48 protein-coding genes (2 of these 48 cut by a window edge) are annotated in these 57,671 nt (G+C 45.5%); 30 read left to right on the top strand and 18 right to left on the bottom strand.

Annotation, left to right across the window (positions count from 1 at the left end; all coding sequences use genetic code 11):
* Positions 1-850, top strand: partial view of a stalk domain-containing protein gene (locus tag AC58QM_RS09755; protein WP_497283411.1) — the 3' portion only. The gene continues 263 nt to the left of window position 1, outside the view; the window shows 850 of its 1,113 coding nt (coding positions 264-1,113); the start codon falls outside the window, past its left edge; it ends in the stop codon at positions 848-850.
* An 83-nt stretch (positions 851-933) separates the two neighbouring features.
* Here the strand turns inward: AC58QM_RS09755 and AC58QM_RS09750 are convergent, their stop codons facing one another.
* Positions 934-1,503 (bottom strand): CGNR zinc finger domain-containing protein, encoded by a 570-nt coding sequence (locus tag AC58QM_RS09750; RefSeq protein ID WP_497283634.1) that lies wholly within the window; start codon positions 1,501-1,503, stop codon positions 934-936.
* Positions 1,504-1,959: 456 nt separating this feature from the next.
* Between AC58QM_RS09750 and AC58QM_RS09745 the strand changes: the two genes are divergently transcribed.
* From AC58QM_RS09745 to AC58QM_RS09680, 14 genes are all read left to right on the top strand, one after another.
* Positions 1,960-3,156 (top strand): epoxide hydrolase family protein, encoded by a 1,197-nt coding sequence (locus tag AC58QM_RS09745; RefSeq protein WP_497283410.1) that lies wholly within the window; start codon positions 1,960-1,962, stop codon positions 3,154-3,156.
* A gap of 36 nt (positions 3,157-3,192) precedes the next feature.
* On the top strand, positions 3,193-3,360 hold the full coding sequence (locus tag AC58QM_RS09740) for a hypothetical protein (protein ID WP_497283408.1): 168 nt from the start codon (positions 3,193-3,195) through the stop codon (positions 3,358-3,360).
* A 145-nt stretch (positions 3,361-3,505) separates the two neighbouring features.
* Entirely contained in the window at positions 3,506-4,726 is a 1,221-nt protein-coding gene (locus AC58QM_RS09735; RefSeq protein WP_497283406.1) for a sensor histidine kinase, read from the top strand.
* A 29-nt stretch (positions 4,727-4,755) separates the two neighbouring features.
* Positions 4,756-5,388: a response regulator gene (locus tag AC58QM_RS09730; protein ID WP_497283632.1), complete on the top strand. Its 633-nt coding sequence runs from the start codon at positions 4,756-4,758 to the stop codon at positions 5,386-5,388.
* 155 nt (positions 5,389-5,543) lie between these two features.
* Entirely contained in the window at positions 5,544-5,912 is a 369-nt protein-coding gene (locus AC58QM_RS09725) for a hypothetical protein (RefSeq protein ID WP_497283404.1), read from the top strand.
* A gap of 45 nt (positions 5,913-5,957) precedes the next feature.
* The gene (locus AC58QM_RS09720) at positions 5,958-7,250 is read left to right on the top strand and encodes an epoxide hydrolase family protein (protein ID WP_497283402.1); all 1,293 of its coding nucleotides are present in this window, start codon (positions 5,958-5,960) and stop codon (positions 7,248-7,250) included.
* A gap of 350 nt (positions 7,251-7,600) precedes the next feature.
* Positions 7,601-8,614: a peptide-methionine (S)-S-oxide reductase MsrA gene (msrA, locus tag AC58QM_RS09715; RefSeq protein ID WP_497283400.1), complete on the top strand. Its 1,014-nt coding sequence runs from the start codon at positions 7,601-7,603 to the stop codon at positions 8,612-8,614.
* Between the two features lie 6 nt (positions 8,615-8,620).
* A complete protein-coding gene (gene msrB, locus AC58QM_RS09710; protein WP_497283399.1) occupies positions 8,621-9,082 on the top strand; it encodes a peptide-methionine (R)-S-oxide reductase MsrB in 462 nt (153 codons plus the stop codon).
* Entirely contained in the window at positions 9,048-9,701 is a 654-nt protein-coding gene (locus AC58QM_RS09705) for a TVP38/TMEM64 family protein (RefSeq protein WP_497283397.1), read from the top strand. The genes msrB and AC58QM_RS09705 overlap by 35 nt, the downstream gene beginning before the upstream one ends.
* 194 nt (positions 9,702-9,895) lie before the next feature.
* Positions 9,896-11,014, top strand: coding sequence for a GntR family transcriptional regulator (locus AC58QM_RS09700; protein ID WP_497283396.1), 1,119 nt, complete (start codon positions 9,896-9,898; stop codon positions 11,012-11,014).
* A 363-nt stretch (positions 11,015-11,377) separates the two neighbouring features.
* Entirely contained in the window at positions 11,378-12,724 is a 1,347-nt protein-coding gene (locus AC58QM_RS09695; RefSeq protein WP_497283395.1) for an ABC transporter substrate-binding protein, read from the top strand.
* Between the two features lie 66 nt (positions 12,725-12,790).
* Complete coding sequence (locus AC58QM_RS09690) at positions 12,791-13,729, top strand: carbohydrate ABC transporter permease (protein WP_497283393.1); 939 nt, start codon at positions 12,791-12,793, stop codon at positions 13,727-13,729.
* A gap of 16 nt (positions 13,730-13,745) precedes the next feature.
* Positions 13,746-14,582 (top strand): carbohydrate ABC transporter permease, encoded by an 837-nt coding sequence (locus tag AC58QM_RS09685; protein ID WP_310500721.1) that lies wholly within the window; start codon positions 13,746-13,748, stop codon positions 14,580-14,582.
* 84 nt (positions 14,583-14,666) lie between these two features.
* The gene (locus tag AC58QM_RS09680) at positions 14,667-15,797 is read left to right on the top strand and encodes a glycoside hydrolase family 88 protein (protein ID WP_497283392.1); all 1,131 of its coding nucleotides are present in this window, start codon (positions 14,667-14,669) and stop codon (positions 15,795-15,797) included.
* A 64-nt stretch (positions 15,798-15,861) separates the two neighbouring features.
* On the opposite strand, the gene AC58QM_RS09675 is transcribed toward AC58QM_RS09680, so the two are convergent.
* A complete protein-coding gene (locus AC58QM_RS09675) occupies positions 15,862-17,442 on the bottom strand; it encodes a glycoside hydrolase family 26 protein (protein WP_497283390.1) in 1,581 nt (526 codons plus the stop codon).
* Positions 17,443-17,619: 177 nt separating this feature from the next.
* Here AC58QM_RS09675 and AC58QM_RS09670 point away from each other — a divergent pair, with 177 nt between their 5' ends.
* The 5 genes from AC58QM_RS09670 to AC58QM_RS09650 all read left to right on the top strand — a co-directional run bounded on the left by AC58QM_RS09670 (position 17,620) and on the right by AC58QM_RS09650 (position 22,901).
* Positions 17,620-18,375, top strand: coding sequence for a DUF975 family protein (locus tag AC58QM_RS09670; protein WP_497283388.1), 756 nt, complete (start codon positions 17,620-17,622; stop codon positions 18,373-18,375).
* Positions 18,376-18,389: 14 nt separating this feature from the next.
* Positions 18,390-19,409 (top strand): hypothetical protein, encoded by a 1,020-nt coding sequence (locus AC58QM_RS09665; protein WP_497283386.1) that lies wholly within the window; start codon positions 18,390-18,392, stop codon positions 19,407-19,409.
* Complete coding sequence (locus AC58QM_RS09660) at positions 19,406-20,248, top strand: DUF8832 domain-containing protein (protein ID WP_497283384.1); 843 nt, start codon at positions 19,406-19,408, stop codon at positions 20,246-20,248. Before AC58QM_RS09665 ends, AC58QM_RS09660 begins: the two co-directional genes overlap by 4 nt.
* 165 nt (positions 20,249-20,413) lie before the next feature.
* Entirely contained in the window at positions 20,414-20,692 is a 279-nt protein-coding gene (locus AC58QM_RS09655) for a hypothetical protein (RefSeq protein WP_497283382.1), read from the top strand.
* Positions 20,693-21,137: 445 nt separating this feature from the next.
* On the top strand, positions 21,138-22,901 hold the full coding sequence (locus tag AC58QM_RS09650) for a glycoside hydrolase family 2 protein (protein ID WP_497283380.1): 1,764 nt from the start codon (positions 21,138-21,140) through the stop codon (positions 22,899-22,901).
* Positions 22,902-22,964: 63 nt separating this feature from the next.
* Here the strand turns inward: AC58QM_RS09650 and AC58QM_RS09645 are convergent, their stop codons facing one another.
* The 8 genes from AC58QM_RS09645 to AC58QM_RS09610 all read right to left on the bottom strand — a co-directional run bounded on the left by AC58QM_RS09645 (position 22,965) and on the right by AC58QM_RS09610 (position 40,068).
* Entirely contained in the window at positions 22,965-24,650 is a 1,686-nt protein-coding gene (locus AC58QM_RS09645; RefSeq protein ID WP_497283378.1) for a COG1361 family protein, read from the bottom strand.
* Entirely contained in the window at positions 24,647-31,366 is a 6,720-nt protein-coding gene (locus tag AC58QM_RS09640) for a DUF7507 domain-containing protein (RefSeq protein WP_497283377.1), read from the bottom strand. Before AC58QM_RS09640 ends, AC58QM_RS09645 begins: the two co-directional genes overlap by 4 nt.
* A 127-nt stretch (positions 31,367-31,493) precedes the next feature.
* Positions 31,494-32,267 carry a class I SAM-dependent methyltransferase gene (locus tag AC58QM_RS09635; RefSeq protein WP_497283375.1) on the bottom strand — a complete coding sequence of 258 codons (774 nt, stop codon included), beginning with the start codon at positions 32,265-32,267 and terminating at the stop codon, positions 31,494-31,496.
* Between the two features lie 167 nt (positions 32,268-32,434).
* Entirely contained in the window at positions 32,435-33,310 is an 876-nt protein-coding gene (locus AC58QM_RS09630) for a carbohydrate ABC transporter permease (RefSeq protein ID WP_497283373.1), read from the bottom strand.
* A gap of 15 nt (positions 33,311-33,325) precedes the next feature.
* Positions 33,326-34,255, bottom strand: a complete 930-nt coding sequence (locus AC58QM_RS09625; RefSeq protein ID WP_497283371.1) for an ABC transporter permease — start codon at positions 34,253-34,255, stop codon at positions 33,326-33,328.
* A 74-nt stretch (positions 34,256-34,329) separates the two neighbouring features.
* The gene (locus AC58QM_RS09620; RefSeq protein WP_497283369.1) at positions 34,330-35,994 is read right to left on the bottom strand and encodes a type 2 periplasmic-binding domain-containing protein; all 1,665 of its coding nucleotides are present in this window, start codon (positions 35,992-35,994) and stop codon (positions 34,330-34,332) included.
* A gap of 311 nt (positions 35,995-36,305) precedes the next feature.
* Positions 36,306-38,675 (bottom strand): helix-turn-helix domain-containing protein, encoded by a 2,370-nt coding sequence (locus AC58QM_RS09615; protein WP_497283367.1) that lies wholly within the window; start codon positions 38,673-38,675, stop codon positions 36,306-36,308.
* A 133-nt stretch (positions 38,676-38,808) separates the two neighbouring features.
* Positions 38,809-40,068: an MFS transporter gene (locus tag AC58QM_RS09610; protein ID WP_497283365.1), complete on the bottom strand. Its 1,260-nt coding sequence runs from the start codon at positions 40,066-40,068 to the stop codon at positions 38,809-38,811.
* A 157-nt stretch (positions 40,069-40,225) separates the two neighbouring features.
* Here AC58QM_RS09610 and AC58QM_RS09605 point away from each other — a divergent pair, with 157 nt between their 5' ends.
* From AC58QM_RS09605 to AC58QM_RS09595, 3 genes are all read left to right on the top strand, one after another.
* Positions 40,226-40,462: a cold-inducible protein YdjO-related protein gene (locus AC58QM_RS09605; protein WP_310500736.1), complete on the top strand. Its 237-nt coding sequence runs from the start codon at positions 40,226-40,228 to the stop codon at positions 40,460-40,462.
* 146 nt (positions 40,463-40,608) lie between these two features.
* Positions 40,609-41,052 (top strand): DUF2663 family protein, encoded by a 444-nt coding sequence (locus AC58QM_RS09600; protein WP_497283363.1) that lies wholly within the window; start codon positions 40,609-40,611, stop codon positions 41,050-41,052.
* Positions 41,053-41,087: 35 nt separating this feature from the next.
* Entirely contained in the window at positions 41,088-41,702 is a 615-nt protein-coding gene (locus AC58QM_RS09595; RefSeq protein WP_497283361.1) for a carbohydrate-binding family 9-like protein, read from the top strand.
* A 66-nt stretch (positions 41,703-41,768) separates the two neighbouring features.
* Here the strand turns inward: AC58QM_RS09595 and AC58QM_RS09590 are convergent, their stop codons facing one another.
* Together AC58QM_RS09590 and AC58QM_RS09585 are read right to left on the bottom strand one after the other, a co-directional pair.
* The gene (locus AC58QM_RS09590) at positions 41,769-41,954 is read right to left on the bottom strand and encodes a hypothetical protein (RefSeq protein ID WP_497283359.1); all 186 of its coding nucleotides are present in this window, start codon (positions 41,952-41,954) and stop codon (positions 41,769-41,771) included.
* 389 nt (positions 41,955-42,343) lie between these two features.
* Positions 42,344-43,543, bottom strand: a complete 1,200-nt coding sequence (locus AC58QM_RS09585; protein WP_497283357.1) for an ornithine--oxo-acid transaminase — start codon at positions 43,541-43,543, stop codon at positions 42,344-42,346.
* 232 nt (positions 43,544-43,775) lie between these two features.
* Between AC58QM_RS09585 and AC58QM_RS09580 the strand changes: the two genes are divergently transcribed.
* Positions 43,776-45,203 carry an aspartate ammonia-lyase gene (locus tag AC58QM_RS09580; RefSeq protein ID WP_497283355.1) on the top strand — a complete coding sequence of 476 codons (1,428 nt, stop codon included), beginning with the start codon at positions 43,776-43,778 and terminating at the stop codon, positions 45,201-45,203.
* 67 nt (positions 45,204-45,270) lie between these two features.
* Here the strand turns inward: AC58QM_RS09580 and rocF are convergent, their stop codons facing one another.
* Complete coding sequence (gene rocF / locus AC58QM_RS09575; RefSeq protein ID WP_497283353.1) at positions 45,271-46,188, bottom strand: arginase; 918 nt, start codon at positions 46,186-46,188, stop codon at positions 45,271-45,273.
* Positions 46,189-46,414: 226 nt separating this feature from the next.
* On the opposite strand from rocF, the gene AC58QM_RS09570 reads away from it, so the two are divergent.
* Positions 46,415-47,695 carry a hemolysin family protein gene (locus AC58QM_RS09570; protein WP_497283352.1) on the top strand — a complete coding sequence of 427 codons (1,281 nt, stop codon included), beginning with the start codon at positions 46,415-46,417 and terminating at the stop codon, positions 47,693-47,695.
* A gap of 61 nt (positions 47,696-47,756) precedes the next feature.
* Here AC58QM_RS09570 and AC58QM_RS09565 read toward each other — a convergent pair whose 3' ends face one another.
* Positions 47,757-48,989, bottom strand: a complete 1,233-nt coding sequence (locus AC58QM_RS09565; RefSeq protein WP_497283351.1) for an aminopeptidase — start codon at positions 48,987-48,989, stop codon at positions 47,757-47,759.
* 159 nt (positions 48,990-49,148) lie between these two features.
* Between AC58QM_RS09565 and AC58QM_RS09560 the strand changes: the two genes are divergently transcribed.
* From AC58QM_RS09560 to AC58QM_RS09550, 3 genes are all read left to right on the top strand, one after another.
* A complete protein-coding gene (locus AC58QM_RS09560) occupies positions 49,149-50,081 on the top strand; it encodes a VanW family protein (protein WP_497283349.1) in 933 nt (310 codons plus the stop codon).
* 135 nt (positions 50,082-50,216) lie between these two features.
* On the top strand, positions 50,217-51,617 hold the full coding sequence (uxaC, locus tag AC58QM_RS09555) for a glucuronate isomerase (RefSeq protein ID WP_497283348.1): 1,401 nt from the start codon (positions 50,217-50,219) through the stop codon (positions 51,615-51,617).
* 47 nt (positions 51,618-51,664) lie between these two features.
* On the top strand, positions 51,665-51,895 hold the full coding sequence (locus AC58QM_RS09550) for a helix-turn-helix domain-containing protein (RefSeq protein ID WP_497283347.1): 231 nt from the start codon (positions 51,665-51,667) through the stop codon (positions 51,893-51,895).
* On the opposite strand, the gene AC58QM_RS09545 is transcribed toward AC58QM_RS09550, so the two are convergent.
* Positions 51,843-52,667 carry a helix-turn-helix domain-containing protein gene (locus AC58QM_RS09545; RefSeq protein ID WP_497283345.1) on the bottom strand — a complete coding sequence of 275 codons (825 nt, stop codon included), beginning with the start codon at positions 52,665-52,667 and terminating at the stop codon, positions 51,843-51,845. The genes AC58QM_RS09550 and AC58QM_RS09545 overlap by 53 nt on opposite strands.
* Before the next feature lie 173 nt (positions 52,668-52,840).
* On the opposite strand from AC58QM_RS09545, the gene AC58QM_RS09540 reads away from it, so the two are divergent.
* Positions 52,841-54,127, top strand: coding sequence for a Gfo/Idh/MocA family oxidoreductase (locus AC58QM_RS09540; protein ID WP_497283343.1), 1,287 nt, complete (start codon positions 52,841-52,843; stop codon positions 54,125-54,127).
* Between the two features lie 21 nt (positions 54,128-54,148).
* Positions 54,149-55,174: a dienelactone hydrolase family protein gene (locus AC58QM_RS09535; protein ID WP_497283341.1), complete on the top strand. Its 1,026-nt coding sequence runs from the start codon at positions 54,149-54,151 to the stop codon at positions 55,172-55,174.
* A gap of 58 nt (positions 55,175-55,232) precedes the next feature.
* Here AC58QM_RS09535 and AC58QM_RS09530 read toward each other — a convergent pair whose 3' ends face one another.
* The 3 genes from AC58QM_RS09530 to AC58QM_RS09520 all read right to left on the bottom strand — a co-directional run.
* Positions 55,233-56,045, bottom strand: coding sequence for a sugar phosphate isomerase/epimerase family protein (locus AC58QM_RS09530; RefSeq protein WP_497283340.1), 813 nt, complete (start codon positions 56,043-56,045; stop codon positions 55,233-55,235).
* 32 nt (positions 56,046-56,077) lie between these two features.
* Complete coding sequence (locus AC58QM_RS09525) at positions 56,078-57,427, bottom strand: DUF455 family protein (protein WP_497283338.1); 1,350 nt, start codon at positions 57,425-57,427, stop codon at positions 56,078-56,080.
* Between the two features lie 128 nt (positions 57,428-57,555).
* A protein-coding gene (locus tag AC58QM_RS09520) for an AraC family transcriptional regulator (RefSeq protein WP_497283336.1) crosses the window boundary here: on the bottom strand, positions 57,556-57,671 show its 3' portion. The gene runs 772 nt beyond the window's last position; the window shows 116 of its 888 coding nt (coding positions 773-888); its start codon lies beyond the right edge, outside the window; it ends in the stop codon at positions 57,556-57,558.

The following is a 57,671-nucleotide window of genomic DNA, read 5'->3' as shown; positions in this document are numbered from 1 at the left end:
AGGAAACAGCGTCATTCGGCTCACGATGAACAGAACCCACGGAACGATTGGCGACTTTGAGCCATTCTTGCTGACGACGCCTGTCGTGTTGAAGAACGACATGTCCTTTGCTCCGCTTAGGGTACTAACAGCTAGAATGGGAGCAGTTACTTTGTGGGATTCAGCGACGAGTACAGCGTCTATTGCGATTCCTAATGATACACAGCAAACTCACCTCAACTTCGATTTCAAAAAAGATGACGGTGGCTGGCAAACAGGTGTCGCTGATCTTCCTGTCTCCTATCAAGACGAGGATTTCCGTATTAACACGAAAGTAGATAAAGTTAAGCTGAGCGATGGCACTGAAATTAACGGCATGTTGCTAAGCGGGATGAACCGCAGTGATGACTTGTTTATGTATATGTCCAAAAAGCTAGACAGTACCGCAGGTTTGAAACCGAATACGGAATACGAAGTGAAGTTGCGCTTCGACATAGCTACCAATGAAGCTGAGAGCTCTTTTGGTATCGGGGGAGGTTCTGCTTCTGCGGTCTATGTGAAAGCTGGCGTTGTTGACAGAGAGCCTTCTGTCATCAAGCACAGTGCTATGGAGGGTACGCCTTACTATCGTCTAAATCTCGATAAAGGCAATCAATCGACCGAAGGCAAAGAGGTAGCCGTTCTTGGCAATATCGCCAAGCCGAACGCTGAGCAAAGTGGATTCCAGTTGAAAAGCTTCGAACGCACTTTCCAAGTGAAAAGTAACGCGGCTGGCGAAGTCTACGTCATTATCGGCACAGACTCCGGTTATGAAGGATTGCAGACGCTTTATTTCACGAATATCGACTTGACGCTCGATCCTAAGAACTAACGACTTTTTCTAGTTGAAAAATAGCTCGTTCCACCGCATCAACAGCTGGGGAGAACGAGCTAATAACTTACACGAAGTCACCCTTACTGAATAATATCGGATGATTCCGGTGTTGGAGAGCCGCCAATTTTGGCGGCTTTTTGGCGTGCACGGAAACGACGGACCTTCATCAGGTTGCCGCACACTTTATCATCACAGAACCGTTTGGAACGGTTTCTGGTTTCGTCGTAGTAGATGGCAAGGCAATCTGAATTTTCACAAATGCGCAAGCGAGAGGGCTCGCAATCTGTAAGTATACGACCGAAGGAAGTGGCGACTGCCGCGCCGATACGGGACCAGCCAGCTTGCAAAGGAATCGATTCTAGGCGGAAATCAGAATCCGATTCCGCGATACGCAAATACATCGGTCCGCCGGACAGTGCCCGATTGAGACCTTCTAGATTAGCGGGGTCCGCGGACTCAGATACCGTCAGTTTTTCGACGATATGACGTATGTGTCCCCTCAACTGTCTCAGTTCATCGAATTCCTTCGCTGACGGAGTACCAGGATAGGGAAGGTTGTGGATAGCCAGCCACTGTTCCAACCATCCGGGCTTGTCCAGTCGGTCTTCAGAATGGCCACTGCCTCTCCAATCGTGATAGTCGCTTTTCATAAAATCGTCCCATAACATCGCGCCGCAACTCCCTTGTTTTATGTGGAATGGTTTTATTGTAACACCCAAAGCATTCCTAAGCTAGTGTCTTGACGGAGGCTAGAGCGGTGTATGAAAGTGATGCCTGGTAACGACTTAGGCAGCTATACTACCAATAGTTATGTTCAGTTTGCTTCTATACTATGTAAAAAGTTAAACAAGTAACCTTCTAATTATTTTTAGAAGGTTACTTGTTTTTGTTTTCAGTTCATGCTATATTACATTTCGTAACCAACAAATATGATTTAGAAGGTTACTTTATTGCGGAGGGATCGTAGGATCCGAGTGGAATCATTGTTTCTTTTTCTAAGATAAGTTCCTAAATATGCTATTCATGTCCGTTGTGATGACGGTCTTTCCTAGCGATTTCCACGCAAAAAAAAACATCCAAGACCAAACAAAAAGGAGATTACAAACATGACACAAACAAGTACTGACAACACAGCAATTCGTCCATTTCACATCCATATCTCGGAGGAAGAAATTATTGAACTGCGTAGACGTATTAACGCGACTAGATGGCCTGAGAAGGAAACTGTAGCGAACCATGACCAAGGCACACCGCTAGAGACTATTCAAGAACTTGCACGTTATTGGGCAAATGAATACGACTGGCGCAAGATTGAAGCTAAAATTAACGCGATGCCCCATTTCATTACCGAGATTGATGGTCTGGACATTCACTTCATCCACGTCCGCTCCAAGCATGAGAATGCTATGCCGATTGTCATTGCGCATGGATGGCCGGGTTCGATTTTCGAGCAAATGAAGCTTGTTGAACCGCTGACTAATCCTACGGCATTTGGTGGACGTGCAGAGGATGCTTTCCACGTGATTATTCCTTCGATGCCTGGTTACGGATTCTCAGGTAAACCAACCACAACCGGCTGGGATCCTAAACGCATCGCGAGTGCTTACGGAGAGCTGATGACTCGACTTGGCTATACGAAGTATGTAGCGCATGGCGGCGACTGGGGTGCGATTGTCGTTGATTTCATGGGAGTTCAGGAGCCAAAAGGACTGATCGGCCTTCACACTAACATGGCTGGCGTCATTCCTGCAGAAGTTGATGCGGCAATTTGGTCCGGGAACCCGCTGCCATCCGGTCTCTCTGAAGAAGAGCTGAAAGCATGCCAGCAAGTTCTTGAAAATAAATTCGCCTACGCCGCGATGATGGGAACTCGCCCACAGACGCTGACTGGACTCGTGGATTCGCCTGTCGGTTTGGCTGCCTTTATGCTTGACCATGATTGGAAAAGCCTTGCCTTAATCGCGAGATCTTTCGCGGGAGTCAAAGAAGGCTTAACACGCGATGACGTTCTCGACAACATTTCACTCTTCTGGTTTACGAATTCTGGCGTTTCCGCGTCTCGTATCTACTGGGAGAATGGTAAAGCTGGCATTTCCTTCTTTGGTATCAAAGGTGTCAAACTTCCGGTTGCCGTAAGTGTCTATCCCGATGAACTTTATGAAGCACCGAAGAGTTGGGCAGAGAAAGCATACCCGAATCTGATCCATTACAACAAACTTCCTAAGGGCGGACATTTCGCAGCTTGGGAGCAGCCAGAATTCGTGACTTCAGAGCTTCGTACGGCATTCAAAACGCTGCGCTAAACGGATGATGGTTGGATAGCAAGAAAGGTGAAGATCATGGATCCAGCAGAAAAAGAGCTTATGGAATCACGATTAATTCAATTAATCAAAAAGTACCCAGGCATTACACCAGAAATGGAAGCCATGTTTTATATCGCCTATACCCGAGGCTTTAGTGATGCATGGTGGAGTCACCAACATAACAATCAACAGGCAATACATTAGGTAAAACTAATTTAATCGGAGACTCACAGCCCCTCGCTGTGGGTCTTTTTGTGCTTGGTATTAATAGGAGATCGAGATCTGGTAAGACTATACCAACAGGGAGTTAATTCCCTTTACATAGCGTCGCATGAGAAGGGAGTTATCGATGATCCCGAAAGTTACGGATATGGTCTGGAAGAACTCGGCTTCATTGAGATGGCTGTTCGGGCTGAAGCTCGTCTATGATTTCGTGTTGACGGGCATGTTTTATTTTGAAAATGCGATGGCTATCTTTTGGAGATTAAGTTTTGTAGTACTTTCTTTGTTGATCTTTCTTTTCGTTAATCTATTTTATGCCAGAATGAAAAAGCATTGGCTCTTGTTTCTCTTAATCATCGATTTCTTACTTACCGCTTCTTACGGCTATGTGTATATCGGCGGTCAAATCCCCAATCACTTATTTAATGGCATTACCGCTTTAGCGATTTGTATGTTTGTAAAGAATCCCCGAAAGCTAATCCTGACTGGTGTATGTTTATTAGTGATTTATTTGATTACGATGGGCAGCATTGATTGGTATATGTATGGACGATGGGATAAAACAAGTTATTTTATTTCCTCTTCGTTCATTGTGTTCGCATGCATAGTCAGCTTTTTGATTCATTTTCATCAAAAGGCAAGCCAAGAAACCATGCTATTGTATACACAATTGATGCAATCTCACGAGCAACTGCGAGCCTATGCGCACCAGACAGAAGAGTGGGCAGCCGCGAGAGAAAGAGTGCGAATTGCACGGGATATTCATGATACGGTTTGTCATAAGCTGACGGCTTTGTTGGTCCAGATGCAAGCGGCTCGCAAGCTGAGCAGCTTGGATACTCAACGCAGCGAACAAACCTACTTGGTATGTGAAGAGTTAGTCAGGTCTGCCATTCAAGAGGTCCGTCTTTCTGTAAGGGCCATACGAGATGAAACCATTACATCAACTTCATTGGAAGAAAGTCTTACCCGTATAGCAGAAGAGTTCACCAAATTTGCCAAGGTTCAAACGGTTCTTGAAGTGACGGGTACTCCTGTTACCCTCCCGAAAGATCTTCAATTAACGGCGTATCGCATTGTGCAAGAATCGCTTACTAATGCTCAGAAGCATGGCCATGCGACCCATGCGGTCATCGGGTTGGCTTTTGCCGAAACAGAATTTTCACTAAGTATACGTAATGATGGCGAATTGCCTGCCACACTTCATCTGGGATTTGGTTTGCTGAATATGCAAGAAAGGGTGAAGGAGTGGAGGGGAGACGTACATTTTGATATGGATCAGCAAATAGGTTTTACTGTTGAAGTGAAGCTGCCCTATTCGCAAACAGAAACGGAGGGACACCATTGAAAATCCTGATTGTCGACGATCAGCGGCTGATGCGAGACGGCCTTGCTACAATCATTGGTCTAGAACCAGGGATGGAGGTGGTTGGAACTGCCGAGGACGGCAGAGATGCTTTTGCCAAAGTTGTCGAATTGCAACCGGATGTCGTATTAATGGATATTCGAATGCCGGGGATGGATGGCGTCGAGGGTACGGAGTTAATTCTTAAGCACTACCCAAAGACGAAGGTGTTGATTTTAACCACTTTTGATGACGCGGAACTCATTCTGAACGTATTGGAAAAAGGGGTACATGGCTATTTGCTGAAGGATATGGCCTCGGAAGCGATCATCAGTGCGATTCAAACGGTGTACAATGGAGGGACGGTACTTCAACACGACATCACATCGATGCTGCTCAAAGAATTAATTGCAGTATCGGATAGAGTTCCGAATCAGACCCACGCATTAAGTAACGCGGAGCCAGAGAAGCTGCGAGAATTGACTGATCGAGAGAAAGATGTGCTCGCCTTATTGGGGCGCGGGCTTAATAATAAAGAAATTGCTGGCATGCTGTATCTCACAGAAGGTACCGTGAAGAATCACGTCTCTAGTTTAATCGCAAAGCTGGGACTGCGCGACAGGACACAAGTAGCTCTATTTGCAGTACGTCATCTATTAGGTTGAATGGGCATGACTTTTGGCATAGAAGCATGAAATTATTCATGTTTGGCTATCCAAGGTTTTGCCTTTTTTCGTAGGCAGATCATGACTTTTCACAGCTTTGTTTACGTTTTGTTCATGTTATACTTTGTGGGCATAAGGGTAAAGGAAGTGAATGGATGAAAAAGGGCTGGTTTGAACTGGACAAATTCAAGCATGAGGATTGTTATTGTTGCGATTGTTCGGATTGCTTGAAAATATGGAAAATCCATATGTATTCTTACGAAGCCGATGACGATTCAACACCTGATGTTACCTTGATTTTGAGTAAGTCAACAGAAACCGGCAATGGGTATTTTTTAATGGAGTATTCAATTACTTATGTAGGGCGAGCGATTATGTTTGACGAGACCAATGCGATGGTCAAGAAGATAGATGAGGTCAGCAGCACAAATGACGCCATGAGCTTGACTGATCATTTGGTTATCTGCCGCGAATTCTTTGATTGTGGGAAAATGAATAAGACATGCCCTTCGGAAAGAACCTAACGGAAGGTTATTCCAAAAAACTTTCCGAATGGAGCGCTATTCCTTATGAGCATCAGGTACTGGCATCGCTTTGTAATGATTTTGGCTATATCGCTTGTAATGACGGCCTTCGACACTCATGCGAATGAGATAGAAAAGCAATCTGTAGACAAGAATGCGATTCGTCCTTTTCATGTCCAAGTTCCAGATGCGGAGCTTGCTGAATTACGTCGTCGCATAAATGCAACCAAATGGCCTGAGCAAGAAAGAGTCGCGGATGCATCGCAAGGCGTGCAGCTAGCCATGATGAAAGATCTGGCACACTATTGGGCGAACGATTACGATTGGCGCAAAGTGGAGGCGAAGCTCAACGCGTTGCCTCAATTCGTCACTGAGATCGATGGGCAGGACATTCATTTCATCCACGTCCGTTCGCCCCACAAGAACGCGCTGCCGATCATCATCACGCATGGTTGGCCTGGCTCGGTGCTTGAGCACATTAAGCTAATCGAGCGACTGACCAATCCAACCGCGTACGGCGGGAAGGCCGAAGACGCGTTTGATGTCGTCATCCCATCGCTGCCTGGCTACGGCTTCTCAGGAAAGCCGACAAGCCCTGGCTGGGGGCCAGAGCGCATAGCTCGAGCCTGGGATGAGCTGATGAAGCGACTCGGCTATACCCATTACGTCGCACAAGGCGGGGACTGGGGGGCGATCGTCGTCGATCAGATGGGTTTGCAGGCACCGAAGGGGTTACTCGCAATTCACACCAACATGCCAGGTACGGTTCCTGTTGAGATTGACAAAGCGCTAGCAGGTGGTCCAGCTCCTACGGGACTGTCGGCTGATGAACAACGTGCCTATGATCAGTTGGTTCGTAATACCATGCAAAGCGAGTATGGCAGGTTTATGTCATCACGCCCTCAAACCTTGTACGGGATTGCAGATTCACCTGTAGGACTTGCAGCTTGGCTTCTCGATCACAATGATGCTGAGGGCCAACCAGCTGGGGCGTTCGTCGAAGGACTGAAGCGGAAGTCGAGCAAGACTGGCGAACTAACACGTGATGAGATCCTGGACAATATCACACTGTATTGGCTGACGAACACGGGAGTCTCTGCAGCTAAACTGTATGCAGAATACAAAGGCGGTTATTTTAACACCAAAGGTGTCACGATTCCGGTAGCTGTAAGTGCTTTTCCCAACGAAATTTATCAGGCTCCGCGGAGTTGGACAGAGAAGGCCTATCCCAACCTCATCTATTATAATCGACCTGACAAAGGCGGTCATTTCGCTGCATGGGAGCAGCCAGATATTTTTGCAAATGAGCTTCGAGCCGCATTCAAGTCACTACGCTAATTCGTATCTGTTGGAACCATCAGAGTAAAAAATGCAGCCCTTTTGACAGTTGGGCTGCATTTTTACTAACCATCATTGTAACTCCCAAAATTTTATATAGATAGTTACTTGTAACGCGCTGTTGTTTATGTTATATTCGTAACTAATAAAATAGATATAAATAGTTACAGATCAAAAAACATGAAAAAGGAGTTTTCCGATATGCGAAAAAAATTAGTCATTGTTTTTCTACTCATTATTTTAACTGCGGGCTCTTTTTATGAAATTAATTGTTTTTTGAACTACTGAGTTGAATTACTGAGTTGGGGGAAAGAGCGAGAAGTTACAACCATCGAAGGAGGAACAATAACATGAGGACTGAATTCGCATTTCGCTTATTGGATAAACACATTCATCAATTCATACAAGTAGGTAATCAATGTCCACCGGAGAAACGCCGCGTCATTCCGGAAGGATATAAAAATAATATTCATTGGCAGTTAGGTCATGTTCTTTACATTACGCAAATGGAAGTGCTCGGTCTTTCCAAGCAGCCGCTGATCCTTCCGGAAAGCTATAAAGCCTTGTTCGCTTACGGTACAAAACCTGCGGATTGGACGGAAGAACCACCGGAGTGGGACGTATTAATCACGCAATTGAAAGAACTTCGCACTTATATCCATGATACGTTACAAGATAGACTAGATGAGCCCGTGAGCGAGAATTTCCTGCATGCTGAGACGATCGGTGAGCTCATCTATGCGAGTACGATGCATGTCTTCTATCACCAAGGCATCATTTACGGCATGAACAAATCACTGAAGTCGGTTGTGATCGAGGCTCAAGACGAGTCGTTGACGGTTATTGAAAGCTCTACACCAACTTCCGATACCGCTATTTTTGCTGGTGGCTGCTTCTGGCATATGGAAAAGTCTTTCCGAGAGCTTGAAGGCGTGACAGATGTGCATACCGGCTATACAGGTGGAAAAGATGACAATCCGACTTACAAAAAAGTCGTTTCCAAAACGTCCGACCATCTTGAATCAGTTGAGATTCAATTCGATCCTAATGTGATTACGTATGAGGAGTTGCTCCAAAATTTTTGGAAAAACGTTGACCCAACAGACGCGGGCGATCATTCCGCCGTTTTTTACACAAGTCCTGAACAAAAAGAGATTGTAGAAGCATCTCGAAAGGAACTCGCAGCATCTAGACAGTTTAGTAAGCCAGTTCTAACGAAAGTTGCCGCTGCATCAACGTTTTACAAAGCTGAGGACGAGCATCAGAACTATTACAAAAGAGTTCGCGGAGCGGTAAAGAAAACGATGAACAAGTACTTCTCCGATCCGCGGTATCTTGAACAAAATATGTGGGATTGGGAGTGATGAGCCATGAATACGAACTCAAAACAAAGTTATAATGGTGATTTTAATAAAGAAGAGAAGTTAAAAACGCTGACGAAACAACAATATAATGTCACCCAGCATGGTGTGGACGAGAGACCGTATGCCAATGAATACTGGGATAATGAAGCTGAGGGTATTTACGTAGATATCGTTTCAGGTGAGCCGCTGTTTAGTTCAAAAGACAAATTCGATGCGCGTACAGGCTGGCCGAGTTTTACCAAGCCATTGGATACCACTAACGTTGTTCTGAAAAAGAAAGGATTCTTTTCTGGGTGCGAAGTCAGAAGTCGCAATGCGGATTCCTTCTTAGGTGATGTGTTTAATGACGGACCTGATGAAACAGGGTTGCGATTCTGCGTGAACTCTGCATCTATGAAATTTATTCCGAAAGATGAACTTGAAGCAAGTGGCTATGGTGCCTATCTCCCACTATTTAGTGAAAAATAAAATCAAACCTTTATTCGTTATCGTCATCGTTATTGGACTAATTACGTACAATCATCAAGTAATGCATTTCACTTCAGAAGACATAAGGATTTGGACAAACGCATTTGGCTGGGCAGCGCCCGTATTTTATATCGCTATAAGTGCCTTACGTCCTTTAATTTGGTTTCCCCAGTCGGTGTTAGCATTGACAGGCGGAATGGCTTTCGGCACAGGATGGGGCACCCTATATGCCATTATTGGCGTGATGCTAGGCGCGATATTGTCTTGGGGGATAGCACGATTATGGGGTCACCGACTGGTTTCCACGAGGTTACAAGATCAATGGGGCAAGCTAGGGCAACAACTGCAGCAAAAGGGCTTTGTGTATATGTTGATTTTGCGGCTGATTCCTATATTTCCGTTTGACCTTATTAGTTATGGAGCCGGTGTGGCGAAAATGAATTTTTCAGCTTTTGTATTCGGTACGCTGCTAGGCATCATGCCAGGAACGTTCGCTTATTGCTTGCTGGGCTCGATATTCTTGCACGAGAAGACGGTATACAGCGTGATGATTACACTTGTTTTCGTGGTTATGACACTGCTCCCGCTTGTTCTCAAAAAACGCGTATTTCATATATAGATTAGAGGAAAGGCATCCAATTGTGATTGGGTGCCTTTTTGCTGTTTCGTGTACTTTCTAAGTGAGAACATCAGACGCGATTTCGAATAAGGACAACATGTTCGACAAAAAATGACAGGGATAATGTTTGGATTGCTAATTATGCCTAGGATGATATACTTAGTATATTAAAGGCATACGGTCAGGTGATCCAGATGGAAGCGCATTTATATGAACAGCTTTATTGGCATATTGTGCATGAGATTAAAGAGGGAAAGTTGAAGGTCGGAGATCGCGTATCTTCAGAGAAAGAACTTGCTGAGCAGTTTGGTGTCAGCCGCATCACGTCCAAGAAAGCGTTGGAGAAGCTGGCAGAAGAGGGGCTCGTTAAACGCATCCAAGGAAAAGGGTCATTTGTGGCGCAAGCTGTGGCGGTTGGGCTAGATCCTACACGACACTCCGAGGAAAGAGCGGTAATATCCAGTGTCAAAACAAGACCTTTGATCGGGTTTATTATTTCTAATTTTTCCGATGAATTCGGCTTGCAGCTGCTCCGATCGATGGAAAGGCAAAGCGCAGTGCACAACTATGACCTCATCATCAAGCGAACTTGGGGGAGCAGGGAAGAAGAAGAACGCGCGATCCAATTGTTTGTCAGTCTAGGTATTAAGGGCTTAATCGTAACGCCTATCCATGGTGAGCATTATAATGCGGATTTGCTGCGTCTCGTCTTGGACAAATTTCCTGTTGTATTGGTTGATAGATATTTGAGAGGGATTCCGGTATGCTCGGTGTACACTGACAACAAGAAAGCCGCTAAAGACTTGACACTTCATCTGATCGGGAGAGGCCACAAAGACATTGCTTTTCTGTCTCCTCCTGTAGAAAATACATCAACTTTGGAGGAAAGGCTGTTGGGGTATACCTTAGCCTTTACGCAAGAGGGATTAAAGCTAAATCTGCCTTATTGTTTGACAAGCTTAAAGGGGATTCTTCCTATTAATCACAATGGAACTGCTAACGATAGTGACAAAATGACGATTAGGTGTTTCTTGGAACAATATCCTGAGGTGAAAGCATTCGTCGCTTCAGAATTCTTGGTGGCTACACTGTTGACTCAGGTCATTGATGCAATGGGCAAATCCTTGGACGACTACGACATCGTATGCTTCGACTCACTGAACGATCATCTAGGGAAGCCAATTTTTACACACATACAACAAGATGAGAAACGGATGGGGGAAGGCGCAGTTGACTTGCTAGTCTCCCAGTTAATCGGTGAGGCTGTCCCTGAACAACGAATAATTGAGCATCGGATGATCGTGAGAGCCTAGCTTTAACGGTCACTCAATAGCAAGTAAAAACATGGATGATTCCATGTTTTTTTTTGTCCATTTTGTTGTTCAGCTAAGACAGAAGCATACCCGCGAAGGTGTGGGATAGGGAGAAAAGTGCACCTACATGTCGTGATATTGGAGTTGACATGATATATCCGCTAATATTAATATACTTAGTATGTAGTAATGCTATTTTATGGAAAAGAGGTGAGGTAACTGGTTAAAAGGCAGATTTAATTAAGCAGATTCCTTAGTAAAAGGCTGCCCAAACGTTGTATTCGACGCCAACATCCTTTTTCTATGAAGAAGTTTAACAAGAATGTAAGCGCATACAAAACCTATCTGAAGGGGGAATTATGCATGAGACAATTCAAGCAGCTCACATTTCCAACAATGGTAACGGTCCTCGCTATATCAGTTCTTGCAACCGCGTGTTCATCGACGACTTCATCCACAGGAGGTACTAGTTCCGGTACGCCATCAACTACCGCAGGATCGACTACGACAAGCGGTCAGGGAAATGCAACAGTCACGCTATGGCACGGCCTGACTTCCATCGATTTGGACAATATGAATAAAGTCGTGAAAGCATTTGAAGAGAAGAATCCTTCTATCAAAATCAAGTTGGTTTATACAGAATCCAATGAAGGTGCTGATCAGAAGCTGCTTACAGCCGTTGCAGGCGGCAACCCTCCTGATATTGCCTTTTTCGATCGCTTTAAGGTGGGCTCTTGGGCAGCGCAAGGATCTTTGACTGATTTAACTACGATGGCTACAGGTGCTGGCATTACTAAGAACTCTTATTACCCATTTGCCTGGGACGAGTCTAGTTATCAAAACAAGCTGTATGCGATCCCCTTAGGTACGGATTCCCGCTTACTCTTTTACAATAAAGATCAATTCAAAGAAGTCGGACTAGATCCGAATAACCCGCCCAAAACGATTGCTGAACTTGAAGCAGCAGCTGAAAAATTGACGATTAAGGATGGCAAACGATTCAAGCGTATCGGTTTTATTCCATGGTACTCGCAAGGCTGGCTGTATAGCTGGGGATGGTCGTTCGGAGGAGACTTTATGGACCCAGCAACGGGCAAAGTCACTGCCAATGATCCCAAGGTCGTTGAAGCTTTACAGTGGATGACGAACTTTGCCAAAAAATATAATGTCGAAGACATTACAGGCTTCACAAGTGCAGCAGGGACAGATGAGATGGATCCATTCATCACGGGTCAAATTAGTATGAAGATTAGTGGGAACTGGACAGTTGCCGGTATCAAAAAGTTTAAACCGGATCTGAATTATGGCGTTACACCGATACCGACGCCAACGGGAACCAACTTCACAACATGGTCCGGCGGCATGTCCTTAATTATCCCTAAGGGAGCTAAGAACATAGAACCCGCTTGGAAGTTCCTAGAATACTTAGGTAAGGAAGAAGGGCAGTATTTGCTGAATGCTCAGTCAGGGATGTCCGTTATCGATGCTGTAAACGCGAAGTTTGGCTACAAGGACGATCCGATTATGAAAGAATTCGTTAATATTCTTCCGAAATCACACAACCGTCCTGTCGTTCCGGAAGGCCAGCTGCTTTGGAATGAATTAGCTTCTGCAACTGAAAAGTCCACGCGTGGAAGCGGCAGTCCCAAAGAGAATTTAGATAAAGTGACCGAGACCGTTAACAAAGCCTTAGAGAAATATAAGAAATAACATGCTCAATAGGCAGGGAGAGACTCTCTCTCCTTGCCTATTGAACGATTCGGGAGGTGGATGTCCATGGCAAATTCAGCTGATTCTGTGCTCGTACTAGACCGTCGAACAACTAGAAAACGGAAATCTTTCCACAACACAAACTTGATTGGGTGGCTCTTTGCATCACCTTGGGCGTTGGGACTACTCGGTTTCTATGCAATCCCGATGTTCGCATCATTTTACTTCAGCCTTACCACGTATAGCATTCTGCAGCCTGGTGAATTTATCGGTTTGACGAACTATAAGGATCTTTTCAATGATCCACTGTTTTGGAAATCCATCTACAATACGATCTATTTTGCCGTATTCTTCGTACCCTTAAGTATATTTTTCGGTGTAGCGCTCGCCATGATGCTAAATATGAGAATCAAGGGAATGGCCATTTACCGAACGATCTTCTTCTTACCGACGCTTGTGCCGCAAGTGGCCTTGGCGGTGCTGTGGATGTGGCTGCTGCATCCAAACTTTGGCTTAGTGAATGGGATGTTAGCCAGCATAGGGATCGATGGTCCTCCTTGGCTAGGTGGTGAATCATGGTCCAAACCATCGTTGATCTTGATGTCGCTTTGGGGAATCGGTCATGCAGTCGTCATCTACCTTGCCGGATTAGCAGATATCCCCGATGAATATTACGAAGCAGCGGAAATTGACGGCGCGAGTTGGTTTCAGAAAACGAAAGCCGTAACGCTGCCGTTGCTAACACCTGTTATTTTCTACAATTTGGTTATGGGTACGATCGGTGCCTTTCAACAATTCACACTTCCCTACACCATGACCAAAGGGCAAGGAACACCTGCCAATTCCATGACGTTTTACGTCATGTATTTATACGAGAATGGATTCAAATACTTCAAAATGGGCTACGCTTCCGCCATGGCTTGGATCTTGTTTGTAATCGTTATCGCTTTAACTGGGTTGATTTTCGTAACCTCAAAACGTTGGGTTCATTATCAAGGAAAATAGAGGAGGACATAATGGAATGAATCCACTAGCTAGTAAGAGAGTAAGTCGATCTGTCGCTCATTTATGCTTAATTATTGCTTCATTCTTTTTCATTATTCCTTTTATATGGCTGGTATCAACTTCATTGAAGCCCCTCACACAAATCTTCACCTTTCCGCCAGAGTGGATTCCGCATCCCTTCCAATGGAGCAACTATGCGCGTGCCGTTGACTATATCCCTTTCTGGACGTATTTGAAAAATACAGCGATTATTACGATTGTCAGCACCCTAGGTGTCATCATCTCCTGTCCGTTGGTGGCCTACAGCTTTGCCAAGCTAGAGTGGCGTGGTCGCGATGTATTGTTCTTTGTCACCCTTGCAGTTATGATGATTCCCGGACAAGTCACCATGATCCCACTTTTCCTTTTGTTCAGTAAATTAGGTTGGGTGGGTACCTATCTCCCGCTCATTGTTCCACAATTTTTTGGTGTACCTTTTTACATCTTCTTATTGAGACAATTTTTCCTTGGACTGCCGGATGCCCTTCGGGAAGCGGCACGTATTGATGGTTCCAGTGAGTTCCGTATTTATCTGCAAATTATGTTTCCACTAGCGAAGTCAGCGGTCTTAGCTGTCGCCCTGTTTCAATTTATGGGAAGCTGGACGGATTTCATCGGTCCGTTGCTGTATTTAACGAATGAGCCATCCTATACGGTATCACTCGGATTGCAGCAATTCCAAAGTCAAAAAGGATCGGAATGGGGGCTGTTAATGGCCGTATCCACCTTGATGACACTGCCGGTTATTGTGCTTTTCTTTCTTCTTCAGAAAACGTTTATTAGTGGAATTACCTTTAGCGGTATAAAAGGATAACCAATTCATGCCAAATTCTCTTGTAGATTAAGCCTATTAAAGCGCTTATAATGAAGCATAAATAGGATACTTCAGGAGGCAGTCATGCAATCATTGAATGAGGTAATTGCTTTTATTGCAGAAAAAACAAGCCGTAATGCAAGCGCTTTCGGAGATCGTCTGCCCACCCATACAAAAGACGACGCGTATGAATTTTCGGAGAATGGCTTTTGGACAGGCGGCTTCTGGACAGGACTTAATTGGCTTAGCTATGAGCTTACACAGGATGAGCAATTTATAGCTTCAGCACGTAATTCCTACCCAAGATTGCTGCAACGATTGTACGAAGCACCCAACACGTTGGATCACGATATTGGGTTTCTGTACGCGTTATCTTTCGTTGCAGATTACAAGTTGACGGGGAGTCTTTCCGCCCGCAAGGTGGCTATTGATGCAGCGGATCAACTCATGTCCCGTTTTAATGAGAAGGGAAGGTTTATTCAGGCGTGGAACGTATGGCAACCAGGTGAGGCCTTTAGCGAGGAAAACAGAGGCCGAATTATCATCGATTGTATGTATAATTTGCCACTCTTGTTCTGGGCTGCGGAAGAGACAGGGGATAATACTTACAAGGAAGTAGCGGAAGCACATGCAGATACGTGTGCGGGTACGATTATTCGACCTGACTTTACAGCGTTCCATACGTATGTCTTCGATCCAGAAACGGGTGCACCTAAATTTGGACAAACCTTCCAAGGTTATGCGGACGATTCTTGCTGGTCCCGTGGACAGACATGGGCAATAGGCGGCTATACACACGCTTACAAGTATACAGGGAAGAAGGCTTATCTTGACGTTGCGCGTGGTTGTGCGAAGGCCTATCTGGACAGGATTGGCGAAGATCTGGTCCCATTATGGGACTTTGATGTGCCGAATCCGGAACAAGCACTTCGTGACAGTTCAGCTGCCGCTATCGCTGCTGCAAGTCTTCTAGAACTTGCCAAGCATGTTGATAAGGAAGAGAAGAATCTGTATACAGATTTTGCAAGGCGTGTCGTGCAGCATCTCTTTGAAGGCTACTCAACACGTGAAGAACCGCACCATGAAGGCTTGCTGCATCATGGCTGTGAACACCATCCAGCTGGCAAGCATGTGGATTGCTCCTTAATTTATGGGGATTATTATTTTGCTGAGGCTGTAGCTCGATTGCTCGGGGTAACCAAATCGTATTGGTAAAAGAAAAAGGTACAGCTTTCCTCGCTGATGTGGAGGAACTGTACCTTTTTTTTGCGTATGATGATCACCTCTTGGCGAGCCCAATCCCAGTGCTGACAGCCGTTAGTTCCATTTTGGTATTGTAGGCGAACACGGACCATGGTTCGGAGGACGATTCGGCATTTACTTGAATGTCGATTTCCCAAGGCGCTTCATAGCTAACACCAAGCAATTGTTTACCTTGGTATAGGGCGATGGCAAATGGGGCTTCACCCCGATCATTCACAAGCTTCGGATAAACGAGCACGGTTTGTTTTCCAGTCGGGAGCGAAGGTGTTATGACTGGCGTATACCGATACGAAATGGGATCCACGCCCTGCTCGATTTTGCTCAAAAACCAATCAGAAGCGATCAGCCTTTGATAGTACCCGTCCATGTAGGGATTCTCTCCGATATCGTAGACATAACTCCCGTTTGTTCGAATAGCCTGCGCACGGCTGTAGTTAAAGTAAGTGATTGCTTTAATTTGTGGAAATAATCGCGGTAATAGGCCATACATGTAACCCAACTGGCCTTCTGCCCAGCTCCAATAAGATTGATTCGTTGGCAAATAGGTGTGACCAACAGCCCCTTCTGAAATCATAATAGGCTTATGGCTGTAGCGTTCGTATAGTGGGGCAAAGGTATCAATAACGGTGCCCTTTAACTGTTCTTTCTCAGCTGAGATGGGGGTGCTATATAAGGAAAATCCTACCCAGTCCACGTAGGCGTCCCCAGGATAGTAGTCATCCACTGTATCCGGTGGCCAGAAGTTTGGCGACCACACCATAGCTACATTCGGCGCTTCTTCGGCCATAATGTCGTGAACAAGACGGAATTTCTCTTTATATTTCTGAGGTTCTCCGTGCCAGGGCACCCAAGCTCCATTCATTTCTGAAGCGTAACGTAGAAAGATGGGGATTCCGGACGCTTTGGCTTCTCGCGCGAATCGGCGGACATATTCGTCATCCTGTACGTCGTCTAAGCCGTATCGTGGCTCCCAACCGATCTGAAGCGCTCCGCCAAGCTCTTTGACTCTTTCGGCAGTCCGCGCGGGGAAGTAGGTATTCGTGTCCGTTTGCACTTTCCGCCATCCTACATAGGCCAGGTAAAGTGCGTGCTTGCGTCCATATACGTCCTCAATCTTCGTGACATCATAGCCTACTCGGCGATCTGCCCCAAGCATACCGATATAAACCCCGGATGCTGGCTCATGTTTGGCTAACAAGGAAGTTGAAGGAGTAGCTGTTTTGGAAGATTCGACCGGTATTGAGTTGCGGAGATAGAGTTCCATATGCGTTGAAGGTGTTTGTATGTTAGGCCAAATAGGAGGTACCGAAGGAAGTCCAGCTGTGTATGCAGTGATACGTTCTCTGTAGTCTGCTGCAGCTTCTGGATGTCCTGTTTGGTTAGATTTCTTCTCTTGGTCAGTCCAATACGTGATCAGATCGGGTTGCTTAGGTCGAGAAGTAGAATCAATCGCGGCGGGAAGAGTGTGCACTTCAGCTACAGCAGGTTGATTAGGTTCAAGCAGATTCGCTTTTTGATCTATGACGAGCAGGGTAATGGCGATACAGCCCGCCAAGCCTAGCAAAGCAGCAAATATCCAAACAACCTTTGTATGCATGAAGAGGCTTCCTCTCACAGGGGATTATGACTAATTGTATGCCCATTTCTACGAGACGGTCAATGAAAGAATGGCGGTTGGAGAGATAACAAGTGATTTGGTAAAAATAGGTACTGTTCTATGACATTCCAAGATAAAATAAGATGGTATATATGGATTTACCTGAGGAGGGATTGCGTGGATTGGTCACGTAAAGAATTGAAAAGCAGAGCTAAACAAGTACTTCGAACATCGTATTGGAAAGCATTCTTGGTCAGCTTACTGCTTGCCATCATTGGCGGGGGTGTCCCAAGTTGCAACTGGAATTCGAATAGTGGTTCCTCCATTAACCTGTCAGGCATGCAGGCTGATTTTGGGGATATTTCGGATGGTGTGGGTGCACTTATTCTGATCATCATTATTCTTGTTGCGATCGTAGTAGGATTGGCCGTAGCCGCCTTCAATATCTTTGTGATTGCCCCGTTTAGAGTGAACACACAGCAATATTTCAAACAAGCCTCTCAAGGCGATGTGAATATGAACTATCTGCTTTACGCATTTGGCAAAGGGAAGTATGTAGGAACGGTTGCTGCGATGTTTTGGAGTGCTTTGCTTAACTTTTTGTGGTATTTATTGCTCATCATCCCTGGTATAGTGAAGAGTTACGCCTACAGTTTGGTTCCGTATATCCTGGGAGATAACCCTACGATTGGCCGGAAAAGAGCCGTACAACTCAGCAATCAGATGACGCGCGGGTTTAAATGGCGGATGTTTGTGTTGGATCTCTCTTTTATTGGGTGGTTTCTTCTGGGTGTTTTAGCACTTGGCGTAGGTGTGTTGTTTGTATTACCCTATTATAATACGACGAAAGCCGAGTTATATTTGGCACTGCGTCAGCAAGCATTGAACGATGGACTTAGCACCCCCGAAGAACTAAATCTAATCATTTCGTAAGGAGCTGATCGTTTTTGTCTGTCCAAGTAGAGGTAAGTAAGGTAAAAGGTACCACGACGACGTCCAAGCATTCGATCACGATGATCATGGGGATGTGGCTCATTATTGGCCTGTTTATTGATGGCTTCGCCCATAACCATGGAGCTGTAGAAACCTTTTTTACACCGTGGCACGCGATTCTTTACTCCGGTTACTTGGCTTGTGCAGCTTGGATTTTCTTCATGATTCGCTCGAACAAAATCACTAACCAATCCCCTACTTGGATCGCGGCGATCCCCGTTGGCTACAAGCTTGGCGTAACAGGGATTATCCTCTTCTTTGCTGGTGGGCTTGGCGATATGTATTGGCATACTGTCTTCGGCATTGAGAAAAATATTGAAGCGCTTCTAAGCCCAACCCATCTCCTATTGTTATCGGGGGCGCTCTTAATATTGACAAGTCCTTACCGTGCGATCAGCGCTGCTGAAAAGGGGGCGGCGCCGACGTTGCGCCAATTGTTGCCGGCGTTAACATCGATCGGGCTCACGTTTACGGTGTTCGCTTTCTTCCTGATGTACGCATGGTCCTTCCGCCAAAACTTATGGATGGCAAGAGACTATGATGCGGTTGCCAAAGCAGTAGTCGATTTTATGCTGACAACCATGATTCTTGTGATTCCCGTGATGTTTGTTCTGCGCAGATGGAAGCTCCCCTTTGGTACGGTTACGTTCTTCTTCTTGTTTGAGTCCATCTTCCTTGCGGTTCTTGATGGATTTAGGGATTATGGTTCAATCATCATTCTGCTCATTAGCGGTGTGATCGGAGATGTCTTATTTCGTGAAATCAAAGAGAGAGAAGTCACAGATTGGCGATATAAGGCTGTCTTCTTTGTACTTCCTGTCTTGATTTGGGGACTGTATTTCGCTAACTTGAAATTATTTCATACCTTAGATTGGTCGCCTGAGCTGTGGGGAGGGACGATATTCCTGTGTGCCTTGTCGTCGCTTGGTTTAAGTATTCTAGCAGCGCCAGTTGCAACAAGCCAAAGCAGATGAGAGGGAAGCTGCTGCCTCTGATCTGCCTAGTTGTCTTCCTTTCAGCTTGCGGTTCATCTTCGACAACGACGATTGATATGTCAGAGATGTCAGGCATGACCGGCATGACGATGCCCTCATCATCGGTTACACATCAACATACGAGTGACGCACTTGCCCGCTTCTCATTGGATTCCCCCCATTATTTACCGAATGAGTTATCCAACATAACTATTCTGGTTCAAAATAAATGGAATCGGCCGATCGAGAAGTTTGATCTGATGCATGAGAAGCTGATGCACCTCATCGTGGTCAGTCGGGATTTGTCCTACTTCGACCACCTGCATCCCAACTATGCTGGCGCTGGGCGATTCGATGTCCAAACGTCATTCCCCGCAGGAGGGTACTATCAGCTTATTGCTGATTTTACGCCGACGGACTTAGGGGAGACTGTTCAATCGCATTGGGTGACGATTAACGGTAAAGCCCCGAAGGCAGTTAAGCTTCAGCCTGACAAAAGCTTAACTAAACAAGTCGGTGACAAGGAAGTCACGCTAGCTTTCGATCATCTCATGGCAGGGATGACCCTTGACATGGTATTCACATTCAAGCAAGGTGTAGAGAAAACACCTGTTACCAATTTGCAGCCTTATCTAGGCAGCGTAGGTCATATTGTTGCGATTAGTGAGGATGGGAATGAGTATGTCCATGTTCATCCGGCGGATCCATCAGCGACTTCGGGGCCAACCGCGGCGTTTAAGATTCTATTTCCCAAAAAAGGTGTATACAAAATTTGGGGCCAATTTCAGCAAAATAACGAAGTCTTCATCGTTCCGTATGTAATCAATGTGAATTTGTAATATAAAAGAAATATGATAGTCATCTGTCCTACATGTTAATCGCTTATAATAAAAGACGACCCCCTTTTAAAATATAAACCTTTAGACCCGCGGCCCGTTGCTGTGGGTCTCTTTTTGTTCAATTATGGTACAATAGGCGATATAACCAGATTAGGAGTGAGAAGAATGACTGCACCCATGAATGAACAGGAGTTGTTACAATTCATTATCAGCAAGACGAAGGCCGATCCGAAGCAAATTGAGCTTGTACTTAAACATGAGAAAGCGTATATCACGAAAGCCGAGCAAGGCTCCAAAGGCCCTGTAGACATTGATAGTGATGATTTGATCGATCATATTCTAAGCCGTCCTGATGTGAAGCTGAGTGAGCTTGCGGTGGATACGATCTTGGAAGCTGAGATGGAATATTTGATGAAGAATGGCATGGCCGGCTATATCGACTAGATTATGTTCTAAGGACCCTCACATGGAGAATATCTATGTGGGGGTCTTTTTTTTGCGCGGGGGAGTAGGTTTCTAAGCTGCTTTACAGCCGTCTACTGCGACGAAATAACTGGAAAATATCCATCTAAATTCTGCTGAATGCATTGTTATATAGGAATAACTGGAGATTATGTAGCTAATTTCACACGTTCCTACTGAATGGTGGGATATGGAGGGAATTAACTGTACATTTTCCAGTTAGATTTGTTTATTTAGGAAAAATGGCAAAAATAAATGTACTTTATCCAGTTAATCGGGCAGAGGGTGGAACTTGATGGATGTTAACCTAAAAGTTAATTGAATAACATGTGTTGACTTTATATTCGTGCAATTGCATAATGAAATCAGGAATTATTACGTTATTTAATTAACTTATAAATTATCTAATTGGAGGTTTTCCATCACAATGAGCAATCAACCAAGAGCTGAATATCCTAGACCACAATTTGTACGAGATAGCTGGATCAATTTGAACGGTGAGTGGGAATTCGAATTCGATGATGCGTCTATAGGATCCAAACAGAAATGGCACCAAGGTGAGAAGGCATTTTCGCAGAAGATCCAAGTGCCCTTTGCTTTTCAAAGTCAATTAAGCGGCATTGGCAATAATGAATTCCACGATGTCGTCTGGTACCGCCGCGAGCTGGAGATTCCTAAGGAATTTGCGAATAAGCGAATTCTACTTCATTTTGGAGCTGTCGATTACCTAGCATCGGTCTGGGTGAATGGCATCCTGGTAGCAACGCACGAAGGAGGTCACACCCCTTTCCACGCGGACATTACAGATGCTCTTCGTGACGGGAGTAATAAACTCGTTGTAAAAGCTGTAGACTTCAGTAAAGATGTGACACTGCCAAGAGGGAAGCAATATTGGAAAGCGGATTCCGCGAGCATTTTCTATACAAGAACTACAGGTATCTGGCAAACGGTGTGGATGGAAGCGGTCTCTGCAGATGCTCACTTAGCGAAGGTGAAGATGACGCCGGATATCGATGCGAAGCAGATTGAAATTAGCTATGACATCGAAGGTATCGACGCACATGCCACGTCTACGTATCAATTGAAGGTTGATATTTCGTTTAAAGGCGAGATCGTATCGAAAGATGTTTATGGCATTCGAAGCGGAACTGGCGCACGGAAAGTGCGGTTGAATGACTTCAATGATCATGGACTTGGCGGTTGGTGGACACCGGAGAAGCCGAACCTATACGATGTTAATTTTACATTGCTAATCGATAATGAGGTTGTGGATGTTGTCAGCAGCTACTTCGGTATGCGCAAAGTTTCCATCGAAGATGGCAAGTTATGCTTGAATAATCGTCCTTATTTCTTGAAAATGGTACTGGATCAAGGCTACTTCCCTGATGGGAATTTGACGCCGCCGAGCGACGATGCAATCAGACAAGATGTTGAGCTTACCAAAGCTATGGGCTTCAATGGGGCTCGTAAGCATCAGAAGCTGGAGGATCCAAGATTCCTGTACTGGTGCGATGTGCTAGGGCTTGTTGTGTGGAGTGAAGCAGCGAATGCCTATGAGTACACGGATAAGTATGTAGGGCAATTTACGAAAGAATGGATCGCTTCGATGGAGCGGGATTATAATCACCCGTCGATTATTGCTTGGGTACCGCTCAATGAGAGCTGGGGTGTCCCGAACATTCAAATTGATAAACTGCAGCAGCAGCATGCTTTGACGATGTATCATTTGAGCAAATCGCTGGATCCAATGCGTCCTGTCATTTCGAATGATGGATGGGAGCTTGTCACAACTGACATATTCGCGATTCATGATTATGAGTGGCGGGAAGAAGTGTTGAGCGAGCGATACAGTTCCAAGGAAAAAGCGGTTCATGCAATGCCTGCCAATCGACGTCTTTTTGTGGAAGGGTTCCCTTATCAAGGTCAGCCGATCCTGGTTACCGAATTTGGCGGAATTGCGTACAAGAAGAGTGAATGGGAAGGCTGGGGCTACTCCGGGGCAGATAATGACGAGGATTATGAGCAAAAGCTGCGCGCAGTCATTCGTCCACTCCTGAACTCCGGCGTTGTACAAGGTTATTGCTATACGCAATTGACGGATGTCGAGCAGGAAATTAATGGATTGCTCACTTATGATCGCAAGCCGAAAATCCCTGTTGAAATCATCAAAGCGATTAATGATCGTAACTAATTTAGAAGCCGAGGCTATGGCAGCCTCGGCTTCTTTTTTGGTGATGATGAGAGATTCAAGTTGCTACTCCTCCGCATGATCAATACGTATCACGATAACGTTGGAAAGTACGGTCCCTTTATGAATGGGGTCATTCACTTGGTATTCGAATGTTGCAGGGACTTGAAGCGTGAGACGTCTCACATTGGAATGATGGATGATAGAAGCATCATAGGTGATTTCAATGCTCGAACGTGGTTGTAAATTGCCAAGTACCAGTGGCTGTTTTACATTAACGTCTTGGATGACAACACCATCGATTCGTAGAGATCCCGGAATAAATGTATTTAACGGAGAAATCCAGTCGGTCAGACTCACTTGATTCGCGGCTAAATTTCCAGTGTTGGCAACAAGCATGTGGTAATGGATAGTCGTACCAGGCTCTGCCTGACGTGGATTAGCTGACAGAAGAATATCCATGATAGGCAGTAAGAGTTCAACGGTAACGAGATTGGATAACATCATATTCGAGACGATGCGACCATCTGGCAGTTGATAAGTAAATAAAACGTGAGCTTGGCTAGTAAGTAACTTCTGATCCAAGGAAATGGCGAATGAGTTGACAGTGACTTGGAATTTCACAAGAAATGACTTATTCGGCTGCAACGTACCAAGCAGTATGATGCTAGGGAGAACAGTCTGACTATAGGGAACGCCATCTACGGTTAAACTTCCTACGACATAGAAGCTGCCTTCGGGAATGAAATCGGAAAGTCGGACCTCGGTGGTAATATTGCCATGATTGGCAATTGTAATAGAATAAGTCAATGTATCACCAAGGGTAGCTTTAGGTTCAAGCACAGATTCAACCACGTTTAGAGCAGGATCATAAACGTGGATCGATATCGAATTCGAAACGATTTTTCCTTTGCAATCCTCGAAGGTATACGTTAGAACGGCAGAGTTTACGATGCAATGCGATGCGGGCACATGCACAATGGTGACTTGAAACTGAAGACAAACTTCCGAGTGCGCAGGGATATCTCCAAGCTTGATACCCATATTAGGATTTGCGGCAGGGTAGCTAACCCCATCGATCTTAACACTTCCTGGTACAAAGGCAACACCTGCAGGCAATTCATCCTTGAAGAAGGGGTGATGGATCGGACAGTCTTCGTCATTCTTGATCGTAAAGTTAAAGGTGACCGTGTCCCCAACATACGTAGATGTTGTACTTGCTTGTTTGGTGAATTTTAGTTTGGTTTCTTTAAACGGAATGATAATCGTGTTGGACTTAGAGCTGCCCGAAACATCTCTGCCGCCAGGTGTATGGAAGTAATAGACGGTAGTTGCTTGATTCTTTAGTTGTCGATTGTCAGGTATTTCTAAGACGATAACTTGAAAGGTAACTTCAATGGTTTGGCATACCTGCATAGTACCTAGGGGTATACCATGGTCAGGTCTTGCCATAGGCAACGGAATATTATCAACAATTACGCTGTTTGGAATAAAGGCGGTGCCTTCAGGCATGTTGTCAAAAAGGGTAACTTGTGCATCCAAGTTACCCTTATTGGCGATCGACAAGGTGTAGGTGATGATCTGGCCGAGAACGGCCAGATGTGTGTTTGCTTTTTTGAGTACAGTAATAATCGGACCAACCACAGGCGTATCTACGATATTCGAGTAAGAATGGCTGGTGGAGGTGCCTGAACTGAATCTTACGACAGATTGATTGATCAGGTGATTCGAGGAGTGGGAGTCGGCCGTCATACGACCGTCACCTCGAATGTAACCGTGACTGAACCACCGGCAGGAATAGAACCGATTGGTACACCTGTGCTCGGATTAAGAGCAGGTTTGGAAACTCCGCCTACGATGACACTTCCCACGATGAAGCTGGTTCCAGTTGGGATCGGATCGGTCAGCACGACGTTATTAACGGTTTCAATTCCATTATTCGAGACCACGATGGTGTATAGAATGGTATCGCCAACAATCGCATCAATGGCATCCGTGCTTTTTACAACCTTAACGTTAGGCGCTGAAACTGGGATGACCAAAATATTGGATTGGACAGTACCGTTTAATAGGCGGCCATCTGGCGGTGAGAACGTATAGTTGGCCGTAGCTTGGTTGGAAAGCAACTGCGGAGATGGCAGTGCGTCTACGGTTACTTCTAGTGTGATTAAGACATCGACGGAATCACCCGGGGCAATCGCTCCAGCATTAATACCCGTTGCTGGATTCACGCCTGGCTGAGAAACACCATCGATAATCACACTGTTCGGAACAAAGGCTGTACCTGCTGGGATGGAATCAAATACCGTTGCATCCGCAGATAGATTTCCAGAATTCGTCAGTGTTAAGGAGTAAATAATCGTATCCCCAACCGTTGCATTCGTTGTATTCGCACCTTTGAGTACAGAAAGTATCGGCTGATACACAGGGATAATGACCGTGTTGGAGAAGGCGGAAGCTGAGAAAGCACCCGTTGTAAAGGTGACAGATGATTGATTGCTAAGCTGCTGGGATGTAGGCAATGCTGTAACCGTGACATTGAAAGCGACGGTAACCTGGCTTCCTGCGAGAATCGAACCGAGTGAAATACCATTCGTCGGATTCGCATTCGGTGCCGTTACCCCATTAATTTTGACGCTGCCAGTTACGAAGCTTGTGGAGGCGGGAAGCGGATCAAAGAATTGGACGTTATTCACGGTAGTAATCCCACTATTCGTGATAATAACTTCATAAGGAACAATATCTCCAACAACTGCATCTGTTGCCGTAGATGATTTAGATAACTGCACATTTGGTGCAGAAACAGGGATCGTCACCGTATTAGAATTGATGGAGCCAGTGAGAATACGTCCATCAGGCGGACTAAATGTAAAGTTAGCCGTTGCTGTATTAACTAACGTTTGCGGATTTGGTAAGGATACAATTAAAACACCGAAGGTAACGATGTCAGTTGCACCAGGCTGTGAAGTGAATGGAATGCCCGCTGAAGGGTCAGCTCCAGGCTGTGTAATTCCGTTAAGTACAACACTGTTTTGTTGGAATGTCGTACCGCTTGGAATGTTGTCAACGAGTAATACGGAAGCTGGGTAATTCCCCGAGTTTTTGACATTAATCGTGTAAATAATCAAATCGCCAATCGTTGCATTGGTTGAATTAGAGCTTTTGACGGCGGATAGAATTGGTTGATAGACCGGCGTCGTAATGGTGTTGGAGAAGGTGACCGCTGAGAAGGCGCCGGAAGTAAAGCTAACAGAACCGTAGTTATTTAATTGAGCAGGGTCTGGCAAGGATGTGACTCTGACATCGAAGGTAATCGTAACGGTCGCACCAACGGCAATGGTACCAAGTGCAATACCTGATACTGGATTCGGTGGAACAGGAGGCGTTGGAGCGCCAGTAATGATGACACTGCCCGGAATGAAGGCTTCTCCGGAAGGCAACGGGTCAGAGAATACGACATTATTAATAGGAGCAATACCATTGTTCATAATGACAAATTTATAAGGAATAATATCGTTCACGACAGCGTCAGTAACGGTTGTACTTTTGGCAATGCTAACGTCAGGTGATGATACCGAGATGGTAACCGTGTTGGAACTCACGCTGCGATTGAATGTACGACCATCAGGAAGTGTAAAGGAATAGGCAGCTGTAGCTGTGTTCGTTAAGATCTGCGGGTTAGGCAACGAATCGATAATGACGGAAAAGGTAACCGGCACCGTCGTATTAGGATCAAGTGTGCCAATGGAAAAGCCTGTCGCCGGATCGGCCCCTGGCCAAGGTACGTTGTTTACAAAGACGCTGTTTGGTAGGAATGTCGTATTGGATGGAATGGTGTCCGAAATGTTAACGGCAGTGGGATAATTCCCTGTGTTGGAGACGTTCAGCGTGTAGACAATGGTATCGCCAACAGTGGCATTCGTGCTGTTCGCGCTTTTGAGCACATTAACGACAGGTTGATAAATAGGTGTAATAACCGTATTGGAATTAGTTGTGCTAGACAGTGCGCCAGAAGTGAAGCTGACGGATGCAAAATTATGAAATTCCGCTGGGCTAGGCACCGAAGTAACGAGTACTTGGAAAGAAACAGTAACCGATGCGCCGACGGCAATTGTACCTATGCTAACACCTGTGGCAGGATTTGGAGGAACGACAGGTGTTGGAGCACCTGTGATGACGACAGAGCCAGGAACGAAGGTTCCGCCGGTCGGAATTTGATCGGAAAAGGAAACATTTGTAATGGCTGTAATCCCGTTATTCGTGATGACGGTACTATACGTAATCGTATCCCCAACTGTGAGTGCTGTAGATGATGTGGTTTTATTAACCGCCACATTCGGCGAAGAAACAGGGAACGATACCGTATTGGATGTCGCTGTTCGCGTTATGGTACGCCCATCTGGCGGGAAGAACGTATATGTAGCCGTACCGGTATTGCTGATGACTTGCGGGCTCGGCAAGGTGTTAATGAGTACCGAGAAGGATACCGTTTTGGAGCTGCCTGCTGCAATCGTGCCGGCATTAATACCTGTGACCGGATCAGCTCCTGGCTGAGGCGTACCATCAACGATAGCACTATTTAGCACGAAAGAAGTTCCTGCTGGAATGGTATCGGTCACGATCACATTCGCTTCTAGATTGCCTGTATTTGTCACAAGAATACTATAGAGTACGGTATCACCAACAGTGGCATTCGATGTATTGGCCGTTTTCAGCAACGTCAGATCCGCTTGTGTGACAGGTGTGACGACATTATTGGAAGAAGAGGAGCCTGAGAACGTACCAGATGTAAAGCTGACATTAGATTGGTTAATGATTTGTGGCGTTGGCATTGTGATTTTCACCTCAAATGTCACGGTTACCGGCGTATTGGGAGCCAGTGTTCCGATTGGAATACCGGTGGACGGATTCGTGTTTGGCGATGGTACGCCATTTACGATGACGCTTCCGGGAATGAATGAAGTGCTGACATCGGCAATGCTGGTCATAATCACATTGTTGACGTTCGCAACACCTTGGTTGGTGATCACAACTGTGTAGATAACTGTGTCACCTTGAACCGCTGAGCTTACATTGACAGTTTCCGTCACCACGACATTAGGGGCAGATACGGGAATCGTTACCGTATTGGAACTGCCAGATCCAGAGAGTGAACGGCCATCTGTGAGCGTAAAAGTGTAACTAGTTGTACCTTGGTCGACTAATTGCTGCGGGTTCGGCAGCGATTCTACTGACACTGAAAATACGACAGACTTAACTCCACCCACAGGAATGGTACCAATGGGGATGCCGCTTACGGGATCAACGCCAGGTAATGGTGCATTATCGACGATAACGCTGTTCACAAGAAACGAACTGCCTGCAGGAATATTATCAAAAAGCGTCGCATTGGCCGCTATACTTCCCGTGTTGCGCACTTCAATCGTGTACGCAACGATGTCACCAATAACCGCTAAGGATTGACTAGCGCTTTTGGTAAGGGAAATGATGGGCTGTTCGATGAAGGTAATGACGCTGTTCGAAAAGGTTGACCCAGAAAAAGCGCCAGATGTGAAGCTGATACTTGCGTTGTTTGGGACTTGTGGCGGATTAGGCAGTGAAGTTACGGTTGCCCGAAATTGAACGTGAGTGGTGACGCCTGGATTTATAGAACCTAGTGTGTATCCCGTTGTAGGATTGGCGGTAGGCTTCGGAACGCCATCGACGATCACACTGCCAGACAGGAAGGTAACCCCGCTTGCAAGCGCATCATTAATAACCACATTCATAACCTGAACAACACTATTGTTAAGAATATCGAGTGAGTAAATAAGAACATCACCAAAGGCAGCATAGGTCAGGTTGACGGATTTCGTCACTAAAACATTCGGTGCCGAGGCTGGGATGTCAGTCGTGTTGGACGTTGCACTTCCCGGCAATACACGCCCATCAGGCGGTTGATACGTGTAATTGACGGTGCCGGAGTTCGTCAGTCGTGGTGGTGATGGTAAGCTTTGCAAAACAACTTGGAAGGTAATCGTCGTCGTGCCCCCTGGTGCAAGAGAACCTGCTGCAATGCCAGTAGCAGGATTGGAACCAGGGCTGGAAACGCCATTTATCGTAACACTGCCTGCGACAAACGAAGATGATGCAGATATCGCATCTACGATCGTTGGTTGAACAGCGATATTACCTTGATTGCTAACGATAAGTGTATAAGTCAGGGTATCGCCAACAGTGGCGTTCGTGCTGTTGACACTTTTGGCAATCGAAACGATGGGTTGGAATACCGGTGTTGTAATGGTATTGCTTAACGATGTCCCATTAAAGGTACCAGATGAATACGAGACGCCAGCCTGATTCGCTAATTGTCCTGAAGCCGGTAAGGAGACGACATTGACCTGAAAGCTAACGGTGACAGAACTGCCTGCGGCAATGGAGCCAACACCAATACCTCCGTCAGGAACGGCGCTTGGTTTCGAAACTCCGCCAACAAGTACACTTCCTGGTACGAATACAGTGCCAGCGGGTATCGTATCTGTTAGAACAACATTTGTAACGCTCTCTACACCTGAATTTGTAATAACGGTGTTGTATGTAAAGGTGTCTCCAACGACAGCGTCGATAACGGGTGTGCTTTTGACAGCTCCCACGCTCGGTAATCGAACAGGAATCGTGAGCGTGTTGGATTCTGCTGCACCTGGAATGGTTCGGCCATCTGGTGGTTGAAAGGTATATGTACTATTTGCTTTATTAATAATTTGCGATGGTGAAGGAAGTACGAGAATTAGAATGTCGAAGGTAACGGTTGAAGTGCCGCCTGCGGCTACTGTCCCGATGTTGACGCCTGCCACGGGATTCGCGCCGGGTACCGTGACACCATTTACCTTAAAGCTATTCGGTACATAGGATGTTCCTGAAGGAATATTATCGGTGATGGTAACATTCGCCCCGATATTCCCTGTATTGGCGACTTGCAGCGTATATGTGACTGTACTTCCCACGGAACCATTGGCTGTGTTGGCCGACTTTACGATGCCAATTTTCGGCGCATAAATGGGCGTTGTTACCGTGTTCGAAGGAATTACACCCGTAATGACGTTACCTCCAGCGACACTCTGGAACGTAAAAGCAGCATTCGCCATATTCCCTATTTGGGAAGGAGTTGGGATACTTGTGACCGTCGCTTTGTACGTAACGATGATGGAGGAACCGAAAGCAAGTGAGCCAAGTGGTGCACCGGAAGTAATATCATAAGTAGGTTTGGCAACACCAGCTACCGTGACACTGCCAGGAACGAACGTTGAGCCTGCTGGGAGTGCGTCGGATAACACGATGCTGGCCGCGCTGGCTGTTCCCGTGTTGCTGGTAGTGACCGTGTAGGTAATGGTATCTCCTACCACAGTTCCAGTGACATTGGCACTTTTGGTGACATTAATTTTGGGTGCGTTGATATCAACCTGAATCCCATTGGCATTCACCACATAGGCATCGCCTGATGTCGTTAATTGCAGCACGGCTGAGGATTGATTGTTAATTAGGCGTGCAGATACATCAATGTTGGTAATATCCCAACCTTGTCGTCCGCCGCTAATATTGGTGCCTGGCGCGCCATTGATCTGATTGGATGAGCCAAAGGTTCCTGTGGTGTTCAGGTTCCCAGCGTCATTATTGATCTGGGAAGCGAAGAAGTTATTCGCAAAGTTATTGGGTCCAGATAATGCGACTAATGAACCTGTTGTAGGTCCGAATAACGCTTGATCCCCTGTTCGATTGGCATCTCCTTCCTGGGCGCTAAATAATGCTCTGCCGCCTAGAGCACCCGTTACTGGTGTAGCAAATCCGGTAATCGTAGTATTGACTGGCGGAGATGTCGATTGGACAAGGACAGCGCCAACCCGCAGTGACATATTCCGGAAGGGCAAACTGGTGTTCTGATAAATGACAGCAAGTGTCCAACCAGCATGGTTGGCGGTGGAATCACCAGGAATAACGATGGTTCCAACCACATTTCCAGTCGTATAAGTTCCACCCATCCCTTGTTGAATGAGTGTTGTGACGTTAGCGGATCTGACATATCCCAGTGCTCCGCCACCTAAGTCAAATTCATTTTTTGTTGCGTTGTCTGGCGTAATGCTGCTGGTCCCTGCAGGTGTGGTGAAGGTGACGGCATTGTTAATAAAAGCTGTTAAGTTAACAGTGCCATTCACATAGGAACCACCCCAGATTAATTCAGCGTACAATACGGTGCTTCCAGCAGGAATGCTTAGGATGGCTGATGAGCTGTTAAGGGTATAGAGACTAGTTGTTCCGTTAGGATAGGTTCCGTATTTGAGCGCTGTATTGATCGTGGTAAAAGCACCAATACTGTCTTGAGTTCCCGGTACACCATCTGTATTTGATCGGCTTAGGCCAAGTGTATTTCCGGTGAACGTAATCGCGCCAGTTGCGTTGAGTGTGGCCCTGACGACGAGAGCTATGATCGTCACCCCCTAGTATTTGTACCGTTAAGTCCTCAGAATCGAGAAAACGGTGTGGTGATGGAAAGTAAAATAGGCCGATGGTCTTAAGATATGAACCGAAAACGAAAAAATGATTACCTACGCATGAAAAATCTTACTTGTGTGTGCCTGTTTTCTTTTTAACTGGCGGAGTTGTTTTTTTTGCGGATTTAATCGACTCATTACTAGAAGTTGGGTTCACAGGAGATACTTTCTTGGATAGGGGGATGGCATCCAAATGGTCGAAGCTTTCCTCCATTTCTGGTGCACGTTGGCGGCGAAGTGCGGGAGTCCAGACGGGTTCGGCGTATTTTTGATTGCAAATTCGGTGCCAATCGTCGATACGTAATTCCTGTTTGACGACCACGAAATGATACATAATTTCGCTAATTAGATTGGGTTGTACGTATTGTAACATGTCTAATTCATCCTGCTCATACAACGTTGTCGAGTACGGCGGTTCATAGAATAGCTCCATCCGAATAAGCCGAAAATCGAAAGGAGAATGTTGTTCAAGGTATTCGGGTACGGGTGGACAAATAGGGCTGCCTGCAGGTTGAAGGAAGGAATTCGTCAAATAACGAGGGGTATATTCATCGAATTTTTGTTTCAAATACGGATTCGACGTATGGCGAAAATGATGCGCATAAGGCGCGAGGATACAAACAATGGCTTTGTGGCTGCAAATCCGATAGAGCTCGGACATGACAGTGAATAAATTAGTTACAAAGGGAAGGCTTCGACTAGCCATGACAAATTCTACAGCGTTGTCAGGCAAAGGAATTCCTGCGTTTATATCACATACTAGATCAACACCCGGTAACGCCACGCGATCGATGCCAAAGAAATTCGAGTGCTTGTGGTGACCGCAACCAAGATCGATATGCATGGAGGTTCCTCCTTACTCCGTATAAATTATCTGTCCTATAATGTATGTCCATCGCACTTGGCAGTCTCTGCTTGTGCCTACTGGTGCGAAATATTCGTCTTGTCCAACATAAAAAACGTCGTCTCCCCAGTTCGGAGAAGACGACGTTTCGTAATTATCGTTCGTGATTACCCTTTGACAGCGCCAATCATGACGCCTTTCACGAAATACTTTTGAACGAATGGATAGAGAATAAGGATAGGTACAGAGGCAACCATGATGGTGGCATACTTGATCGATTCCCCGATCTGGTGTTGATCGGCGGCGTTGGCGCCTGCGCTCATCGAATCGGTGTTATTTGCGATTAAGATTTCTCGAAGTGTGAGTTGGAGCGGGTAGAGATCTCGATCCTTGATGAAGATGGAAGCGTAGAACCAGCCGTTCCACTTTTCTACCGCATAGTACAAGATCATAACCGCGATAACAGGCATGGAAAGTGGGATGATGACGCGGAATAAAATAACGAAATGGTTAGCCCCGTCCATCTTGGCAGACTCTTCAAGGCTCTCGGGAACCGCCATAAAGGCTGTGCGCATAATAATCAAGTTGAAAGTATTTACCGCGAAAGGTAAAATCGTAGCCCATAAGGAGTCTATTAGGCCAACACCTTTCACAACCAGATACATAGGGATGAGTCCGCCGCTAAAAAACATAGTGAGAACAACAATGAACATAAATACATTGTTCCACATGACATTTTTTCGAGAGAGCACATAAGCCCCTAAAGCGGTGACAATTAAGTTGGTGGCGACACCAAACACAAGGATAAACAAGGTATTGCGGTAGCCTTTTAGAATAGCTGGATTTTTAAATACACTATTATAGGCTTCCAAGCTGAACCCTAGCGGTCGATATAAGAAGCCTTTATGCGTAATGAGTTGTGCGCCGTCACTGATGGAAGCGAAGGTAACATAGATGAGCGGATATAACGTTACAATGACTAATACAAGCAATAAGATATGGTTAATGCTGACGAATGCTCTGTCACTAAAACTGACTTTCATCGGAGTTCCTCCTTACTACCATAAGCTGTTTTGACTAATTCGTTTACTTATTTTGTTGGCTGCAATCAGTAGTGCCAAATTAATGAAGGAATTGAAAAGACCAACGGAAGCAGAAAAGCTCCAACCAAATTCGAGCAAACCTTTTCGATAAACGAAGGATGAGATTACATCGGCTGTTTCATAGGTACTAGGATTATAGAGCAGGATGATTTTCTCAAAGCCGACGTTCAATAAATTCCCCATACGAAGAATGAGCATAATTGAAATGGTTGGTAGAATGCCTGGCAAGGTGATATGCCATATCTGCCTCAGTCGGGTAGCACCATCCATTTTGGCTGCTTCGTATTGCTCTTGATCGATACTCATTAATGCAGCTAGATAAATAATCGATTCCCAGCCAATTTTTTGCCAAATTTCCGATAAGATATATATGGTTCGAAACAGCTCTGGCTTCTGCAGCATGGCTGTATCATTCGCGCCAAAATACGTCAGTAACGTATTGATTAAGCCGCCATTGTTGGTGAAGTCTTTAATCATCCCGGCAATGACGATAAGTGAGATAAAGTACGGCATATAAGTAATCGTTTGCACAAAACGTTGAAACTTCTTATTGGTCAACTCATTAATCAGGATAGCCAAAATAATGGGGGCAGGGAATTCAAAACAGATCGAATAAAGTGAGATGATAACGGTATTTTTGAGAATTCGCCAGAAGTAATAGCTGGTGAAAAAATCCTGGAAGTTTTGAAATCCAATCCAAGGGGATCCAAGTATCCCTTTAATCGGTGTGTACTCTTTAAATGCAATTAAGGCACCGTACATGGGCGCATAATGGAAAATAAAGTAGTAAGCCAGCACGGGAACCATCATAAGATACAAATATTTATTTAATAGAAAATCGCGTTTAAAACGAATGGGAAAACTAGCCTCCGCTGGTTTACGCATAATATCTCTCCTTTCGCCGCAGAAATGAATAGCATGGGGGAGGGGCTAGTGATCCCCGCCCCCCATGGTACTGATTATCTTTTGTTGAAACGATCTAAGGAAGCCTTTTTGATTTCAATCGCACGGCTTAATTTAACGGAGTTGAACTTCTCTTGGTATTTCTCGAAGCTATCAAGAGGCTCTGTGCCCAAAATAATTTTGAGCGTCATTTCGTCAACAAGCGTGTTCAGATCTGTCATAATTTTTGCAAGCTCTGTGCTTTCTTCAGGTGTTGCTGTAACTGGCGGAATTTTGTGTTTGTCCACGTTGGTTTTTGACCATGTGGTTACAGCATCACGTTGCGTTTGCAGAGCTAAGTATTGCTCGATATAGCGTTTATCTTGAACGAATGGTCCATTGTAGTTACCGCGGATGTACAGGGACAATGCTTGTGCAGGTGCCAGTTTATCTGGATTGTTCATAACGATATCCGTGTATTTTGGATAGTTATTTTCCATTTTATAGGATGTGCCTTCAGTTCCGAAGTTGAAGAACAAGCCTCCTGCTTGGGTGTAACCGTAGTCAAGCATTTTAGCAGCTGTTTCGATGTTTTTGGAAGTAGCGGTAATCGCGACAGATCCACCAGATGAGTAAGAAGGGTCTTTCTGACCAAACATGGCGATGTCGCCTTTCTTAAGTACTGGATATGGAGCGGCAACGAGAACACCTTTAGGGTCTTTGGCTGTAATAAGCGGTTGGAATTTACCAATACCGCCACCAGCATTATTGACAGTAGCTCCAGTAGCTCCAGATGCCATATTGGCATCCATGGCTTTGCTGTCTGCGGTTGCAAAGTTTTTGTCAATGAGACCTTCTGCGTACCATTTGCGGAACGTACTCAGATACTCTTTGAAGCCTTTCTCTGCAGGTCCAAATTTAATGGCCCCACTATCATCAATAAAGAAATCACGTGTTACGCCGAAAGCACTGAGGAAAGCACCATTGTAAGATTCATTGAAAGGTCTAGGAACACTTACAACCGCGAAAGGAGATGTTGCGCCTTTTTTCTCTTTGAAGGCTTTAAGTGTTGTATACCAATCGTCGATAGTCTCTGGGATCGGAAGTTTAAGTTCATCTAACCAATCTTTTCTAACCATTGGACCTTGGTAGACACGTAAGTAATCATCGCCGCGAATGAATGGGAAGACGTAGTAGCTGCCGTTATCCGTTTTAACTTGTTTGTCGATTTCTGGATGTTCTTTCAAGTATTTCTTTAAATTTGGCGCAAATTTATCAATGGTATCATTCAGCTTGAGGACATATCCGTCTTTGATCGCTTTTTCAGGACCGCCTGGGAATGAATCTGCCCAGTTAAATTCGATCATGTCTGGCAGATCGCCCGTTGCCAACAAGACGTTAAGTGTTTGTATCCCTTGGTTAGTCGGTGGTGCAGTGAATTTCAAAGGAACGCCAGTAACTTTTTGCCAATTCTGAAAGAATGGCGTATCAGCGTGTGTAGCTTTTACCCCTGTTAAGTTACCAGCAAGTTCTCCCCAGTATGTTAGGGTTTTATCATTTTTGAGCGGATAAGTAACCGCTGCGCCAGCGGCTGGTGCGGTGGATGCCTTGGTCGCATCTGCTGAAGCGGCTGGACTAGGTGAGCTTGTCGTAGAAGAGTTGGATGAACAGGCAACAACTAAAGTTCCCATTAAAGATGTGGTAACCAACATGGTGAACATTTTTTTACTGTTTCTTTTCATGTGTTGACCTCCTCAAAGTTTTTCGCCATGTGAAACTGGCAAGAGAGCGGTGTAATGAGAAATGGACCAGTGAAACAGGCTTCGAAGTGTTTGTGTGAAGTTGTCTGTGCCCTAATTGAATTATATGTTAGCGCTTACAATTCGGGTATCTTGAATATCTCCAATTGCATCTTGATAATTCATGATAGACTCTACAAAATGTCCAATTCCTTCAGCAAAATAGCCAATTTTATTGATTTTCTCTTTGTTTTTAGGTGGAGATGCCCTGGAAGAAGCAAAAAGGGCAGCTATTCGCCACCCCCGGAACCTCGTTATTTTTCTAGCATTTCTTTATATTTACCTGGTGTAATGCCTTCCACTTTTTTAAATACACGGATAAACGCGTTAATATCATTGAATCCAACGCCATAGGCAGCATCACCGACAGATTGTTCTTTTCCTTTGAGCAGCTGTTTGGACTTCTCAACCCGTACCTTATTAATCCGATCGAGTAAGCCTTCACCGACATAATCCTTGAACAGCTTGGATAAATAGGTGGCTTTACGATCAAAATGACTGCCGATCATCGTTACATTCAAATTGGCATCCGTGTAATTGTGCTCAATATACGTGTTCACTTGGTCAACGAGCTGTTGAAGGGCTTTCTGCTTCGTTATCGAGTTGGCATGTTGTCGTTTGGCGGAGGTATACGTACAGACCTGTGTAACCATATCGCCGAGTTGATGCTCCATGTCCTGGATCGTTTTACTGTTTAAGAGGCGATCCAGCAATTTGGGATTTCGGATGAAGAAGCTTTCTTGAATACCGCCTGTATCATTTATACTTTTCATAATCGTGGTTACCAAGCCAAGCATGAGACATTTGGTTAACGAAACGGAAATGCCAGAGCCTTCAAAGTTTTTCTGGATAATGTCTCGAAGAATGTCGTGAGCTTCATCAAGTTCTCCGAATTTCAGGGCATTCAGAAACTGTTGTTCCACGCCCATCGGATAATAATATCCGGTTGGGTTATCACAGTGGCTATTGGGTGGTAATTCATTGTAGGCAAGAATTTCGTGCCCGCCCATTACAAGTTTGTACGTCATGGCATCTAAAGCTTCCAAGAAGGCTTGCGGCACACAGGAAATATGGTCGTATATGGTGCTAATTGCAATCGTAAGGTGTATATCATAGGTGGAAGCCAGGAAGGTCTGTGCCTCATCCGCAATACGAATTAATTCTTCTTTGGAGCTGCGACCGTCTTCCATCGTCATATTCACTAAACAACCGAGTGTATCATCAATCTCGGCCACATAGCCGCGGTGCTTCTGAGCTACTAATTCTTCTACGACATTACTGACGATAAATTGCAGCAGCTTCCATTTCTCCTCATCGGACGTATGCGTAATTCGTTCGAAGAAGGACTCACTTTTATCAATGACAAACAGCATGACGGCAAACTCTTTCCGATCCAGCTTCATGTCAAAAGTGGTTAAAGCCTCCGCGATCGGAATTTTAGCATCCAGCTTACCTTTGAGCAGCTTTTCTACAAAATGTGAACGGACGATTTGCCGATGCTGTTCAACTTTGCTTTTGAAATCAGCCATCTCGATTAACGTACTATCCACTGCTTGCTGGAGGAAATGAAATTCATTGTAGGTTCTACCGGATTCAAGGGTTTGTTTCTTGGAAAAGGCGTGAACCAATCGACGCACAGGGTTGTAATTTCTTCTTAGGAAGACAAATGTCAATAAACCTCCGCCAAGCAGACTGATGATTAGACTCAAATAGGTCAAGTTACGAATATGTGAGGCCTTCTGCCAATAAGTCGTGCTTGGCATAATAGAGACGTATTTCAGCTTCGAACGCGGAGATTGAATATTGAACACTTCATACTTCTCACCATCGTTGCTATTAAAATAAAAATTGGATGTATCCCCTAAATTGGCATAAGGGAAATCGATGGGCATCGTGCCCTCCGAACTGGATGCTAGAACTTGATTCTGCTCATTGAGAATGAGAACATGGCCTTTATTAAAGATCTCCATATTCTGAATAGCGCCTAGGATGCGTGACTGATCGATCATAATGACATTCGTGGCAAGCGGTTGATTGCGTTCAACGGGATACGTACTCACATACGCGACTGTTTTGCGAAGACTATTATCGTCTCCGATCCGGTACATCGGGATGAAGCCTTTGAAATTATTGTGTGTCATAATGGATTGCCAAGAATCGAAGGGGAAATCAGAGCTTTTATGTAAAGTCTCGTAAGCGAAATCTTTCGAACGAACGGTAGTTGGAAGAATGACAGACTGATTTTTGTTCAAATACACATAAAAGGAGTCGATCAATGGGTAGGAGGTTTTGTACATCGATAAGCTCTTGGCGATTTGATATTCATCATAGGGTAAATCTTTCGGATAGGTTTCATACTTGTTGGAATAGAGCAACTCTTGAATATTTACATTCCATGTGATTTCGAAATTGAGCTGTTCCATGGCTTTGAATTGGTTGTCCATCACTTCACGTACTTGTTTTAGTAAAGAATCATTCGCTTGTTGTATTTCTTCTTTCAGGGTCCGGTTGGACTCAATATATAATAATAGACCAATGGCAACAGGTAATAAGAGAATGACGATATATGAAATTAACCAGGTTAATACAATGCTTTGGCCATTAAAGATAATTTTATTTCGCATCAACCAGCAACCCCCTCGTATTCGAACTTTCTTCCTTGAGCAACCAAGAAGTAAGTATGAATGCGCTCTCATTCTATTGTATTTCCTTTCCTTCGTCTACGTCAACGATGGAAAAGAGGTAATTCATGTAGAATTATTCAAGGGTCTTAAATCGTTGTTTCCCAAAGAAGAAATAAAATAAATAGGAAATGACAGAATAGACGACCGCTGTAATACAAAAGGCATATGCATAACCGAAGTAACTGCCATATCGGAAGACGAGGCCTGTACTAATCGGAGAAGCAATAAACCATCCGAGATTAAAAACAGCTTCCCCTGAACTCGATGCTAACCCGCGAAGTGAGCGATGGACATAACTCATTTTGATTGAATTATAGAAAGGATTCGCAGCATTCATCAGTGCTTGACGGAATAAATAACCACCAGAAGATAAGTAGAAATTTGCCGAGAAAGCAGTGAGTAGTAGAAAAGGGATGGAACTTAGTTGCAAATAGACAACTGATTTGACTTCTCCATAACGCTTAGCAATCATGGGTCCGATGAGAAAAGCGACACCTGTAGCAGCTTGTCCCAATGCCACGACAATCCCAATGGAGGATTTGGACGCTTCAAAGCGATCCTCAAAGTATACGTTCAAATAGGGAACGATCATCCCGCCACCGAGCGAGGAAAGTAAGCCAAGTAAGCAAAAAATGCTAATGACTTGGATCGATGTCTTGTGTTCGCGCCACGTTTGCTTCCAGTTCAATGTTTCACGCGCAGGAGTTGCTTCTTCTTGATCGCTTTTCCCAAACATGGACATCGGCAAGACGCCAAGCGCGGCAATGGCCACACCAATTAATAGGGTATACCGAAGGCTGTGAACCTCATCTACACCGATCATAAATTGAAAGAAATCACACAGTACGCCACCGAGTGAGATGCCAATTACATTGGCTAGCATAACCAGCGCCATATTGAGACTGAATAAATGCACCCTTTGCTGTGGGGAGGAGTTATTAGCCATAAACGGTAGAATGGTAGCTGAAACGACTGCTAGCGCCATACCGCCTAAGAAGGCTGAAATCAACATCCCTTCTTCCAATTCAATGAGGGAACGTGCGGTGAGGGCGGCAATTGTAAAAAGAAGTCCAAAGGATATGATACGCTTCGGTCCGAAGCGATCGTTCATAATACCTGCTGGGATCAAAATGATGGCCGCGGCGAGCGCGGTCATGCCTACTAGGCTGCCGACCATGGTTTGCTCGTAACCTAGACTGCGAACATATAAATTGTATACGAGACCGAACATGCTGATCCCTAAGTTCCAAACAAAATTAAACCAGAAGAACAGCTTAATATTCCGGCTATAGCCTTGCAGTTGCTGCTTCCATTCGCGTAGTAAAGTGGTCATGCGATATTCCTGCCTTTGTATTTTGTGTCTAAATTGCAATCGCTTTGTCTATTCTACCACTGGTAAATAGTTTTGAACACGGGAAAGACTTGATATTCGATCCAATCTGTATAATAATAAGTAGTCTAATCTACGAAGCAGGGAGCACATAATTGAAATGTCTACATCAACGAGTATTGTAACGGAAGAAGAACAGAAGCCAGAAGTTGAACAGATTGAGATTTGGAAATGTAAAGCCACAGAATGTAAAGCTTGGGTTCGCAAAGAATTCGTGACGGAAGCTTTACCAACATGCCCGCTTTGTAAAACACAAATGGTGCGTAGCTACAAACATGTGCCTGTAACATCTAAAAAAGGAAACAAAAAGTTTCTTGTAGGAAAGAAACGCTTCTAGTCGAAATTATTGAAGTTATTTCTTCTAAAATAATAGGTTATGATCAAGAGCATCTTCAGCGAGGCGTGAAGAGTGATGCTCTTGGTCTTTTTTTTTGTAAAGAAAAGGAATAGACAAGCATAGCATGAATATGAGGGGGAGATGCTGTGCTTGGACCTACTATTAATGTGAGTGATGATACCGAAGTCTTGTTAAAAGAGTTGCAAGAAAGAAAAGTGAAATGGGACAAAATGAAAAAAATGCAGCCCATCTTATCCATCCTAACGGGTGGCATCCTTCTCTTTGTCTTATATTTGTTGTATCAACATGTGATTGTTCGTTCAGGCGGGAATGCCCTGCTCATCTTGGAGTTAATCATAGCGAATAAATTATTATGCGGCTTGTTGCTCGCTTGTATCTCTTTATTTCTCTACACCTCTAATCGAGCGCGCGAAACAGAGAAGGCGAAGGATAAGTATGAAGATTTACGTTTAGAAGTGATAGAGCGCCTGGATGCCTCTTGGCTTAAAGATGTGAAGTCGGAATCTCGCGATCAAATTTCGAGCTTTCTTTCGAAAGAGTTTGATATTAATATCGTATATAAGACTTGAATCTGGTATGCCAAAGTGAGGTTGAGATAACGAGAATGAAGTATGTGTGTGGTTTTGTGGAAAATGTTCGTCAATGGGATTGGTCTGTGTCCCCGATCGGGTATTTACGTGATGTAGTGACCGCGGAAGCTCCGCGGCTGGAAACACAGTTTCGTGCATGCTGGACGAAGGAAGCTCTACATATCCGTTATGAATGTCAAGATGATCATATCGTTGCAACGATGACGAAGCGTGACGATTCACTTTACGAGGAAGACGTCGTAGAAGTGTTTATTGATCCATTTGGCGGCGGCACGACGTATTATGAATTCGAGATCAGTCCGCGAGGCGTCTTATTCGATGCATTCATTCATAACTCATTACATGGAAAAATAGACGTGGATAGATCATGGACTGCTAACGGCTTTCAGGCCAAGGTCACGCCAGGCACTGATGACGGCTGGCTCGTTTATGAAGTCGAAATCCCATTTGCTGACTTGGACGATGTCGGCGTGCCGGAACCGGGAACGGTTTGGCATTGGAATGTGTTCCGGATTGATGATGATCGTGAAGGCATCCGTCACTATTCAGCTTGGTCGCCTACAGGAAAGGTCAATTTCCATATTCCGCAGCAATTCAAGGAGCTCGTGTTTGTGAACGAGCAACCGTAACATTGCACAAAAAGGAGGCAGTCTCAAAAAGTCGATCTAGACTTTTTGAGACTGCTTCTTTTTGAGTTAATGAGATTTGAGTAATGAATCTGCTACTTCTGTTTTCACGACTCCCACGACACCAACGACTCTCATGACACCCAAGACACTCAAGACACCCAAGACACCCAAGACACCCAAGACACCCAAGACACCCAAGACACCCAAGACACCCAAGATACCCAAGATACCCAAGACACCCAAGACACCCAAGACGCCCAAGACACCCAAGACAACCTAGACGCCCAAGACACCCAAGACACCCAAGACACCGAAGACCCCGAAGACTCCCAAGACACCCAAGACACCCAAGACACCCACTAATCCCACTAGCTCCCCGCAAACTAACTGGATTTTCTCCATCTATTTGAAGCGGATATCTAGAATTCGAAAGGTTAACTGTATTTCCTGTAGTTAAATCTCTTCGATTTGCTCGTTTTTTCAAATTTCATATAAATTAGCTGCATTTTTTCCATCTAATCGTGCAAACAGGTCAGATTCGGACAAATTAGCTGTAGTTTATGCTTCTAAACACGTAGTGGCAGCCACCATGGTTTCGCAAGCCATTAACCAGCCACAATTATTCTCCATCGATAAAAACATTAATCTCCATGCAACACATCATGAAGATGCTGCCAAGCCCAATCCAACTCATCCTTCGTAATGATCAGAGGTGGCGCCAAGCGGATGATATGCTCATGCGTCTCCTTGCATAGCAGCCCTTTCTCCTTCAGTGCTTCGCAGAATGGGCGTGCTGCAACGGTCAGATCAATACCGATAAACAAACCACGGCCGCGAATCTCTGCGATCTGCGGCGACTTGATTTCCTGAAGCCGCTTCAGGAAATAAGCCCCAAGCTCATCCGAACGCTCTGCGAGCTGTTCAGATTCGAGCACCTCAAGAGCGGCGATCCCCACGGCGCAGCCGAGTGGGTTCCCGCCGAAGGTCGAGCCGTGGGAGCCTGGCTCGAACACCTCAAGAACCTCGCGATCTCCGGCCACAGCCGAGATCGGGAACACACCGCCGCCTAGGGCTTTGCCCAAGACATACAGGTTCGGCGTGACGCCTTCCCAGTCGCTGGCAAAGCGGCGGCCGGTGCGGCCGAATCCTGTCTGGATTTCGTCCGCAACAAACAATACCCGATTCGCCGTGCACAACTCATAACATTCGCGCAAGTAGCCCTCTGGTGGAATGACAATCCCAGCTTCGCCTTGAATGGGCTCCACCATAAACCCTGCTGTATGCGGACCAATAGCATCACGCAGCGCCTCAACATCGCCGTACGGAATAATCCGGAAGCCAGGCGTGAAGGGCCCGAAACCTCGTTGATATTCCGGTGAGGAGGAGAATGACGTGATGGTCACAGTTCGACCATGGAAGTTGCCTGCGCATATAATGATCTCAGCTTGATCAGCAGGTATCCCCTTAACATCATAGCCCCAGCGCCGAATGGCTTTAATGGCAGTTTCAACGGCTTCAGCCCCTGTATTCATTGGCAAAATCATAGGTTTTCCTGTATATTGGGCTAATTTCTCATAGAACATGCCAAGCGTTTCACTATGAAAGGCTCTCGAGGTGAGTGTCACCTTGCCTGCTTGTTCCATGAGTGCGTTCACGATATGCGGATGGCGATGCCCCTGATTCAAAGCGGAATAAGCGCTCAACATGTCCATATAGCGGCTTCCTTCCGGATCTTCAACCCAGACGCCTTCGGCCTTAGAAATAACAAGCGGGAGTGGATGGTAATTACGTGCACCGTATTTCTCTGTTTGTTCAATGATAGAGGAGCTTTGAGTAGCCATGTGAATTCCTCCCTTTCATGAGTTCCTAGCTTCTACAGGTGTACTTCATTGTATTCTAGTATTAGCGTACGATGACATCCTAAGTATATAATTGGTAAATAGGTGAGGCTATTCAAAATTAGCCTGACCGTGCATATCCCTGACTTTTAAGCTAAAAATAACCACGATAGTGGGCTAGATGCCACGATGGGTTCCATGAAAGCTTAGGGAATGAAATATGATGTGGTAAAGGATGGTTCCGATGACTTTTCGCATTGAGAAAGACTTTTTAGGTGAAAAGCAAGTCCCTTCTCATGCCTACTACGGCATTCAAACGATGAGAGCAATTGAGAATTTCCCGATTACAGGTGTTACGATTCATACGGAACTAATTACGGCGCTAGCCGAAGTGAAGCGTGCAGCCGCGCTTGCGAACATGGACACCCATATGCTGCCTAAGAAGATAGGAGAAGCTTTAGTACAAGCAGCTGAGGAAGTCAGCAAGGGCAGCCTCGTTGAGGAGTTTATCGTCGATTCCATTCAAGGCGGAGCAGGTACTTCCATTAATATGAATATGAACGAAGTGCTGGCTAATCGTGCTTTAGAGGTGTTAGGTGAGCAAAAAGGGAGTTATTTTCACTGTAACCCAAATAATCATGTGAACATGTCGCAATCAACCAATGATGTTATCCCAACCGCGATTAAGATAGCCGCATACCGTCTTTCCGAGCAATTAATTGAGGCATTAAGCTCTTTGCAGAGCGCGTTTGCACGGAAAGAAATTGAGTTTGATGATGTGATCAAAATGGGCCGAACCCACCTACAGGACGCCGTTCCTATTCGTATGGGGCAAGAGTTTGGCGCTTATGCGAGAGTGTTGATGCGTGATATCAGTCGAATAAAGCAGGCGATGCGGGGATTGTTAATCGTCAATATGGGGGCTACTGCCGTAGGGACAGGGCTTAACGCCAAGCCTGAATATGTAGAACGAGTTATGTTTCATTTAAAAGGTGCTGTGGGAATTCCAGTCGAAATCTCGGAGCACCTCGTCGATGGGACTCAAAATATGGATGCTTACACGGAGTTGTCTGCTTCCCTGAAAGTATGTGCTGTGAACCTCTCGAAAATTTGCAACGATATTCGTATGATGGCTTCTGGACCTCGTGCAGGGCTAGGGGAATTGAAGCTGCCGCCTAGACAGCCAGGCTCTTCGATCATGCCGGGCAAAGTAAACCCGGTGATGCCAGAAGTTGTGAACCAAGTGGCGTTCCAAGTTATTGGGAATGACCATACGATCTGTCTAGCTTGTGAAGCAGGGCAATTCGAGCTGAATGTCATGGGGCCAGTCTTAGCTTTCAATCTGTTGCAGTCTCTCAAAATATTGCGAAACGCAGCCAGCGTGTTTGAGCGCTTCGCCATCGAAGGCTTGGAAGCTGACCGTGAACGCTGCAAAAATTACGTAGAGCAAAGCTTCGGCATTGTTACAGCGCTCAACCCGCATCTGGGCTACGAGGTCGCCGCGCAGCTAGTGAAAGAAGCGGTTCGTACGGGCTATACCTTGAAGGAGCTTATCCTCGAGAAAGGTCTTCTCACACCAGAGGAGATCGAAGAAATCCTCAACCCGATTCAAATGACTACGCCTGGTATAGCCGGAGATAGACTGCTTCGGCCAGCAGACTAACGTCTGTACTTAAACTAACAATACCCCCACCTCTATCACGTAGAGTGGGGGTATTTGCGCATTCAACCTATAGGATCTGCTCGCCGAATAAAGAACTGATCAGGCTTACGGCAAGTTGTGAAGTCTTGTTGCTGTCATCCAACAACGGATTGACCTCCACAAACTCGGCAGAAGTTACGATACCAGCCTCATGCAGCATCTCGACGGCGAGATGTGCTTCGCGGAAATGAAGCCCGCCTTTGACGGCAGTGCCCGTTCCTGGCGCTTCAATAGGGTCAACGGAGTCCACGTCATAGCTGAGATGAACGCCATCTGTTTTGCTTTGTAGATAATCAATCGCTTCCTGCATAACATGGGCCATGCCTTTGCGGTCAATATCATACATGGTAAAGCATTTGATACCCAGCGAGCGAATAAGTTTCTTTTCACCTTCATCAAGTGAACGGGCCCCAATGAGCACAATATTTTCGGGTTTCACCTTGGGATTCTTCCCCTTAATGTCGGTTAACAAAGGATGCCCGATCCCCATGCTGACCGCAAGTGACATGCCGTGTATATTCCCTGATGGACTTGTATCCGGCGTATTTAAATCAGAATGGGCATCAATCCAGATCACGCCTAAGTTGGCATAATGGCTGGATAACCCTCCAATCGTACCAATAGCTATGCTATGATCTCCACCGATAATGAGTGGGAAAGCGCCCTGACTGACAACCTGAGAAACCTGATCAGCGAGCTGGGTATTGATTTCTATAACTTCAGCGAAATAATTGAGGTTGCGTGAATCCACATGCGTATCTAAGGGAGTTGCTGTGTCGTTTACTAGACGAAGATCAGCAACATGATCAACGGTATAGGCTAATTGTTCTAGCTGATGAAGTAATCCTGCTTCAAAAATGGCCTTAGGTCCATGGCTTGCCCCGCGGCGACCTGCTCCCAGATCAAAGTTGACACTGATTGCAGCGATGTTCGGTTTGATACTCATCGGATCAACTCCTTTTTGATTGGCTGATTAGACAATAATTCCTGAGGTTGCACTCCTTTGACTAACATTCCCAAACGGATAGCAAGCATCCTATATTACTATATGAGGCTATATTTTCTTTGTTCATTTGTGGAATCCTTTTTATAACGTTTCGTAAATATTGATAAGTTCATACAACAAAGTTAAAATAATAGATGTAAATCCAGATCTCCGAAAGTAGGTTATTATGTTTATCAATTTATTTTTAATCGTAGTATTGATTGTGCTTACCGCTTTTTTTGTCGCGACAGAATTTGCCGTTATTCGAATTCGTCCAAGCCGTGTAGATCAAATGGTTCTTGAAGGCAAGAAAAATGCAGTAGCTGTTCAAACGGTTACGTCCAATCTGGACGGGTATTTGTCAGCGTGTCAGCTCGGCATTACGATCACAGCATTAGGTCTTGGTTGGTTGGGAGAGCCCACGGTCGAGAAGCTTCTAGGTCCCTTGTTCGAAGGACTTGGCCTAGGTGATACACTCTCGCATATCCTATCTTTCGGTATTGCCTTTTTATCCATTACGTATATTCATGTTGTGCTAGGTGAGCTAGCCCCCAAAACATTAGCGATTCAGAAAGCGGAAGCCATTTCTATTCTAACAGCTCCGTTAATTATCTTTTTCTATAAAATTATGTACCCATTCATATGGATTTTAAATGGTTCAGCGACTCAGCTGGTCAAGATATTTGGCGTCAAGCCCGCAAGTGAGCACGAAGAAGCCCATTCCGAAGAGGAAATTCGAATTATTTTATCAGATAGCCTGATGAGTGGAAAAATAAATAAAACAGAATACAGTTATGTGAATCGGATCTTCTCTTTTGATGAATTGTTAGCTCGTGAAATCATGGTTCCACGGACGGATATGATCTGTCTATACGCCGATAAATCACTTGAAGAGAACATGGGGATTATTACGAAAGAGCAATACACCCGTTTTCCAGTTGCAAAAGAGAGCAAAGATCATATCATCGGATTCGTAAATACGAAGCAAGTTTTCTTAAGTTATTTTTCAAATCCGGATTTTAATTTTAAAGGACTGCTGCAACCGATCATGACGGTTCCCGAAGGAATGCCGGTGAAAGCACTGCTCAAAAAGATGCAGCGAGAACAAGTACATATTGCGTTGCTCCTCGATGAATACGGCGGGACGTCAGGATTAATTACGATCGAAGATATCTTAGAGGAAATTGTCGGAGAGATTCGGGATGAATTTGATAAAGATGAACGGAAAGAGATCGAAACGATAACGGAAGGACACTATTTAATTGATGGTAACGCCTTGTTAAACGAGTTAAATGCTGTGTTGGGATTTGATATTCAAGACGAGAATGTGGATTCCATTGGTGGATGGTTGTACAGCACGAACTCAGAGTTGCAAATCGGTGAAGAATGGCAGTATCAGGATCTGACTTTCATTGTGCGGGAGCGAGACACGAATCGCATTCGTAAAATTGAGATTGTTAGAAACTAGAAAAGGCTAATTAAAAAGGCTCGAATTGTAGTTAGTTAACTACAATTTGAGCCTTTTTGTATTAGAATGCCCAGCTTCCCTTGCGGAAGATCGGCTCGAGGGTTCCATCTGCGTGTTCGCCGTCAATATCCATATCGGCGGATCCGATCATGAAGTCAACGTGAATGAGGCTGTCATTCAATCCAGCTTGCAGCTGCTCCTCTTTGGTCATCTTCGTGCCGCCTTCGATACACGTAGGGAAGGCTCTGCCGAGGGCTAAATGGTTTGAAGCATTTTCATCATAGAGTGTATTGAAAAAGATTAAATTGGTGTTCGAAATCGGAGACACATGCGGTACAAGTGCGATTTCGCCGAGGAAGTGTGCGCCTTCATCCATTTCAATCATCGCTTGCAGCGATTCAAAGCCTTGCTCCGCGGTATAGTGTGTGACGCGGCCTTGCTCGAAGGTGATCGAGAAGTTATCGATCAGACTTCCTTGATAGCTCAGCGGCTTGGAGCTGCGAACGGTTCCGTTCGTGCCTAAACGATTAGGGGAAATGAACACTTCCTCTGTCGGGATGTTCGGGTTGAACTCGAAATCGCCGGTTTCGTTCGTCGCAGATCCGCCTCGCCAAATGTGCTGTGGTGGAAGTTCAACCGTCAGCTGTGTGCCAGGAGCACGGTAGTGAATTTTATGGAATTGCTTCTCATTCAATTGCTCCCGTTTACTTCGAAGTGTCGCATTGTGATCTCGCCACGTTTGAACGGGATCTTCTTGATCTACACGAGTAGCTTCAAAAATAGCATCCCATAAAGCAGGCACGGCAGCTTGATCTTCGAGATCAGGAAATACCTTTTGTGCCCAGGCTAGTGAAGGAGCCGCAATGATGGACCATGTCATCTTATAAGAGGACATGTATTCACGCCATTTGACAAGCTTAGGACCCGCTGCCTTGGCATTCGCAGCTATACGGGAGGGAGCTACATCCTTAAGCAACTCAGGATTATCGGCATCGATCCATAGGTAAGCGCCATTGTTCTCCGCTAATTCGGTTAGCGCTTGCGCGCGCCATGTTGGATACTCGTTGAAGGAGTCCTCCGGTGCATGGGAATAGCGGATTTGTGTGCAGATTTCATCCTGCCATTCAATATGTACATGCTTAGCACCGGCTTCATAGGCTTTGCGGGAAATGAGTCGTACGAACTCAGGGTGCTGAATCGGTGCATTGATCCAAAGCGATTGACCGGATTGAATGTTGAGAGCAACGCTAACTGTTAGCTCCGCATATTTCTCGAGATTTTGTTCAAAAGTCATTCGAGTAATCCTCCTTTTTCTCCGTCTTGTTTGAAGTTTATCGCTCTACTCGCTGACTGTCAAATAAATTTTACCGTTGGTTGAATAGTGGATTCTTGGCTGTCATTGCATGGAATTTTTACATTTGTTTACACTAGGTGCAGGAGGTGAATTGCTTTCATGCGCTATGAATGGCTATTGGGCCTGCTGCTGCTTGCCCAGCCCAAAGAAATGACATTTCAACTATCGGAGAATTCAGACGGTGGCCGGATGGCCCAGATCCAGAGAGAGCCATATACCCTGCATCTTCTAGATGTGCCTATGGTTAATACGCAAAAACTAGATCGACTTGCGGAGCAGATTGATAAATCGATTTATCGTAAACCGATTAATGCGACCATTAATGATGGCGGGGGAATTGTGAAAGAGGTCGCGGGCGTAAGACTGAATCGTCGTGCTTTTCTCAATCAGTTTTATGAGCAATTCTATGCAGATGGACCGATGAAGGTGGAGCTGCCGCTTCAAACGATGTATCCCAAAGTAGATAGTGAATTACTTGCCAGCATTCGCGTTCGTCCAATCGGCTATTATGTTACCTATTTTAATTCACGGAATACGCATCGTGTAACGAATCTCAAACTAGCCTCTCAAGCCATTAACAATTATGTCGTGCAGCCGAATGAGACGTTTTCTTTTAATCGTGTAGTCGGTGTTCGAACACCTAACAGGGGCTATATGCCGGCCAAGGTAATTGTAAGAGGGGAATTCTCAGAGGGGATTGGCGGGGGCATCTGTCAAATCTCGTCCACCCTTTTTAATGCCGTAGACCGTGCTGGCCTTACCATCATTGAAAGGTACTCACACAGCCGATCAGTACCCTATGTGCCACATGGAAGAGATGCGACTGTCAATTGGGGAGGGCCTGATTTTAGTTTTAGAAATGATTATAATCAGCCTATCCTCATACGAGCGCACACGTTGCCTGGTCAGGTTCAAATCAGTATTACATCTTCTGAGCTAATAAATTTCAAAGCACGCCATGTGCCAGGTGCAACTGAAGCGATCCCAGAGGAAATTGAAACGAATTCAAATGTAGGCAAACTGCTCCCATAACGCGTGGGGGCTTTTCTAGAGGTCAATATATGCATATTTTATGAAATTAAAGCACGAAATCGCAAGATTTCTAAGCCATTCTTTTGCTAATATAGAGGGCAGATCATTCAGCTTGAGAAGGGTGGAAATCGCTTTATGAAAACGTTTTTAGATGAGAATTTCTTACTTACGAATGAAACCGCAGTACATCTATTTCATGAATATGCCAAAGAATTACCGATTATCGATTATCACTGCCATTTAAGTCCTAAGGAAATTTATGAAAATAAACAGTTCAATAACATTACAGAAGCTTGGTTATATGGCGACCACTACAAATGGCGGATGATGCGTGCCAACGGCATCGAAGAGTCCAAAATTACAGGTGAAGCAAGTGATTATGATCGCTTTGTAGCTTGGGCTTCCACGCTGCCTATGGCGATCGGTAATCCATTGTACCACTGGTCCCATATGGAGCTTCAAACCTATTTCGGTGTGTACGAACTGATTAATGAGCAGAATGCACCAGTGATTTGGGAAAAAGTGAATGCGAAGCTGGCAGAAGGTGGATCACGCGCTAGAGACTTGATCACAAACTCCAAAGTAACGGTCATTTGTACAACAGATGATCCTGTGGATTCCTTGGAATACCACATCAAAATCAAAGATATTGAAGGCTTTGATACGCAAGTATTGCCTTCCTACCGCCCGGATAAGGCGTTAGAAATCAATCGCGCTACGTTCCTTCCGTGGATTGCGCAATTGGCAGCAGCGACAGGTACTCCGATTCGTACTTATGATGACTTGTTAGCAGGCTTGGAAAGCCGCGCGGTGTTCTTCGATTCCGTAGGTTGTAAAGTTTCTGACCACGCACTAGACTACGTGCCTTTCGCTGTTGCAACGAAAGAAGAAGTTGACGCGATCTTCGCTGCTGGACTTGCTGGTCAGCCAGTTAGTCTAGAAGATGAGAAGAAATATAAAGCATACACACTATTGTTCCTAGGCGGCATCTATAAGAAGCTCGATTGGGCGATGCAATACCATATCAATGCTTCCAGAAACAACAATGGACAGGCATTTGCGAAGTTAGGTCCAGATACAGGCTTTGATTCCATCGGTGATAGCCCAGTAGCAAGCGCATTGACTGGCTTGTTGTCATCCCTGGCTGTAGCGGATTCGCTGCCAAGAACGATTCTGTACTCCTTAAATGCGCGGGATAATGAAATTCTCGCTTCCTTGATGGGCAGCTTCCAAGGTGACGGCATCGCAGGAAAAATCCAATTGGGCGCAGCGTGGTGGTTCAATGATACGCGTGACGGCATGATTTCCCAAATGAAGTCGCTAGGCAACTTCGGTCTGCTTGGTCGCTTCGTAGGTATGTTGACAGACTCCCGCAGCTTCTTGTCCTACACACGCCATGATTATTTCCGCCGCATTCTATGTAATATGTTCGGTGAATGGGTGGAAGCAGGCGAGTTCCCGAATGACGAGCAATTGTTGAAGCAATTGGTTCAAGGTATTTCTTATAACAATGCGAAGCAGTATTTCGGATTCTAAATGATAAACCTTCGTGTGAGCGTGAGCTCGCACGGAGGTTTTTTTGTTTGGTTTTGTCTCCGCGGCGGCAGGGGAGGAGGGTGCTGAAGGCGATGAAGTGTCTAGAGAATCCGAAGATCCTGATTATTGATCTCGCAAGTGAGGTGGGCTTTGAAAGTCCAAGTTATTTTATCAAAACGTTCAAAGCCCTGAAAAAGATGACACCGACGGCGTACCGTCAATTGATTACAGCCCGAGATGCATCATTTTCCGACACTCCAGAGGAGTTTGCGAAGTAACTTGCTTGAATACTCGCCCGAAGTGGGCGACACTATCGAACCCGGACTGTTCGGCAATGTGAATAACCTTTAGCTTCGTTTCCCTTAACAGCCGCTGCGCTTCTCGTATGCGAATATTGTTCAAGTATTCAACGAAGGAGAATCCAGTTGTTTCCTTGAAGGAACGGCAAAAATAACTGGGACTGATATGGAATTTTTTCGAAATCGTCGCCAGACTAAGGCGCTCTTGAAAATGCTCATTAATATGAGAGACAATCTCAAATATTTTAGGATTGTGAGCCTGTGGATGCTCTTCAGTTGGACCTTGGAGATCAATGAGCCGCGCGCAAAAGACAAGCAACTGTGTGAGCAGTGCTTTACTGTTCAGTTCCCAACCTTTCTGGGCTTGCTGCTGCTCGCGCATTAGGCTAAAGAGCAGGTTCTCAACCAGTGTTCGATTGGCGCCTGACAGCGAAAAGATAATATGTTTTTGCCGAAAAGGAGCCAATGCCGTCTCTTGATAATCAGGATCCTTGGCTGGTACCCAACTATCATTAAAGCTCAATAAGATACGCTCATGCGGAAGCGAGTTGGCGTCGATCGTTTTGTGCAATTTATTTTTATCGATAAATACGAGATCACCCTCTTGCATCAAATAAGAGCGATCCTGAATGAAATAGTAACGCTTACCGCTAAGTAAATAATAAATTTCATAATGGTCATGAAAATGATTCAATGGCATCGAGTAGGATTGCTCTCTGCGCAGTCTTTCAATCTCGTAGAAAATCAACATGGACACCTCTCTGAATCGGAATCTGCTTTCTATTTTACCACATCCCTTTGAATAGCAATATATGCAAGGAAATGAAGTGATTAAGTAATATTTGATTAGAAACACAACAAATATTGTATTAATCTTGCAGTATGACATGTAAGGGTACTTAAATGAGAGGGGCATGATTACGGATGACAAAAACACGTTATGCGATTGTAGGTACTGGAGGAAGAGCTGAATTCTTCTATGGCTCCATGGTAAAGGATTTTCGAGATACATCAGAGCTTGTAGCTATTTGTGATATTAACCAAACACGGATGAATTTCACGAACGGTTTACTAGCTAATAAATATGAATATCATGCTGTTCCTACGTACAAAGCGGACCAATTCGAAGAAATGATTCGTCAAGAAAAACCAGATACGATCATCGTTACAACGGTAGACCGTACACATCACACGTACATTATCAGAGCGATGGAGCTCGGTTGTGATGTCATTTCAGAGAAGCCAATGACGGTTGACGAAGAGAAATGCCAAGAAATTCTGGATGCGATCAAACGGACAGGCAAACAACTTCGTGTTACCTTTAACTACCGTTACGCGCCGCACAATACGAAAATCCGTGAGCTCATTATGGACGGAACAATTGGCGATGTGCACTCTGTGCATTTCGAATGGTTGTTAAATACAGAGCATGGTGCTGACTATTTCCGTAGATGGCACCGTGATAAACGCAATGGCGGCGGCTTGCTCGTGCATAAGTCAACGCACCATTTTGATCTGGTTAACTTCTGGTTAGGAACGCAGCCGGAGACGGTTTTTGCAATGGGCGACTTGATGTTCTACGGGAAAGCCAATGCAGAGAAGCGCGGAGAAACCAAGTTCTATCAACGTGCAACGGGTAATGAATATGCGAAAGAGGATCCATTTGCTTTACATTTGGACAGCAATCCGAATTTAAAAGGGTTGTATTTGGATGCAGAGCATGAGGATGGCTACCAACGTGATCAAAGCGTTTTTGGTGACGGGATCTCCATTGAAGATACGATGGGTGTTATGGTGCGCTATAAAAACAAAGCGATTCTTACGTATTCCTTGAATGCTTATCTGCCATGGGAAGGCTTTAATGTGAACATTAACGGCAGCAAAGGCCGTATTGAAATGAAGGTTGTTGAGAAGTCTTATGTAAATTCCGGTGGTGAAAAAGCGGATGAGGGCGCGTTGAAAGCGAAAACGATTACCGTATTCCCGATGTTCGCAGCACCTTATCAAGTAGAGATTGAAGAAGGTGTCGGCGGTCACGGCGGTGGAGATCCTGTATTGTTGAAAGATATCTTCGATAAGCCATCAGATGACCGTTTCAAACGTGCGGCTTCACATGTGGATGGTGCGATGTCCATTCTAACCGGGATTGCTGGCAATATTTCACTTCGAACAGGGCAACCAGTTGTGGTTGATAAGCTCGTTAAATTTTAAGATTTGACGGAGGAATGAACGATGTGGAATCCAGATGCTAGCATGGAGAATCTCTATCGTTCCTTCGCATTGAAGCGTGAGCAGCAGCGTGCTGAATGGGCGGAACTGACGAAGGACCAAATGAAAAAGTGTTTGGCGAGTTCATTATCAGTACCAATGGAAGGGCAGGACGAGCTTCGTCCTGTTCTTCTTGAACGTGTGGAGCTCGAGGATCACGTTCGAGAGCGGGTGGAATTTGGTACGCTATGGGGTTTTCGAGTACCTTGTTATGTATTGCTTCCCAAGGGAGCGGTGGGTAAATTGCCCGCCGTACTCGCATTGCATGGGCATGGCTTTGGCAGTAGACAGATCGTTGGTTTGCGAGCTGATGGCACTGCGCATACAGGTGCAGCGGATGTTCATGGTAATTATGCCTTGGAAATGGTGAGACGTGGCTTTATAGTCGTCGTTCCGGAAATCATTGGGTTCGGTGACCGGCGATTGGAAACGGATCAACGTGATGGGCAAGTCGGTAATTCGTCTTGTCAGACGCTTGCTTCCCATCTTATACTTTATGGTCTTTCCTTGGCTGGATTGCGTGTGCAAGAAGCTATTCGGGCGCTTGATTATATGATTTCGCGTGAAGACGTAGATGCAAGTCGAATCGGTTGCTTCGGGTTCTCAGGAGGCGGGTTGCTGGCTGCCTATACGGCCGCTTTGGATGAACGGATCCAGGCTACGGTTCTCTGTGCTTTCACGAATACATTCAAAGGTAGCATTATGGCGGTGCGGCATTGTATTGATAATTATCTACCTGGTGCGCTTGATTACGCGGAGCTTCCTGAATTGATTGGCTTACTTGCTCCGCGCCCCTTGTTCATTGCTTCTGGTAGACAGGATCCGATATTTCCAATTGAAACCGTGGAAACGGCCGTCTCGTATTTGGAACAAGTGTACGCGGAAGTTAGTGCTAGTGATCAATTAGGTGTTCATCTCTATGAGGGTGTTCATGAAGTTAATGGGAGTCAGGCGTATCCGTGGTTGGTTGAGGTATTAAAAAGTAAATGAACAGGCTGTCCCTTCAAAGTGGGGACAGCCTGTTGTGTGTTCGTATTATATGCGAACGCTATTCTAATCCAATCCATACAGGCACACGGTTGCGGCCCCAGTCACATACCTCCCATAAATCAGCCACCGGCTGCCGTGTGTAAGGCAGCGTGTGCATATAGCCTGGTGGACCGAATTCTGGTGTAAATGTAAACCGCTCAACTCCTGCAGTCTGCCTCGCTTCGTAAATACGTCTCCACCAGCCTTCGTGCACACGCACTTCTTGGGCAACTTCGGGTGCACGGGGGTCTGCGACCTGTGGACCGTGGAAATAACCAACACGCCCATGTATATGCAGTGCTCGCTCAATCGCGAGTGATAAATCAGCCTCACTAGCCTGCAGGAACGACTCCGTGACGCATACCCAATGGCTGAAATCCGCACATATTTTCAACTCGGGATACAACTTCAGCAGCTTTGCCGTCGTCCACGGGGTGTACATGCAGCGGCTGCGATGTGTCTCATGGGCGACGGCTATACCGACATCCGCTTCGTTCTGTAACGCGCTTTCAAACAAGCGTAACTGCTCATCGAGTTCCATGCGATCCCGTCCTGTATGGCAGTTGACGAATAAGGGGCCATATTCAGATGCTTGCCGCAGCCGATCCCCAAAAGAAGCGGCATGCTCTTCAGCTTGATCCCCACCCGTAGTTGACATTTGGGCGATATAGCTCAAACCGTATTCATCGAGGAGCAATCGGAATGCCCCCGGCGTCATCATTTCCGGAACAGGGGCCTCGACGGCATCATATCCGCCCTCGCCGATTCGGCGTATTTTTTCCTCTATCGTGCCTTCCATACCCCAAAATGCTTTTGCTATGATCGTCTTCAAGCCTATGCCTCCTTATTGAACTACACGCAGACTTAATAGTGGTCGTATTTCAAATCCATTGTGGCAAACCCGCAAAATTCAGGAAAGCTTTTCAGGACACCGTTGATTTCTGACTGGGAGTATCCCATTTTTTGCAAATGCAGCTGCTTGGCTTTCTCGGCAACTGACTGCGCAGTAACGAAGTCGTCGATATGTTCGAACAGCTTCGCTCCCCAACGCTTGCCGAACTGAACATGCATCCGTTCGTCAGCGATGTCATACTCCGATTGTAGCGAAGATAAATTGTCACCGTGATCCTTAAAGGATTCCACGGACTTACGCTTTTTGATAAACGAGCATGGCTCCATCACCATGGTTAAGCTTGAATAAAACTCAGGAAATGTTCGCTCCAGATTGTCTGGCGTCAGTGCGGTTGATGGATGCCAGGAGAAATCTTCGGTGCGGTATCCCAACTGCTTTAACCTGCGAACGCCCATTTGACTGTGACGCGCTTCGTCCCACGTATGGCGAGCTATATCGTGATAGAAGTCCATAGGCATTTTTTGCACGCCATAATACAAGTACGTAAGACTTTCGGTCGCCGACATTTCGCTGGCATTGATAAATATCATATGTTTTACGCTATCATAGGTTGGCGAGTTCGGGTCAAACATGGCGCTTTTGTATTTGGTTAGATCGACATGCGGATATTTGGGGTCGACAGCCGGATTTGCCGGCACAGGTCCTGCTGGGGGATGTTGCAGCCGCTCCGCCCAATCCGTCGCTGGACTTGCTTCCTTTGTGAACAATTCGTCCCACATCCGATCGACATACTGCCGCCAACTGTCAAAGCGCATGCGATTCACTGAATCGTCCACGTAAGCGAAGCGGACATGCGGATCTGCCCAATCGATTAGTCGCTTCCGATCCAACTCGATGACGCGCAACGCGTCCAACGTCGGCTCCTCTAGAATAGGATCAAGCGCGTCAGCAAGCCAAGTATAACGGTTGTAAAGCTTAGTCACAAAGCTCCGGTAAGCTAATGCGAACTCGGCAAATGCAGGAGCCAGCGACACGGCCAAAAATACTTCTGCGACTCGCTCCGGCGTCCAAGAACGATCGTTGAGTGCTGCTCCTGGCAGCTCATCAATCCGTTGTCGAAGCTTTTTCATGTGTTCCGTGTGTAGATAGCCCATGCGGACCAGTTCGCCTTTCCACTCCCAATTAGGGGCAGCTGTTACCCACCCCATCACTAAACGTGATAACTCGAACTCAATCCAATAGCAGTCCTTCAGCATAAGCGCGGTATCAACTGGACGAATAAACGCCCCTGTCCGATTTTCTGTGTTGTCCAGAAAGCCCACGTCATTGACGTCGACCATAATTACTTTGTTCGCATCCATTGTCATCATGCACCTCTGATATTGTGGTTACTTCCACAGTAACAGACAAATCATGAACACGCTTGCACGTCACTATCCGTTAGTTGGATTATCCTCCACAGTTATTGAAAGGGTACAAGTGCTATGCTTCAAGTCCGCATACTTCTTCGATAAAAGCTCGGTGACACTCCCGTCATTTCCTTGAAACATCGGCTAAAATAGGCCATCTCGCCAAATCCAAGTCCTAACGAAATATTCGTGATGG

Source organism: Paenibacillus sp. J22P165 (assembly GCF_059692015.1).
Note: the sequence above shows the minus strand (reverse complement) of the source record. Positions and strands in the feature narration are given on the sequence as shown.

Bases quoted from the DNA above. Each gene is read 5' to 3' on its own strand.
- AC58QM_RS09595 (WP_497283361.1), top strand. From the start codon at position 41,088: ATGAAGTATGTGTGTGGTTTTGTGGAAAATGTTCGTCAATGGGATTGG.
- AC58QM_RS09655 (WP_497283382.1), top strand. From the start codon at position 20,414: ATGACTGCACCCATGAATGAACAGGAGTTGTTACAATTCATTATCAGC.
- AC58QM_RS09630 (WP_497283373.1), bottom strand. From the start codon at position 33,310: ATGAAAGTCAGTTTTAGTGACAGAGCATTCGTCAGCATTAACCATATC.
- AC58QM_RS09745 (WP_497283410.1), top strand. From the start codon at position 1,960: ATGACACAAACAAGTACTGACAACACAGCAATTCGTCCATTTCACATC.
- AC58QM_RS09565 (WP_497283351.1), bottom strand. From the start codon at position 48,989: ATGACTTTTGAACAAAATCTCGAGAAATATGCGGAGCTAACAGTTAGC.
- AC58QM_RS09660 (WP_497283384.1), top strand. From the start codon at position 19,406: ATGAGAGGGAAGCTGCTGCCTCTGATCTGCCTAGTTGTCTTCCTTTCA.
- AC58QM_RS09680 (WP_497283392.1), top strand. From the start codon at position 14,667: ATGCAATCATTGAATGAGGTAATTGCTTTTATTGCAGAAAAAACAAGC.
- AC58QM_RS09540 (WP_497283343.1), top strand. From the start codon at position 52,841: ATGACAAAAACACGTTATGCGATTGTAGGTACTGGAGGAAGAGCTGAA.
- msrA (WP_497283400.1), top strand. From the start codon at position 7,601: ATGAGGACTGAATTCGCATTTCGCTTATTGGATAAACACATTCATCAA.
- AC58QM_RS09650 (WP_497283380.1), top strand. From the start codon at position 21,138: ATGAGCAATCAACCAAGAGCTGAATATCCTAGACCACAATTTGTACGA.
- AC58QM_RS09750 (WP_497283634.1), bottom strand. From the start codon at position 1,503: ATGAAAAGCGACTATCACGATTGGAGAGGCAGTGGCCATTCTGAAGAC.
- AC58QM_RS09735 (WP_497283406.1), top strand. From the start codon at position 3,506: ATGATCCCGAAAGTTACGGATATGGTCTGGAAGAACTCGGCTTCATTG.
- AC58QM_RS09645 (WP_497283378.1), bottom strand. From the start codon at position 24,650: ATGACGGCCGACTCCCACTCCTCGAATCACCTGATCAATCAATCTGTC.
- AC58QM_RS09580 (WP_497283355.1), top strand. From the start codon at position 43,776: ATGGTTCCGATGACTTTTCGCATTGAGAAAGACTTTTTAGGTGAAAAG.
- AC58QM_RS09535 (WP_497283341.1), top strand. From the start codon at position 54,149: ATGTGGAATCCAGATGCTAGCATGGAGAATCTCTATCGTTCCTTCGCA.
- AC58QM_RS09635 (WP_497283375.1), bottom strand. From the start codon at position 32,267: ATGCATATCGATCTTGGTTGCGGTCACCACAAGCACTCGAATTTCTTT.
- AC58QM_RS09720 (WP_497283402.1), top strand. From the start codon at position 5,958: ATGAGCATCAGGTACTGGCATCGCTTTGTAATGATTTTGGCTATATCG.
- uxaC (WP_497283348.1), top strand. From the start codon at position 50,217: ATGAAAACGTTTTTAGATGAGAATTTCTTACTTACGAATGAAACCGCA.
- AC58QM_RS09615 (WP_497283367.1), bottom strand. From the start codon at position 38,675: ATGCGAAATAAAATTATCTTTAATGGCCAAAGCATTGTATTAACCTGG.
- AC58QM_RS09730 (WP_497283632.1), top strand. From the start codon at position 4,756: ATGCGAGACGGCCTTGCTACAATCATTGGTCTAGAACCAGGGATGGAG.
- AC58QM_RS09700 (WP_497283396.1), top strand. From the start codon at position 9,896: ATGGAAGCGCATTTATATGAACAGCTTTATTGGCATATTGTGCATGAG.
- AC58QM_RS09525 (WP_497283338.1), bottom strand. From the start codon at position 57,427: ATGGATGCGAACAAAGTAATTATGGTCGACGTCAATGACGTGGGCTTT.
- AC58QM_RS09740 (WP_497283408.1), top strand. From the start codon at position 3,193: ATGGATCCAGCAGAAAAAGAGCTTATGGAATCACGATTAATTCAATTA.
- AC58QM_RS09690 (WP_497283393.1), top strand. From the start codon at position 12,791: ATGGCAAATTCAGCTGATTCTGTGCTCGTACTAGACCGTCGAACAACT.
- AC58QM_RS09560 (WP_497283349.1), top strand. From the start codon at position 49,149: ATGCGCTATGAATGGCTATTGGGCCTGCTGCTGCTTGCCCAGCCCAAA.
- msrB (WP_497283399.1), top strand. From the start codon at position 8,621: ATGAATACGAACTCAAAACAAAGTTATAATGGTGATTTTAATAAAGAA.
- AC58QM_RS09675 (WP_497283390.1), bottom strand. From the start codon at position 17,442: ATGCATACAAAGGTTGTTTGGATATTTGCTGCTTTGCTAGGCTTGGCG.
- rocF (WP_497283353.1), bottom strand. From the start codon at position 46,188: ATGAGTATCAAACCGAACATCGCTGCAATCAGTGTCAACTTTGATCTG.
- AC58QM_RS09570 (WP_497283352.1), top strand. From the start codon at position 46,415: ATGTTTATCAATTTATTTTTAATCGTAGTATTGATTGTGCTTACCGCT.
- AC58QM_RS09705 (WP_497283397.1), top strand. From the start codon at position 9,048: ATGGTGCCTATCTCCCACTATTTAGTGAAAAATAAAATCAAACCTTTA.
- AC58QM_RS09545 (WP_497283345.1), bottom strand. From the start codon at position 52,667: ATGTTGATTTTCTACGAGATTGAAAGACTGCGCAGAGAGCAATCCTAC.
- AC58QM_RS09620 (WP_497283369.1), bottom strand. From the start codon at position 35,994: ATGAAAAGAAACAGTAAAAAAATGTTCACCATGTTGGTTACCACATCT.
- AC58QM_RS09610 (WP_497283365.1), bottom strand. From the start codon at position 40,068: ATGACCACTTTACTACGCGAATGGAAGCAGCAACTGCAAGGCTATAGC.
- AC58QM_RS09605 (WP_310500736.1), top strand. From the start codon at position 40,226: ATGTCTACATCAACGAGTATTGTAACGGAAGAAGAACAGAAGCCAGAA.
- AC58QM_RS09725 (WP_497283404.1), top strand. From the start codon at position 5,544: ATGAAAAAGGGCTGGTTTGAACTGGACAAATTCAAGCATGAGGATTGT.
- AC58QM_RS09585 (WP_497283357.1), bottom strand. From the start codon at position 43,543: ATGGCTACTCAAAGCTCCTCTATCATTGAACAAACAGAGAAATACGGT.
- AC58QM_RS09695 (WP_497283395.1), top strand. From the start codon at position 11,378: ATGAGACAATTCAAGCAGCTCACATTTCCAACAATGGTAACGGTCCTC.
- AC58QM_RS09625 (WP_497283371.1), bottom strand. From the start codon at position 34,255: ATGCGTAAACCAGCGGAGGCTAGTTTTCCCATTCGTTTTAAACGCGAT.
- AC58QM_RS09685 (WP_310500721.1), top strand. From the start codon at position 13,746: ATGAATCCACTAGCTAGTAAGAGAGTAAGTCGATCTGTCGCTCATTTA.